52 protein-coding genes, 1 other RNA gene and 2 pseudogenes (2 of these 55 cut by a window edge) are annotated in these 56570 nt (G+C 72.9%); 24 read left to right on the plus strand and 31 right to left on the minus strand.

Features of this window, described 5'->3' with window-relative positions; translation table 11 throughout:
- The 7 genes from C9F11_RS12905 to C9F11_RS12940 all read right to left on the minus strand — a co-directional run.
- Positions 1 to 488: the 5' portion of a response regulator transcription factor gene (locus C9F11_RS12905; RefSeq protein ID WP_138959428.1), read on the minus strand. The gene continues 193 nt to the left of window position 1, outside the view; only the first 488 of its 681 coding nucleotides appear in the window; the start codon lies at positions 486 to 488; its stop codon lies beyond the left edge, outside the window.
- Positions 485 to 1651 carry a histidine kinase gene (locus C9F11_RS12910; protein ID WP_138959429.1) on the minus strand — a complete coding sequence of 389 codons (1167 nt, stop codon included), beginning with the start codon at positions 1649 to 1651 and terminating at the stop codon, positions 485 to 487. Before C9F11_RS12910 ends, C9F11_RS12905 begins: the two co-directional genes overlap by 4 nt.
- 149 nt (positions 1652 to 1800) lie before the next feature.
- Complete coding sequence (locus C9F11_RS12915) at positions 1801 to 2553, minus strand: SAVMC3_10250 family protein (RefSeq protein ID WP_138959430.1); 753 nt, start codon at positions 2551 to 2553, stop codon at positions 1801 to 1803.
- Between the two features lie 260 nt (positions 2554 to 2813).
- An RNA gene (gene rnpB, locus C9F11_RS12920) (RNase P RNA component class A) lies at positions 2814 to 3215 on the minus strand.
- Between the two features lie 945 nt (positions 3216 to 4160).
- Entirely contained in the window at positions 4161 to 4961 is an 801-nt protein-coding gene (locus C9F11_RS12930; RefSeq protein ID WP_249401706.1) for an AraC family transcriptional regulator, read from the minus strand.
- A 257-nt stretch (positions 4962 to 5218) separates the two neighbouring features.
- The gene (locus C9F11_RS12935) at positions 5219 to 5737 is read right to left on the minus strand and encodes a TetR/AcrR family transcriptional regulator (protein WP_138966413.1); all 519 of its coding nucleotides are present in this window, start codon (positions 5735 to 5737) and stop codon (positions 5219 to 5221) included.
- A gap of 33 nt (positions 5738 to 5770) precedes the next feature.
- Positions 5771 to 6196, minus strand: coding sequence for a DUF4260 family protein (locus C9F11_RS12940; RefSeq protein ID WP_138959432.1), 426 nt, complete (start codon positions 6194 to 6196; stop codon positions 5771 to 5773).
- Positions 6197 to 6330: 134 nt separating this feature from the next.
- Here C9F11_RS12940 and C9F11_RS12945 point away from each other — a divergent pair, with 134 nt between their 5' ends.
- Together C9F11_RS12945 and C9F11_RS12950 are read left to right on the plus strand one after the other, a co-directional pair.
- Positions 6331 to 7158, plus strand: a complete 828-nt coding sequence (locus tag C9F11_RS12945) for a MerR family transcriptional regulator (protein ID WP_138959433.1) — start codon at positions 6331 to 6333, stop codon at positions 7156 to 7158.
- Entirely contained in the window at positions 7155 to 7826 is a 672-nt protein-coding gene (locus C9F11_RS12950; protein ID WP_249401707.1) for a hypothetical protein, read from the plus strand. The genes C9F11_RS12945 and C9F11_RS12950 overlap by 4 nt, the downstream gene beginning before the upstream one ends.
- Here the strand turns inward: C9F11_RS12950 and C9F11_RS12955 are convergent.
- A complete protein-coding gene (locus C9F11_RS12955; protein ID WP_138959434.1) occupies positions 7813 to 9258 on the minus strand; it encodes an RNB domain-containing ribonuclease in 1446 nt (481 codons plus the stop codon). The genes C9F11_RS12950 and C9F11_RS12955 overlap by 14 nt on opposite strands.
- 181 nt (positions 9259 to 9439) lie before the next feature.
- Between C9F11_RS12955 and yaaA the strand changes: the two genes are divergently transcribed.
- Positions 9440 to 10240: a peroxide stress protein YaaA gene (gene yaaA, locus C9F11_RS12960; protein WP_138959435.1), complete on the plus strand. Its 801-nt coding sequence runs from the start codon at positions 9440 to 9442 to the stop codon at positions 10238 to 10240.
- Positions 10241 to 10313: 73 nt separating this feature from the next.
- Complete coding sequence (gene eda / locus C9F11_RS12965; protein ID WP_138959436.1) at positions 10314 to 10946, plus strand: bifunctional 4-hydroxy-2-oxoglutarate aldolase/2-dehydro-3-deoxy-phosphogluconate aldolase; 633 nt, start codon at positions 10314 to 10316, stop codon at positions 10944 to 10946.
- Positions 10947 to 10985: 39 nt separating this feature from the next.
- Here eda and C9F11_RS12970 read toward each other — a convergent pair whose 3' ends face one another.
- The 4 genes from C9F11_RS12970 to C9F11_RS12985 form a co-directional block, all read right to left on the minus strand.
- A complete protein-coding gene (locus C9F11_RS12970; RefSeq protein WP_138959437.1) occupies positions 10986 to 12365 on the minus strand; it encodes a bifunctional RNase H/acid phosphatase in 1380 nt (459 codons plus the stop codon).
- 9 nt (positions 12366 to 12374) lie between these two features.
- Positions 12375 to 13118, minus strand: coding sequence for a C4-type zinc ribbon domain-containing protein (locus tag C9F11_RS12975; protein WP_212767905.1), 744 nt, complete (start codon positions 13116 to 13118; stop codon positions 12375 to 12377).
- The gene (locus tag C9F11_RS12980) at positions 13115 to 13993 is read right to left on the minus strand and encodes a Nif3-like dinuclear metal center hexameric protein (protein ID WP_138959439.1); all 879 of its coding nucleotides are present in this window, start codon (positions 13991 to 13993) and stop codon (positions 13115 to 13117) included. The genes C9F11_RS12975 and C9F11_RS12980 overlap by 4 nt, the downstream gene beginning before the upstream one ends.
- 205 nt (positions 13994 to 14198) lie before the next feature.
- Positions 14199 to 15239, minus strand: a complete 1041-nt coding sequence (locus tag C9F11_RS12985) for an iron-siderophore ABC transporter substrate-binding protein (RefSeq protein ID WP_138959440.1) — start codon at positions 15237 to 15239, stop codon at positions 14199 to 14201.
- Between the two features lie 217 nt (positions 15240 to 15456).
- Between C9F11_RS12985 and C9F11_RS12990 the strand changes: the two genes are divergently transcribed.
- Together C9F11_RS12990 and C9F11_RS47350 are read left to right on the plus strand one after the other, a co-directional pair.
- Positions 15457 to 16761 carry a hypothetical protein gene (locus C9F11_RS12990; RefSeq protein WP_249401708.1) on the plus strand — a complete coding sequence of 435 codons (1305 nt, stop codon included), beginning with the start codon at positions 15457 to 15459 and terminating at the stop codon, positions 16759 to 16761.
- A gap of 44 nt (positions 16762 to 16805) precedes the next feature.
- A complete protein-coding gene (locus C9F11_RS47350) occupies positions 16806 to 16961 on the plus strand; it encodes a hypothetical protein (protein WP_171075720.1) in 156 nt (51 codons plus the stop codon).
- Between the two features lie 101 nt (positions 16962 to 17062).
- On the opposite strand, the gene C9F11_RS12995 is transcribed toward C9F11_RS47350, so the two are convergent.
- From C9F11_RS12995 to C9F11_RS13005, 3 genes are all read right to left on the minus strand, one after another.
- Positions 17063 to 18004 (minus strand): 3-oxoacyl-ACP reductase, encoded by a 942-nt coding sequence (locus C9F11_RS12995; RefSeq protein WP_138959441.1) that lies wholly within the window; start codon positions 18002 to 18004, stop codon positions 17063 to 17065.
- Between the two features lie 10 nt (positions 18005 to 18014).
- On the minus strand, positions 18015 to 19091 hold the full coding sequence (locus C9F11_RS13000) for a Zn-dependent alcohol dehydrogenase (protein WP_138959442.1): 1077 nt from the start codon (positions 19089 to 19091) through the stop codon (positions 18015 to 18017).
- A 74-nt stretch (positions 19092 to 19165) separates the two neighbouring features.
- The gene (locus C9F11_RS13005; protein WP_138959443.1) at positions 19166 to 20038 is read right to left on the minus strand and encodes a MaoC/PaaZ C-terminal domain-containing protein; all 873 of its coding nucleotides are present in this window, start codon (positions 20036 to 20038) and stop codon (positions 19166 to 19168) included.
- 310 nt (positions 20039 to 20348) lie between these two features.
- Here C9F11_RS13005 and C9F11_RS13010 point away from each other — a divergent pair, with 310 nt between their 5' ends.
- From C9F11_RS13010 to C9F11_RS13020, 3 genes are all read left to right on the plus strand, one after another.
- Positions 20349 to 21608: a sensor histidine kinase gene (locus C9F11_RS13010; protein WP_138959444.1), complete on the plus strand. Its 1260-nt coding sequence runs from the start codon at positions 20349 to 20351 to the stop codon at positions 21606 to 21608.
- A 177-nt stretch (positions 21609 to 21785) separates the two neighbouring features.
- A complete protein-coding gene (locus C9F11_RS13015; RefSeq protein ID WP_138959445.1) occupies positions 21786 to 22301 on the plus strand; it encodes a lytic polysaccharide monooxygenase auxiliary activity family 9 protein in 516 nt (171 codons plus the stop codon).
- Between the two features lie 120 nt (positions 22302 to 22421).
- Positions 22422 to 23063, plus strand: coding sequence for a response regulator transcription factor (locus C9F11_RS13020; RefSeq protein ID WP_138959446.1), 642 nt, complete (start codon positions 22422 to 22424; stop codon positions 23061 to 23063).
- 9 nt (positions 23064 to 23072) lie between these two features.
- On the opposite strand, the gene C9F11_RS13025 is transcribed toward C9F11_RS13020, so the two are convergent.
- Together C9F11_RS13025 and C9F11_RS13030 are read right to left on the minus strand one after the other, a co-directional pair.
- Entirely contained in the window at positions 23073 to 24500 is a 1428-nt protein-coding gene (locus C9F11_RS13025; protein ID WP_138959447.1) for a DHA2 family efflux MFS transporter permease subunit, read from the minus strand.
- A 72-nt stretch (positions 24501 to 24572) separates the two neighbouring features.
- A complete protein-coding gene (locus tag C9F11_RS13030) occupies positions 24573 to 25790 on the minus strand; it encodes a Nonspecific lipid-transfer protein (protein WP_249401709.1) in 1218 nt (405 codons plus the stop codon).
- A gap of 436 nt (positions 25791 to 26226) precedes the next feature.
- On the opposite strand from C9F11_RS13030, the gene C9F11_RS13035 reads away from it, so the two are divergent.
- From C9F11_RS13035 to C9F11_RS13055, 5 genes are all read left to right on the plus strand, one after another.
- Positions 26227 to 27981 (plus strand): MFS transporter, encoded by a 1755-nt coding sequence (locus tag C9F11_RS13035; RefSeq protein ID WP_138959449.1) that lies wholly within the window; start codon positions 26227 to 26229, stop codon positions 27979 to 27981.
- 119 nt (positions 27982 to 28100) lie between these two features.
- Positions 28101 to 28775: a class I SAM-dependent methyltransferase gene (locus C9F11_RS13040; RefSeq protein WP_138959450.1), complete on the plus strand. Its 675-nt coding sequence runs from the start codon at positions 28101 to 28103 to the stop codon at positions 28773 to 28775.
- A gap of 10 nt (positions 28776 to 28785) precedes the next feature.
- On the plus strand, positions 28786 to 29808 hold the full coding sequence (locus C9F11_RS13045; RefSeq protein WP_138959451.1) for an N-acetylmuramoyl-L-alanine amidase: 1023 nt from the start codon (positions 28786 to 28788) through the stop codon (positions 29806 to 29808).
- A gap of 223 nt (positions 29809 to 30031) precedes the next feature.
- On the plus strand, positions 30032 to 30892 hold the full coding sequence (locus C9F11_RS13050) for a hypothetical protein (RefSeq protein WP_138959452.1): 861 nt from the start codon (positions 30032 to 30034) through the stop codon (positions 30890 to 30892).
- Between the two features lie 118 nt (positions 30893 to 31010).
- Positions 31011 to 32021, plus strand: coding sequence for an LLM class F420-dependent oxidoreductase (locus tag C9F11_RS13055; RefSeq protein WP_138959453.1), 1011 nt, complete (start codon positions 31011 to 31013; stop codon positions 32019 to 32021).
- 10 nt (positions 32022 to 32031) lie between these two features.
- On the opposite strand, the gene C9F11_RS13060 is transcribed toward C9F11_RS13055, so the two are convergent.
- The 4 genes from C9F11_RS13060 to C9F11_RS13075 all read right to left on the minus strand — a co-directional run bounded on the left by C9F11_RS13060 (position 32032) and on the right by C9F11_RS13075 (position 36371).
- Positions 32032 to 32814 carry a hypothetical protein gene (locus C9F11_RS13060; RefSeq protein WP_138959454.1) on the minus strand — a complete coding sequence of 261 codons (783 nt, stop codon included), beginning with the start codon at positions 32812 to 32814 and terminating at the stop codon, positions 32032 to 32034.
- Positions 32801 to 34357, minus strand: coding sequence for a substrate-binding domain-containing protein (locus C9F11_RS13065; RefSeq protein ID WP_138959455.1), 1557 nt, complete (start codon positions 34355 to 34357; stop codon positions 32801 to 32803). Before C9F11_RS13065 ends, C9F11_RS13060 begins: the two co-directional genes overlap by 14 nt.
- Positions 34354 to 35604 carry a hypothetical protein gene (locus C9F11_RS13070; RefSeq protein WP_138959456.1) on the minus strand — a complete coding sequence of 417 codons (1251 nt, stop codon included), beginning with the start codon at positions 35602 to 35604 and terminating at the stop codon, positions 34354 to 34356. The genes C9F11_RS13065 and C9F11_RS13070 overlap by 4 nt, the downstream gene beginning before the upstream one ends.
- Positions 35605 to 35819: 215 nt before the next feature.
- Positions 35820 to 36371 carry a hypothetical protein gene (locus tag C9F11_RS13075; RefSeq protein WP_138959457.1) on the minus strand — a complete coding sequence of 184 codons (552 nt, stop codon included), beginning with the start codon at positions 36369 to 36371 and terminating at the stop codon, positions 35820 to 35822.
- A 182-nt stretch (positions 36372 to 36553) separates the two neighbouring features.
- Between C9F11_RS13075 and C9F11_RS13080 the strand changes: the two genes are divergently transcribed.
- Complete coding sequence (locus C9F11_RS13080) at positions 36554 to 36856, plus strand: hypothetical protein (RefSeq protein ID WP_138959458.1); 303 nt, start codon at positions 36554 to 36556, stop codon at positions 36854 to 36856.
- A 10-nt stretch (positions 36857 to 36866) separates the two neighbouring features.
- Here the strand turns inward: C9F11_RS13080 and C9F11_RS13085 are convergent, their stop codons facing one another.
- The 3 genes from C9F11_RS13085 to C9F11_RS13095 are packed head-to-tail and all read right to left on the minus strand — an operon-like array spanning position 36867 to position 40113.
- Complete coding sequence (locus C9F11_RS13085; RefSeq protein ID WP_138959459.1) at positions 36867 to 37937, minus strand: prenyltransferase; 1071 nt, start codon at positions 37935 to 37937, stop codon at positions 36867 to 36869.
- Positions 37934 to 38710, minus strand: coding sequence for a class I SAM-dependent methyltransferase (locus C9F11_RS13090; RefSeq protein WP_138959460.1), 777 nt, complete (start codon positions 38708 to 38710; stop codon positions 37934 to 37936). Before C9F11_RS13090 ends, C9F11_RS13085 begins: the two co-directional genes overlap by 4 nt.
- On the minus strand, positions 38704 to 40113 hold the full coding sequence (locus tag C9F11_RS13095) for a glycosyltransferase family 4 protein (RefSeq protein ID WP_138959461.1): 1410 nt from the start codon (positions 40111 to 40113) through the stop codon (positions 38704 to 38706). Before C9F11_RS13095 ends, C9F11_RS13090 begins: the two co-directional genes overlap by 7 nt.
- Positions 40114 to 40441: 328 nt before the next feature.
- Here C9F11_RS13095 and C9F11_RS13100 point away from each other — a divergent pair, with 328 nt between their 5' ends.
- Positions 40442 to 41071, plus strand: coding sequence for a TetR family transcriptional regulator (locus C9F11_RS13100; RefSeq protein ID WP_138959462.1), 630 nt, complete (start codon positions 40442 to 40444; stop codon positions 41069 to 41071).
- A 43-nt stretch (positions 41072 to 41114) separates the two neighbouring features.
- On the opposite strand, the gene C9F11_RS13105 is transcribed toward C9F11_RS13100, so the two are convergent.
- From C9F11_RS13105 to C9F11_RS47360, 5 genes and pseudogenes are all read right to left on the minus strand, one after another.
- Positions 41115 to 41348, minus strand: coding sequence for a ferredoxin (locus tag C9F11_RS13105; protein ID WP_138959463.1), 234 nt, complete (start codon positions 41346 to 41348; stop codon positions 41115 to 41117).
- Positions 41348 to 42820, minus strand: a complete 1473-nt coding sequence (locus tag C9F11_RS13110; RefSeq protein WP_138959464.1) for an aldehyde dehydrogenase — start codon at positions 42818 to 42820, stop codon at positions 41348 to 41350. Before C9F11_RS13110 ends, C9F11_RS13105 begins: the two co-directional genes overlap by 1 nt.
- Positions 42821 to 42914: 94 nt before the next feature.
- Positions 42915 to 43135: pseudogene (locus C9F11_RS48595) on the minus strand (hypothetical protein); the annotation flags it as partial.
- Positions 43102 to 43362, minus strand: a pseudogene (locus C9F11_RS48600) (hypothetical protein); the annotation flags it as partial. The pseudogenes C9F11_RS48600 and C9F11_RS48595, both read right to left, overlap by 34 nt.
- Positions 43363 to 43649: 287 nt before the next feature.
- Positions 43650 to 43910, minus strand: coding sequence for a hypothetical protein (locus tag C9F11_RS47360; RefSeq protein ID WP_171075722.1), 261 nt, complete (start codon positions 43908 to 43910; stop codon positions 43650 to 43652).
- Positions 43911 to 44385: 475 nt separating this feature from the next.
- Between C9F11_RS47360 and C9F11_RS48605 the strand changes: the two genes are divergently transcribed.
- The 6 genes from C9F11_RS48605 (at position 44386) to C9F11_RS13145 (ending at position 52669) form a co-directional block, all read left to right on the plus strand.
- The gene (locus tag C9F11_RS48605) at positions 44386 to 44544 is read left to right on the plus strand and encodes a hypothetical protein (RefSeq protein WP_249401710.1); all 159 of its coding nucleotides are present in this window, start codon (positions 44386 to 44388) and stop codon (positions 44542 to 44544) included.
- 913 nt (positions 44545 to 45457) lie between these two features.
- Positions 45458 to 47062 carry a carbamoyltransferase C-terminal domain-containing protein gene (locus C9F11_RS13125; RefSeq protein WP_138959465.1) on the plus strand — a complete coding sequence of 535 codons (1605 nt, stop codon included), beginning with the start codon at positions 45458 to 45460 and terminating at the stop codon, positions 47060 to 47062.
- On the plus strand, positions 47059 to 47859 hold the full coding sequence (locus C9F11_RS13130; RefSeq protein WP_138959466.1) for a 2OG-Fe(II) oxygenase: 801 nt from the start codon (positions 47059 to 47061) through the stop codon (positions 47857 to 47859). Before C9F11_RS13125 ends, C9F11_RS13130 begins: the two co-directional genes overlap by 4 nt.
- Complete coding sequence (locus tag C9F11_RS13135; RefSeq protein WP_269078083.1) at positions 47856 to 51539, plus strand: formylglycine-generating enzyme family protein; 3684 nt, start codon at positions 47856 to 47858, stop codon at positions 51537 to 51539. The genes C9F11_RS13130 and C9F11_RS13135 overlap by 4 nt, the downstream gene beginning before the upstream one ends.
- A complete protein-coding gene (locus C9F11_RS13140; RefSeq protein ID WP_171075724.1) occupies positions 51539 to 52303 on the plus strand; it encodes a pentapeptide repeat-containing protein in 765 nt (254 codons plus the stop codon). Before C9F11_RS13135 ends, C9F11_RS13140 begins: the two co-directional genes overlap by 1 nt.
- A gap of 57 nt (positions 52304 to 52360) precedes the next feature.
- Positions 52361 to 52669, plus strand: coding sequence for a YciI family protein (locus C9F11_RS13145; protein WP_138959469.1), 309 nt, complete (start codon positions 52361 to 52363; stop codon positions 52667 to 52669).
- A gap of 34 nt (positions 52670 to 52703) precedes the next feature.
- Here C9F11_RS13145 and C9F11_RS13150 read toward each other — a convergent pair whose 3' ends face one another.
- Positions 52704 to 53546, minus strand: coding sequence for an SAM-dependent methyltransferase (locus C9F11_RS13150; protein WP_138959470.1), 843 nt, complete (start codon positions 53544 to 53546; stop codon positions 52704 to 52706).
- A 420-nt stretch (positions 53547 to 53966) separates the two neighbouring features.
- Here C9F11_RS13150 and C9F11_RS13155 point away from each other — a divergent pair, with 420 nt between their 5' ends.
- On the plus strand, positions 53967 to 55058 hold the full coding sequence (locus tag C9F11_RS13155; protein WP_138959471.1) for an MBL fold metallo-hydrolase: 1092 nt from the start codon (positions 53967 to 53969) through the stop codon (positions 55056 to 55058).
- A 25-nt stretch (positions 55059 to 55083) separates the two neighbouring features.
- On the opposite strand, the gene C9F11_RS13160 is transcribed toward C9F11_RS13155, so the two are convergent.
- Positions 55084 to 55905, minus strand: a complete 822-nt coding sequence (locus C9F11_RS13160) for an SDR family oxidoreductase (RefSeq protein WP_138959472.1) — start codon at positions 55903 to 55905, stop codon at positions 55084 to 55086.
- Between the two features lie 435 nt (positions 55906 to 56340).
- Here C9F11_RS13160 and C9F11_RS13165 point away from each other — a divergent pair, with 435 nt between their 5' ends.
- Positions 56341 to 56570: the 5' portion of a prenyltransferase/squalene oxidase repeat-containing protein gene (locus tag C9F11_RS13165; protein ID WP_138959473.1), read on the plus strand. It continues 982 nt past the right edge of the window; the window shows 230 of its 1212 coding nt (coding positions 1-230); it begins with the start codon at positions 56341 to 56343; its stop codon lies beyond the right edge, outside the window.

The following is a 56570-nucleotide window of genomic DNA, read 5'->3' on the forward strand; positions in this document are numbered from 1 at the left end:
GCCTTGCGAGGCAGCGCCCGGCCCTGCCGGAGCAGGTCGAGGTACTTGCGGATGAGGGTGCTCTCCGCGCCCGGGTAGATGAAGGGCTCGTTGCGCATCGCGGACCGGCACGCGGCGACGAGGTCGCGATCGGCGACGGACTTGAGCACGTACCCGCACGCTCCGGCCCTGAGGGCCTCGAAGAAGTACTGCTCGTTGTCGTACATGGTCAGGATCAGAATGCGGGGCCCGTCCGCCAGCCGGGACAGCTCCCGGGCCGCCTGCAGCCCCGTGAGACGCGGCATCGCCACGTCGAGCACCACGAGGTCCGGCCGCACCTCCCTGGCCAACGCGAGCGCCTCGGCCCCGTCCCCCGCCTCGGCCACCACGGAGAGGTCCCCCTCCCCATCAAGAATCAGCCGCACCCCGCGGCGGACGAGGGCATGGTCATCAGCCAGCAGAATCCGCGCGGGAGCGGGAGCGGGAGCGATCACGGTCGCGCCGGTCATGCGGGGCCCTCTGGGTGGGGGGTGGCGGGGGCGTACGGGGTGGGGGGCACGGCGGGTGCGGTGGGGCTCGCGCCGACGCCGGTCACGGCGGCGGACGCCGTACCCGTCGACGCGTCGGGGCCGTCGAGCCCGGCGGCGTGCGCGGCGGACAACCCCGCCCCGGCAGGCGCGGCGGACGTGGCGGTGGCGTCGGGCCCGGAGGGGCGCGTGGTGGTGCGGCCCGCCGGGATCCAGAGGCGTACGACCGTGCCCGTACCGGCCCCTGACGGGTCCGCCCCCACCGTCAGCCGTCCCCCGAGGAGCAGGGCGCGCTCCCGCATGCCCCGGATGCCGGAGCCTTCCGCGGCGTCGCGCAGGCCGTGGCCCTCGTCGCGGACGATCAGTTCCACCCCGTCCCGTACGCACCGCAGGGCCAGCTCGGCCCGGCCGGTGCCCGCGTGCCGGGCGGTGTTGGTGAGGGCTTCCTGCGCGACGCGGTACACCACGAGTTCGGCCTCCCCGTCCAGGCGGGGCAGGCCTGAGTCGAAGCGGTCGTGGACGGCGAGACCGGACTCGCTGAACTCCCCGGCGAGGGCTCGCAGGCCGCTCACCAGGCCGAGGTCCTCAAGGACGCCCGGCCGCAGCCGCCGCGCGATGCGGCGGATCTCGTCGAGGCTGCCCCGGGTGGTCTCCTGCACCCCGCTCAGCTCCTCGCGCAGCGGCTCCGGCGCCCGGTCGGCGACCCGCTTCACCTGCAACAACACGGCGGTGAGGGTCTGCCCCACCTCGTCGTGGAGCTCCCGCGCGACCCGGCGGCGCTCGGCCTCCTGGGCGGACAGCGCCCGGGCGCTGCTGGTGGCGCGCTCGCTCTCGAGCCGGTCGAGCATGGCGTTGTACGTGCTGATGAGCTGGGCGACCTCGCCGTGCCCGGCGACGGCGGTCCTGGCGCCCGGCCGCAGCAGATCGGCGGCGGCCATGGCCCGGCTCAGCCGCTTCAGCGGGGCGAGCCCCACCCGCAGCAGCACGGCGTTGGCCACGAGCATCGCCACGACCCCGCCGAGCACGACGAGCGCCTCGCCGAGCAGCACCGGGCTGGACACGGTGACCATGGGACTGAGCAGCAGCAGCGCGGCGACCACGAGCACGACGGCGTTCATCGAAAAGATCCGCCAGAACAACGACACCGCACTCCCTCTCTCCACAACAGCACCCCCATCCTCCCGGACCGGACGCGCACGACGTTTCCCGCGGAACCGGACCAGTTTGGACACGGGGGTGGCCGAAATCCATCCGTAGTGACACCCATTTCGGGGCGGTGGCGTGACTCGCGGAGTTACGGAGTGACGTACTCCACATACAGGGGCGTAGCCACGACGTACCGCACGCCCCCGCCGCCCGGCGCGGCCAGGGCCGCCGTGACGCGGGCGTGGCCGCGCATCCAGGCTGCGGTCTCGACGGGGAGCTGCCGGTCCAGGGCGGCCAGAACCTGGCGGGTACCTTCGGCGAGGGTCGGCGGAGCGTGCGGCGTGGAAGTGGAACCGGGTTCGTCGACGGCTCCGGGCTGTGCCGCGAGGGTGTCGAGAAGCGTCGCGGCCCGGGTCGCCACGAACTCCACCCAGGAGGGGCCGCAGCTGTCACCACCACCGTCCCACCTGTCCTCCACCAGGGCGGGCGGTTCGGCCACACCGGGCTTCGAGCCACCTCCCAGGTGCTCGACCGACCCGTGCAGCACGAGCCGAACGGCGCCCCCGCTCTCATATCCCTCCACGCCCGCTGCCGGGTCGAGGAAGAGGACCATGCCCGGAGCGGCACCATTGAGGGCCCGGTAGTTCAGCGGCGCCTCGAACTCCACCCAGGCCCCGGCTCGGACCTCCGGCTCCGTGAACCAGCGCGCGCTGACGGACACGTGCTCCACGATCCGCCGCAGCCGCTTCTCCCGTTCCCGCTCGGCATCCGGCGTCCCCGCCTCGACCCCCACCCCGCCTACGGGCGTACTGACCTGCCACCCATGCCGCCCCGTCAGCCACCGCCGCTCGGGCATGAACTGCCGCAGCTTGCGATCGGACAGATACACGAGCTCGCGCACGAGGCTCCCCGGGATGAGCGAAGGCGACGGGTCGCCCTGAACGACAACGGCACGCCAGCAATGTACTCAAGTGCCCTGTGCCGTTCAGCAGTTACTCGTCCTCACAGGAGCCGCCGAGGCGGGCGGCCACAGACGCACGGACGCGGAACGGACAGTCGACGCACCCCCGACAGCTCACCCCTCTACGCCGCCACGTCCAAGAGGATGAGCCGTCACACGTGACCGCGCGGAATCCCCTCGGGCGTGCCCCTGGTGAGCGGCAGACGAGTCGGGCTGTACGCCGGGTTCTGTCGCCCGGGCGCCTCGCGGCGGCCGGGGAGACGGCCATCCATCTAGGGCCTCCGTTGCCGAAGGCCTCGTGCGGTCTACCCGCGGACTCGGGCGGGCAGCCCTCGGTCGTCCGCGCAGAAACACCGGAGTGTTTCCTTTTGACCTTGCTCCAGGTGGGGTTTACCTAGCCGCCTGAGTCACCTCAGGCGCTGGTGGTCTCTTACACCACCGTTTCACCCTTACCGAGGACCGAGGTCCCCGGCGGTCTGTTTTCTGTGGCACTGTCCCGCGGGTCACCCCGGGTGGCCGTTAGCCACCACCTTGCCCTGTGGAGCCCGGACGTTCCTCGGAGAGGTCCGCCAGGACCTCTACGCGGCCGTCCGCCCGGCTCGTCTGCCGTGTCGACCATGGTACCCGCCGTGACCGGCCCCGCGGCGCCGAGGCCGCCGTGGCCAGGAACGAGCCCGCCAGGATCAGGGTGAAGGCGGCCCAGAAGGCGGGGGTGAGGTGCTCGGAGAGGAAGACGACGCCCGCGATCGCCGCCACCGCCGGGTTGATGTACGTGAAGACGACGGCCCGGGTCGGGCCCGCCTCGTGGATGAGTTCCAGGAAGACCACGAAGGCCAGGGCGGTGCAGATGACGCCGAGGCCCGCCAGGGCCGCGAGCGCCAGGCACGGGGCGATCAGCTGGAGCGTGGGCACCCGCCGGAGGTGACGGGCCACGATCAGCGGGGCCGTGGCGTAGCCGAGTGCCGTGATCAGGACCTCGGTGAGCGACCAGGCGTCGCCGCCCGTCAGGTGCGGGACGGTGAGGACGGCGACCCCCGCGAAGCCCAGGCCGAGCCCGGTCAGACGGCGGGCGCCGAGGCGTTCGGCGGCGCCGAAGAAGCGGGCGAGGGCGGCGCCGATGATCGGCACCGCGGCGATGAGCAGGCCCGCCGTGGAGCTGGACAGATGCCGCTCGGCGTCGGTCAGGGTCCACCAGGGGCCGAGGATCTCCACGGCGGCGAAGGCCAGCATCGGGCGCCAGTGGGTCTTCAGTACGCCGGGGAGTCCGCCCTGGCGTATCGCGAAGGGCAGCAGCAGCGCGGCGCCGAGCGCACAGCGCGTGAACACCACCATGGACGGTGTCAGATCACTGTCGACCGCCACTTTGATCATCAGGTACGGGATGCCCCACAGGACACCCATGAGCGAGAAGAGAAACCAGCCTCGTGCCGTCATGCCCGCAGTGTGCGGGCGGCGGGCGGGGGGTGTCTTGAACGTTGTTGCAGGCCCGCGGCACGCCGGGCTCAGGGCCCCGGGCCCCATGCCACGGGCCCCGGCGCGCGCCGGGCTCAAGGCGCGGCGACCCCGCGCACGCTCTTCCGGTACGCCGCCGGCGTCACCCCGAGCACCCTCCTGAACCAGCGCGTCAGATGGGCCTGATCGGCGAAGCCCACCAAGGCCGCGACCTCGGCCGGTCTGCGCCCCGCCTCCAGGAGCGCGCGGGCCCGGGCGACGCGGTGCTGCGCCAGCCAGGCGTACGGCGGCATCCCCATCGTCGTACGGAAGGCGCGCAGCAGTTGGTAGCGGGACAGGCCGGTTTCGGCCGCCAGCTCGGCGAGCGTGGGCGGGGTGCCGAGGTCGTCGGCCAGGCGGTCGCGGACGGCGAGGGCCAGGGCGGCCGCGCCCGGGACCGTGCCGGGGGCGGGGCGGGCGCCGCCGTGGCGGCGGACCAGCGTGCTGAGCAGCCAGGTGAGCCGGGACTCGGCGGCGAACGCGGTCAGGGGGTCGGCGGCCCCGCCCGCGCTCAGCTCGGTGTGCGCCGCGTACAGGGCCGCCGCCAGCTGGCTGTCGTCCACGACCGCCTCCCTGAAGTGCGGCAGGTCCCTGGCCGCGTCGGCAAGCAGGTGCGGGGCGGGGTACATCGCGCGGTACGCGTAGCCGTCGCCCAGGGCCGGGCGGCCGGTGTGGGGCTCGCCCGGGGCGAGGACGACCACGGCGCCGGGGCCGATGTCCAGGCGGCCGCCCCGGTAGTCGATGATCTCGCTGCCCGCCACGCAGACGCCGACGGTGAACTCCTCGTGGGCATGCGGGGCGTAGCGGTGCCGGTCGAAGCGGGCGGTCAGCAGGTCCAGCGTGGCGCCGCCCCCCAAGGGGGCTCGGGTCCAGATCGCTCGTTCGCCACCGCCACCGCGTTCGCCGCCCCCGCGTTCGGTGCCGCCACGTGCCCCTCCCCTGCCAGTCATCCCCGTCGCCCCCCGTGCCTCCGTGCTGGACGCGCCTTGCCGGTCGTCGCCTCACTGCCGATCCGTCGTGGCTGGTCGCGCAGTTCCCCGCGCCCCTACGGGGCCCGCCCGTACGAGGAAGCCGCATGTCGACAAAGCCCCGCGCCCCTAACGGGGCGCTCCCCCTAAGGGGCGCTCCTCTCGAACGCCGTCACGCCCCTCTTCCACGCTTCCCCGAGGCCGACCCCCTCGGGGAAGCGGCCGTGGATCTCCAGGATGACCATGCCATGGGCGAACGCCCATACGGCGCGGGCCCGTTCCACGTCGCCCCCGCAGACGCGGAGCAGCGGGGCCGCCGCTCGCTCCTCCAGGCCGGGCGGCAGGGCGTGGCGGGGCAGGGGGCGCTCGGTGGCCAGGCGGTAGAGGTGGGGGTGGGCCAGGGCGTGGGTCCGGTAGGCCTCGGCGAGGGCGGCGAGGGAGCCGGGCGCGCGGTCCACGGCGGCCTCGCAGGCCGCGGCGGACCCGGCGAGCTGCTGGGCGATCAGCTCGACCTCGACCGCGGCCTTGTCGGGGAAGTGCTTGTACAGCGACGGCGCCTTGATGCCGAGCCGGTCGGCGAGGGAGCGCATGGTCAGGGCCTCGGGGCCCGCCTCCTCCACGAGGGCGCGGGCCGCCGCGACGATCTCGCGGGCGCGGGCGGTCAGTCGCTGGTCGGCCACGCCGGAGCCCTTCCTCGGTCAGCCACGCTGGAACCCTTCCTTCGTACGCAGTCCATAGCCGAAGGCGCGATCGTACGAGATGTGGGCGAGCCAGGCGCACAGGGCCGCGACCACGGGGGGCCAGGTGAGGGGCACGGCGGTGTAGACGGCGAGGAGCGCCAGGGGGACCGGGGCGCGGTGGGCCGCGTTGTAGTACGGGACGGCGCGGGGCGGGAGCTGGCCGCGGGCCGTGCGGGGCGCCTCGCCCAGGCCGACGAAGAGGGCCAGGTCCGGGGCGAGGGCGAAGAGGAGCGCGGCGGTGCCCGCGGGCCAGCCGTGGTTCACGCCCTCAAGGACGGCGAAGACCGTCCAGAGGACGGCGGCGGCGAACCAGCCGACGCGCGCCGCGACGCGCGCGGCCGTGTGGCCCTGGGCCTTGGGTGCGGGGGTGGCGACGGTGGCCATGGGTCTCCTCCAAGTCCGGCTAACAGCGTTAGCCACACCGTATGGCTAACGCTGTTAGCCCGTCAAGGGGGAGGCAAGGCAGCGGCGAGGCGGAGGCTTGACCTTGACGCGGCGTCAACGTTTCTACTGAGGGCATGCGGATCGGAGAGATCGCGGCGGCCGTCGGCCTGACCACGCGCGCCATCAGGCACTACCACCACCTCGGGCTGCTTCCCGAGCCGGTGCGCCTGCCCAACGGCTACCGCTCGTACGGCCTGCGCGAGGCCATCGTGCTCGCGCGGATCAGACGCCTCACCGAACTCGGCCTCGGCCTCGACGAGGTGCGGGACGTGCTCGCCGACGACGCCGGGCGCGAGCTGACCGAGGTCCTCGCCGAGCTCGACGAGGACCTGGCCCGGCAGGAGGCGGCCGTACGGGAGCGGCGCACCCGGCTCGCCGAGCTGCTCCAGCTGTCCAGGGAGGGGCTGCTGCCCGGCGACGGGCCCGTATCGCCGGGGCTCGCCGACCTGTTCGCGCGGCTGTGGCCCGCCGACTCGGCGAGCGCGGCGAAGGACCTCGAACACCTCGCCCTGTTCGACGCCATCGCCGAGCCCGGCCTGCGCGAGCGCCTCTACGCGACGCTGCGCGAGGTCGCCGACGACGCCGGGCTCAGCGCCCGCATGCGGCAGGTGTACGCGCGCCTGGACGAGCTGACCGACGCGCCCGCCGACGACCCCCGGGTCGTGCCGCTCGGCGAGGACCTCGCCGGGCTCGTGCCCGACGGCATCCTCGCGGTCCTCGTGGGCGGGGACGAGGACCGCGAGGCGCCCGGCGGCCCGGGCGGCGGGCGCGCGCCGCGGGAGCGGGCCCGCCTCGGCACCGCCTTCGGGGACGCGTTCCTCGACGACTTCGCGCCCGCCCAGGCGGCGGCCGTACGGCACATGCTGAAGCTGCTCACCGGGACGACGCGGTGGTCGCCGTGACCGGGCCGGTCCGGGTGGCGCGGCGGCTGCTCGCGCACGAGCTGCGGGGGCTGCGCGGCCTCGGCCTGTGGGCGGCGCGGCGGCGCCACGGAGTCGGCCCCGGCGACCGGGCGGCGGCGTACACCGGCCCGCAGACCGCGACGCTCTTCGCCTTCGCCTTCCTCGCGGTGGTCGAGACGGTCGCGCTGGCCGTCGTCGTGCCGTGGCCGCTCGCGCACGCCGCGCTGCTGTTCGTCGACGCGTACACCGTGCTGCAGATCGTCGCCCTGCACGCCGCGTGCGTGACCCGGCCCCATGTGTCGGGCGCGGACGGCTCGCTCAGGGTGCGCTACGGACAGCTCCTCGATCTGCGGATCCCGGCCCCGCTCATCCGCGGCGCCCGCGTGGACCGGCGCTACCCCGAGGGGCGCGCGCTCCGCTGCGGCGCCGACGGCACGGTCGACGTCTCCGTCGGCAACCAGACGACGGTCACCGTGGAGCTCGCCGAACCCGTCGCGTTCGTCCGCCCGTTGGGGCGGACGGCGTACGCCCGGGTGGTGCGACTGCACGCCGACGACCCGAAGGGCCTCGTCGACGCGCTCCGCGGCGCCCGGGAGCGGCACGAGCCGGCGGCCGACCGCCCGGCGCCGGTCCCGCCGGAGGCGTGCGACCTCGTCACGCGGGAGTGAACAGGACCTTCGCCTCGGCGGGGTCCGCCCGCGCGAGGCGGACGCGCAGACGTTCGCCCAGGGGCAGCCGGGCCGCGGCCGACTCGACGCGGGCGACGACGGCGGGGTCGGTCAACTGGACGGTGCCGACGGCGGGTTCCGCCTCCTTCACGTCCACGACCACCGCGTCGAAGAGCTCGCCCACGCGGTCCTTGAGCAGCGCCGCCTCGACGAGGTCGACGCTCGCGCGCTCCACGGCGTTGCCGCGCCGCGTGCCCTCCGCCATCTCCTTGGGCAGGCCGGGCAGGGCCGCGAGCACCCACTCCGGGGGCGCGGCGTCCGCGCAGGCGGCCAGGCACAGCTCGGCCGCGTACCGGTCGACGAGGCGGCGCAGCGGCGCCGTGCAGTGCGCGTACGGCGCGGCCACCGCGGCGTGCGTCGTCAGCTCGGGGACCTCGCCGCCGCCGAACGCCGTGTACCCGGCGCCGCGCAGCAGCGTCGTGCACTCCTGGAGGAACGCTGCGTGGCGGGGCAGGCGCGGGTCGAGGGAGCGGACGAGCGCGGCGTACGGGACGTGGTGCGGCCAGTCGATGTCCAGGGCCTTCGCGGTCCTGCGCAGCCGGCCGACCGCGCCGTCCGGGGCCGTCGGCAGCGTCCGCAGGACGCCCGTACCGGAGTCGATCATGAGTTGCGCGGCGGCCATGCCCGTGAGCAGGGAGATCTGGGCGTTCCAGCCGTCGGCGGGCAGGGGCGCGCGGTAGGCGAGCGCGTAGGTGTCGCCCGGGCCCTCGACGACCTCCTGCTCGGGGACGTTGAGGGAGATGCCGCCGCGCTCGACCTCAAGGCGCTCGCGGAGCCTGCCGACGTCCGCGAGCAGCGCGAGCGGCTCCTCGGCGGTGCCCGCGTCGATGCTCGCCTGGACGCCGTCGTAGTCGAGCTTGGCGCGGCTGCGGACCAGGGCGCGGCGCACGTCGGCGGACTCGGTGCGGCCGTCCGCGTCCAGGTCGACCGTCCACACCAGCGCCGGGCAGGTCTGGCCCGGCAGCAGGCTGGCCGCGCCCTCGCTGAGGGCGGTCGGGTGCAGCGGCACCTTCTCGTCGGGGAAGTAGAGGGTGGTGACGCGCCGGTGGGCCTCGGTGTCGAGGGGGCCCTTCGGGGTGACGTACGCGGCCACGTCGGCGATGGCGTACCGCACCCGGTAGCCGCCGCCCGGCCGCCGCGACAGGTGCATGGCCTGGTCCAGGTCGACCGAGGCCGGCGGGTCGACCGTGAAGAAGGGGACGTCCGTCGCGTCCTCGTCGGGCAGCCTCGGGGCCGCGGCGGCGCGCTCCGCCTCCGCCAGGGCCCCCGCCGGGAACTCTTCGGGTACGTCCAGCCTTGCGCGCAGGTCCCGCAGCGCCGCCCGCAGCGGGGCCTCGGCTGCGCCGGTGACTCGGAGATGACGCCGGGGCATACCCCGAGCGTAGGCCCGGCCCTTTGGGGTGGCATCTGGACTCCTTCGCCTGCGGGCCGCCTGTGGCTGATCGCGCCCACGCGGCGGAGCCGCATATCGGCACAGTCCCGCGCCCCTTGCAGGGGCGCCACACCGTACGCTGGGGCGGCGCCCAGTCCATAGCCTCCGAAGGAGAAGACCCTTGCTCGTCCTGCTGCCGCCGTCCGAGGGTAAGGCCGCCTCCGGGCGCGGGGCGCCGCTCAAGCCCGAGTCGCTGTCCCTCGCGGGCCTGGCCGGAGCCCGCGCCACCGTCCTCGACGAGCTCGTGGAGCTGTGCGCCGCCGACGAGGAGAAGGCCCGCGAGGTCCTCGGCCTCAGCGAGGGGCTGCGCGGCGAGGTCGCCAAGAACGCCGAGCTGCGCACCGCGGGGGCCAGGCCCGCCGGTGAGATCTACACCGGCGTCCTGTACGACGCGCTCGACCTGGCCACGCTCGACGCCGCGGCGAAGCGGCGGGCCGCACGCTCCCTGCTCGTCTTCTCCGGCCTGTGGGGCGCGGTGTCCGTCGCCGACCGCATCCCCTCCTACCGCTGCTCGATGGGCGTGAAGCTGCCGGGCCTCGGCGCGCTCGCCGCGCACTGGCGCACCCCGATGGCGGCCGTGCTCCCCGAGGCCGCGGGGGACGGTCTCGTCCTGGATCTGCGGTCTGCGGCGTACGCGGCGGCGTGGAAGCCGAAGGGCGAGGTCGCCGGGCGGACCGCGACGGTACGGGTGCTGCACGCGCGCGTGGTGGACGGCGTGGAGCGCCGCTCCGTCGTCTCGCACTTCAACAAGGCCACGAAGGGCCGCGTGGCGCGCTCGCTCCTGACCGCGGGGGCCGCGCCCGCGTCCCCCGCCGAGCTGGTGGAGGCGCTCCGGGACCTCGGCTACGCGGTGGAGGCGCAGCCGCCCGCGAAGCCGACCGCCGCGTGGTCCCTCGACGTGGTGGTGCGGGACATCCACTGAGGCCCCCGCCAGCCCGTTGCAGGGAGCGCAACGGGCTTTGCGGAGGGTGGTGGCGGCGAGGCACGATGCCCCCATGGACACCCCCGCCGCCCAGGCCTCCGTGCTGGACCTCGCCCCCGTCATCCCCGTAGTGGTGGTGGACACCGTCGACGCCGCCGTGCCGCTCGCGCGGGCGCTCGTCGCGGGGGGCCTGCCCGCCATCGAGGTCACGCTGCGGACGCCGGTGGCCCTGGACGCGATCCGGGCGATCGCCGCCGAGGTCCCGGACGCGGTGGTGGGCGCGGGCACGGTCCTCTCGGCGGACCAGGTGAAGGCCGCGGTGGACGCGGGCGCCCGGTTCCTGGTCAGCCCGGGGTGGACGGACACGCTCCTGGAGGCGATGCGGGGGGCGGGCGTCCCGTTCCTGCCGGGCGTCTCGACGACGTCGGAGGTCGTGGCGCTGCTCGAACGCGGCGTGCGCGAGATGAAGTTCTTCCCCGCCGAGGCGGCCGGGGGCACCGCCTATCTCAAGTCGCTCGCGGGCCCGCTCCCGCAGGCCCGCTTCTGCCCGACGGGCGGCGTCTCCGCGGCGTCCGCGCCGTCGTACCTGAAGCTCGCGAACGTCGGCTGCGTGGGCGGCAGTTGGATGCTGCCCGCCGACGCCGTCGCGGCCGGGGACTGGACGCGGGTCGAGTCCCTGGCGCGCACGGCGGCGGCCCTGCGCTAGGCGCCGACCGGGCGGGGCCCGGTCGGCGCGGCCGCGCGGTCAGCGCAGGTGCGCGGTGTCGTTCAGGAGGCGCACGCTGGCGTTGCCGTCCGCGTAGTACGCCACGGCCGACAGCGAGGCCGCCGACAGCTCCATGCGGAACAGCGACTCGGGCGGCGCGCCGAGCGCGAGCCGTACGAGCGTCTTGACGGGCGTGACGTGCGTGACGAGCAGCACGGTGCGGCCCGCGTAGGCGGCCTGGAGCTTGTCGCGGGCCGCCGAGACCCGGCTCGTGACCTCGGCGAAGGACTCGCCGCCCGGCGGCGCGACGTTCGGCGAGGCGAGCCATGCCGTCAGCTCGTCGGGGTAGCGCTCGCGCGCCTCGGCGAAGGTGAGGCCCTCCCAGGCGCCGAAGTCCGTCTCGCGCAGGCCCGGCTCCAGCTCGACGTCGAGGCCGAGCCGGGCGGCGACCGTGCGGGCGGTCTCCTGGCAGCGCAGCAGCGGCGAGGAGACGACGGCCTGCACGGTGCCGCGCGCGGCGAGCGCGGCGGCGACCCGGACGGCCTGCTCCCGGCCCACCTCGGACAGCGAGGGGTCGCTCCCGCCGCTGCCGGAGAAGCGCTTCTCGGGCGTCAGCGGGGTCTCGCCGTGCCGCAGCAGCACGAAGGTCGCGGGGGCGCCGAGGTCGGCGGCCGCGGCCCAGCCGACGGGCGGGGTCGCGGTGTCCGTGCCGGTGCCGGAGGTGCCAGAGGTGGCGGAGGCGCTGGAGGTCGCGGAGGCGCTGGAGGTGGCGGAGGTGCCCGCCGCCACGGAGTGCGCCGCGCGTACGTCGGCGGCTACGGCACCCGCGTCCGTGCCCGTCCCGCCGGTGCTCGTCCCGCCGGTGGCCTTGCCCGTCGCCCCGGCGAGCGCCGCCCGGGCCTTCGCCGCGCCCGCGGCCGCGTCGCCGGGCGGGCCCGCGGGCTCCGCGGCGGCGCGGGACGCGGCGCGCAGGTCCGCGGTCGACGCCGAGGGCGACCACTGCTCGCCGCGCTTGCCCGCGTCCATCGCCTCGTTCGCCAAGCGGTCCGCGTGCTTGTTCTTCTCGCGCGGGATCCACTGGTAGGTGACCTGCGCACGCGGAAGGACCGCGGCCGCCTCGGCGGCCAGGGGCTTCATGTCGGGGTGCTTGATCTTCCAGCGGCCCGACATCTGCTCGACGACCAGCTTGGAGTCCATGCGGACGCGGACCGTCGCCTCGGGGTCCAGGTCGCGGGCCGCCCTCAGGCCTGCGACCAGGCCCTTGTACTCGGCCACGTTGTTCGTGGCGACGCCGACGTACTCGGCGGTCTCGGCCAGCGTCTCGCCGGTGACGGCGTCGATGACGACCGCGCCGTAGCCCGCGGGCCCCGGGTTGCCCCGGGAGCCGCCGTCGGCCTCGACGATGAACTCCTGTGCCACGCCCGCCCCTTACAGGCCGGACTCGGAGGTGCGCACCAGGATGCGGCTGCAGTTCTCGCAGCGCACGACCTTGTCGGGCGCGGCCGCCTTGATCTCGTTCACCTCGGTGATGTCCAGCTCGAGGCGGCAGCCCTCACAGCGCCGCTGGTGGAGCTTGGCCGCACCGATGCCGCCCTGCTTCACGCGCAGCCGGTCGTACAGCGCGAGCAGATCGGCGGGGACGGCACCGGCCACGACCTCGCGGTCCTTGGTGACCGTGGCGGCCTCGCGGTCGAGATCGGCCTGTGCGACGTCCCTGCGGCCCGTCGCGTCGTCGAGCTTGGCCTGCACGGAGGAGACCCGCTCGGTCAGCTCGGCGACGCGCTCCTGCGCGGACTCGCGGCGCTCCATGACCTCCAGGACGACGTCCTCCAGGTCGCCCTGGCGCTTGGCGAGGGAGGCGATCTCCTTCTGGAGGTTCTCCAGGTCCTTGGGCGAGGTGACCGCGCCGGAGTCCAGGCGCTGCTGGTCGCGGACGGCGCGCTGGCGCACCTGGTCCACGTCCTGCTCGGCCTTGGTCTGCTCGCGGGCGCAGTCGCTCTCCTCGGTCTGCGCGGCCACGAGCAGGTCGCGCAGCTGCGTGAAGTCCTTCGTCAGCGACTCGATCTCGGCGTGCTCGGGCAGCGACTTGCGCTTGTGCGCGAGCTGGGCGAGACGGACGTCCAGGTCCTGGACGTCGAGGAGACGGATCTGGTCGGCGGGCGCGGCGTTCAGTTGGGGGCTCCAAAGGAATCAGAAGGGGCGCCGGGGGCGCTCCCTGCGGGGGACGACGCCGCGTGGGCGGTCCAGGGGTCGGTGACCGTCTTCGAGACGTGGACGCGAAGGCCCCATCCGTGCCGGTCGGAGATCTGGTCGAGCTGGGCGGCCGCCAGCTCGCACCAGGGCCACTCGGTGGCCCAGTGCGCGGCGTCGAGCAGCGCGAGCGGTGCCTCGGCGCGGGCCTCCGACACCGGGTGGTGGCGCAGGTCGGCGGTGAGGAAGGCGTCGACGCCCGCGGCGCGCACGGCGCCGAAGAGGCTGTCGCCGGAGCCGCCGCTGACCGCGACGGTACGGATGAGCTGCTCCGGGTCGCCCGCGACGCGGACGCCCTGCGCGGTGGCGGGCAGCCGCTTCGCCGCCTGTTCGGCGAACTCGGCGAGGGTCAGTGGGTGTTCCGGCTCGCAGATCCGGCCGAGCCCGCGCCGCCCGTGCTCGTCGGCCGGGTCCGGCACCAGGGGGCGCAGGACGCGCAGGCCGAGGGCGCCCGCGAGGGCGTCGGAGACGCCGGGGTCCGCGGTGTCGGCGTTGGTGTGGGCGACGTGCAGCGCGATGTCGTTCTTGATCAGGTCGTGGACGACCCGGCCCTTGAACGTCGAGGCGGCCACCGTCGTCGTACCGCGCAGATAGAGCGGGTGGTGGGTGACGAGCAGGTCGGCGCCGAGCCGGACCGCCTCGTCGGCGATGTCCTGGACGGGGTCGACGGCGAACAGGACCCGGGAGACCTCCTGGTCCGGGTCACCGCAGACCGTGCCGACCGCGTCCCACTGCTCGGCCCGCTCCGCGGGCCACAGGGCGTCGAGCGCGGCGATGACTTCAGACAGACGGGGCACGCACAAAAGGCTACCTGTAGGTCCTGCGCGCCTGAACCGGCGCCGCTCTCGCCGACCTGGCCGATCGCCGCCGACGGCCCCCGCGCCGCGGCCCCAGTGATCTTCGCCACAGGCGCCCCGGAGCCCGAGGGCCCGGCCACCCGGGGGCCCAGAGGCCCGGGACCCAGGCGCCCGACCGCCCGAGCGCCGGGTGCCCGGGCGCCCCCTACTTGGCCAGGTACCCCTTGAGGTCGTCCAGGACCGCGTCCGCCGCGGTCACGCCGAGGCCCAGGTACCAGGTCTCGTCCGGGACGTTCTTCGCCCGGCCCTCCCGCACGGCGTCGAGCTTCTTCCACAGCGGGTTGCGCTCGGCGGCGGAGCGGCCGGTCTTCTTCGGGTCGCCGTAGACGCCGGTGAAGATCCAGTCGGCGTCCGCCTCGTCGATCTTCTCCGGGCTGATCTCCGTGGCGAGATCGTCGGCCCGCTGGTTCTCGGGCCGGGGCAGGCCGACGTCTTCGAGGATGGTGCCGATGAACGACGCCTTCGCGTACAGGCGGACGCGGTCCGGCAGGTACCGCAGCATGGTGACGGTCGGCTTCTTCGGGCCGAGCTCGTCGCCGAGCGCCTTCGCCTTCTTCTCGTACGCGCCGAGCTGGGCCCTGGCCTCGGCGGACCTGTCGAGCGCGGCCGCGTTCAGGAGGTAGTTCTCCTTCCAGGTGAAACCGGGGCGCACGGAGAACACGGTGGGGGCGATCCTGGAGAGCTGCGGGTAGAGCTTGGCGGCGCGCAGCTCGCTGCCGAGGATCAGATCGGGCTTGAGCTTCGCGATCGCCTCCAGGTTGAGGGAGTTGATCGTGCCGATGTCCCGGGGGCTGCCCGCCCGCTTCTTCAGATAGCCGGGGACGCCGTCGTCGCCCTCGGTGGGCGCGTAGCCGACGGGCTTGACGCCGAGGGACACGACGTTGTCGAGCTCGCCGACGTCGAGGACCACGACCCGCTGCGGCCGCTGCTTCAGCTCCGTCCTGCCCAGGGCGTGCGTGAGCGTGCGCGGGAACTGGCCGGGCTTCGCCGTGGTGCCCATCCGCGCGGTCCGCTCGGCGGCCTTGGCGAAGTCCTCGCCGCCCTGGGCCACGGCCTTGCTGCCGCCGCCGTTGTCGCTCTTGCCCGAGCCGTCGCCGGAGCCGCAGGCCGCGAGGGCGAGCGCCCCGGCCACGGCGAGGGCCGCGGCGGCGGTGGCGCGGGCGGGTCGGCGGCGTCGTACGGACATGCGGTGCTCCAGGGGGACGTGCGGGGCGCACGGGGCCCGAGGGGACGGAGCCGTGCGTAACTTAGGGTTGCCTAACCATAGCTGCTCCCCGCCCAGCACACTCGCCCCCGGCTTCTCAGGCGATTCGGGACATCACCACACGTACGCGTGAAGCGACCGGCCTCGGATGCCACGCCAGAACGTGCGAAAACTAGCGTCGCGAGCGGAGGTGACCCCCATGACAGCGCCTGTGGCCGAGCCCTCGCCGCCCACTCCCCCGGCCGCGTCGCCGCCCCCGCCGCCCGCCGGACCCCCGCCGCGGCGCGTCCCGGTGCCGGGCGGCGGGACGCTCCTCGTGCCCGGACCCCCCGGCCCCTCGGAGCCCGCCGCCCCACGGCGGGGACCCGCCCCGGCCGCCGTCCTCACCGCCGACGGCGCCTACGCCGCCCGGCTCACGCACACCGGCGGCTCCTGGTACCCCGAGCGCTGGACGCTCGACTCCCCCGAGCCGTACGCCGTGCCGCTGCCGGGGCACCAGCCCGAGGAGCCCGGCACGGCGGTGCACCCGATGGCCGACGGCCGCGTCCTGGTGCACCGGCGGGCCGCGGGCCGCCACGTCTTCGCGCTCCTGTACCCCACCGGGCCCGGCACCGGCGAGGTGGCGCTCGGCGGCGTGGAGTGCGCGGGCGCGGAGCTGACGCTGCTGCCGCCCGCCCCGGACGGCACGTACGCGTACGCCCTCGCGGCGGGCGAGCGCTCCACCGCGGTGTGGCTGGTCGCGGGCGGGTCGTTCGGGCCCGAGCACCTCGCCGAGGTCCCCGGCCGCTGCACCGGCGGCGTCTGGCTCGACGGCACCAACCGCATGCTGGCGCTCGACCGGGAGCTCGACGGGCTGACCAAGACGGTGGCCGTCGACCTGGAGCGCGGCGGCGAGGTGACGCCGCTGCTCCAGATCGCGGCCGACAGCGACGACCGGCTGCTGCTCGCCGACGCCGCCAGCGGACTGCTGCTCCTGCGCTCCGACGCGCCGGGCGAACCGCGCCTGGGCTGGGGCGTGTTGGGCAGCACGCACCCGGTGCGCTTCCCCGAGTGCCTGCGCCTTCCCGGGAGCGGGGCGACGCCGTTCGCGATCCAGCCCGGCCAGGTCCTCACCCCGGAGGCCTGCGCGGTCGCGCTGCGCCTCGACGCCGCCGACCCCGCGTCCCGCCCCGCGCTCTGCGCCTGGCGCCCCGCCGACCGCAGGGTCCACCGACTCACCACGCCCGACGGCTGGTTGCCCGGCGTGGGCCACTGGACGCCCGAGGGCGTGCTGCGCCTGCCCTACGCCGGCGGGGCGGCGCCGTGCGGCGTTGCCCGGGTCGAGGTGCCCGGCGCCCCGGCCGGGCGCCCCGCGGAGGCCGCCGGGGCGCCGCCGAGGACCGCCGCCGCGGGCGCGTGCCCGCGCGGCTCCGACGGGCCCGGGGGGCGGGGCGGCGCCCCCCGGGCCACCCGGCCCGTGCCCCTGCAGCAGGCACCCCTCGGGGGGCGCGCGGCGGGCGGTTAGACTCGCCCGCCGGTACGAACGATCTTTACTACGGGGTGAGTTTCATGACGACCGACACCACTACGGACACCATGGTCGATCCGCGGTACGCCGAGGGCGACGAGGAGACGGGGCACGGGCGCCACCGGGGGCCCGGGGCCGCGCATGACGAGGAGGCCGCGCCGAGCGGCCGCCACCGCCGCCAGGGCCCCGAGGCCTAGCCACTTCCTGGGGGCTCCGCCCCCAGACCCCCGCTCCTCAAACGCCGGAGGGGCTGGATCTCCGGCGGAGCCCCCGGTTCGGGAAGGGGCGGGGTGGGGGATCAAGCGCGCTTCAGGGACAGGACCTCCGTCGCCGCGAAGGTCTCGCCGTCCGGGCGGCCCGCGAAGTACGGGGTCAGGGACTCGTCCAGCTCCCCGCAGCTGAAGGCCCCGGCGGTGGCCCGGAACACCGCGGCCACCCTGGGGCGCTCCATCACGGCCACGACGCCCCCGTGCACGACGAGGAGTTGCCCGTTGACGCGCCCGGCCGCGGGCGAGGCGAGATAGCCGACCAGCGGGGCCACGTGCTCGGGCGCCAGCGGGTCGAGCTCGCCCTCGGCGGGCTCGGCGAAGCCCGCGAACACGTCGGACGTCATCCGCGTCCGCGCCCGGGGGCAGATGACGTTCGCCGTCACGCCGTACTTGGCGAGGGCGAGCGCCGTGGACGTGGTCAGGCCGACGATCCCGCCCTTGGCGGCGGCGTAGTTGGGCTGTCCGGCGGATCCGGCGAGGAACGCCTCCGACGAGGTGTTCACGATCCGGCCGTAGACGGGGCCGCCCGCCGCCTTGGAGCGCTCGCGCCAGTGCGCGGACGCGAACCGGACCGTGTTGAAGTGGCCCTTGAGGTGCACGCGGACGACCGAGTCCCACTCGTCCTCGGACATCGAGAAGATCATCCGGTCCCGCAGGATGCCCGCGTTGTTGACCAGGACGTCGAGCTTGCCGTAGGTCTCGACGGCCAGGTCCACCAGGGCGCGGGCCTGGGCGTGGTCGGCCACGTCGCCGGAGTGGGCGACGGCCTTGCCGCCCGCCTCGCGGATCTCGGCGGCGACGTCCTCCGCGGGTCCGGCGGACGCCGCGCCGGTGCCGTCGCGGCCCGGCTGTCCGAAGTCGTTGACGACGACGCCCGCCCCGAGCCGGGCGAGTTCGAGCGCCTCGGCCCGGCCGAGCCCGCGGCCCGCCCCGGTGACGACGGCCGACAGGCCGTCGAGCGGCTGCAGCACGGTGCCTCCCTCAGATCTCTATGCAGGTCCGCAGGGCCGCGCCCGTGCGCATCTGGTCCAGGGCTTCGTTGATCTCGGCGAGCTGCACCCGGTGCGTGATCATGCCCGCGAGGTCGACGCGTCCGGCCCGCCACAGCGCGATGGCCCGCTCGTACGACCGCAGCACGTCCCCGCCCCCGTACAGGGACGGCAGGATGCGCTTCTCGTCGAAGAACAGCTCGAACATGTTGAACTGGACGTGGTCGTCCATGGCGCCCGCGCCGACCACGCACAGCGTGCCGCCGCGCCGGGTCGCCTCGTACGCGGCGCGGGCCGTGGCGGACTTGCCGACGACCTCGAAGACGTAGTCGAAGCCCTCGCCCGCCGTCGCCCGCTGTTTGGCGTCGTCGAGGGCGTCGGGCGCCACCGCCTCGCTCGCGCCGAACCGCAGCGCGGCCTCGCGCCGGGCCGCCACGGGGTCGACGGCCACGATGTGGGCGGCGCCCTTGAGCCGCGCGCCCTGGATCGCCGAGACGCCGACGCCGCCGCAGCCGATGACGGCGACGGACGAACCGGCCGCCACGTCGGCGGTGTTGAGGGCGGCGCCGAGCCCGGTGGTGACGCCGCAGCCGATGAGCGCCGCGATGTCGTAGGGCACGTCGTCCGGTACGGGCACCGCGCAGGCCGCGTCGACCACGACCTCCTCGGTGAAGGTGCCGGTGCCCGCGAAGCCGAAGACGTCGCCCTGCGGGCGCTTGAAGTTGGGCGTGCCCGCGTTCACGAACCCGGCGAGGCACAGCTCGGTCTGGCCGCGCCGGCAGGCCGGACACTGCCCGCAGGCCGGGAGCCAGCACACCACGACCCGGTCGCCCTGCTTGACGTTCGTGACGCCGTCGCCGACGTCGATGACCTCGCCCGCGCCCTCGTGCCCGGGGACGAACGGCGCGGGCTGCGGCAGGACGCCGTTCATCGCGGACACGTCGGAGTGGCACAGGCCCGTGGCCCGGACGCGGACGCGGACCTTGCCCGGGCCGAAGCCCACCGCCTCGACGTCGTCGAGCACGTCGAGCTTGTCCTGGCCTGTCTCGTGCAGTACGGCTGCGCGCATGAGGGTGGGGCTCCTCTCACCTCTGGGGTACGTACACCGGTGGTCCGTACGTCGGCCGTGCCCGCCCGGGCACGTCAGTCGTGCTCCACGACCGTGTCCGCGAGCACCGGCGCCCCGTCCCGCTCCAGGGCCGTGACGACCGCCTGGACCCGGCCCGCGGACTCCCACATGCCGATGTGCAGGGTCTCGCCGGGGAAGACGACCCCGGCGAAGCGGGTGCGGTAGCCGCGCACCCGTGACACGTCGCCGCCGAGCACGGTGTCCACGACGGCCTTGAGCGTCATCCCGTACGAGCACAGGCCGTGCAGGATCGGCCGGTCGAAGCCGCCGAGCGCGGCGAACTCGGGGTCGGCGTGCATCGGGTTCCAGTCGCCGGACAGGCGGTAGAGCAGTGCCTGGTCCTCCCGGACGGGTCGCTCGGCGGTCCGGTCGAAGGGCCGGTCGGGCACGTCGAGCCGCGCGGAGGGGCCGCGCTCGCCGCCGAAGCCACCCTCGCCGCGGAGGAAGAGCTGGGCCTCGCTCGCCCACAGCGGCCCGTCGCCGTCGGCCGCCTCGGCGCGCAGGACGATCACGGCGGCCTTGCCCTTGTCGTGGACGGCCGCGACCCTGGACGTCAGCGTGGCCGTGCCGCTCACCGGGATGGGGCGGTGCAGCTCGATGGCCTGGCCGCCGTGCAGGACGGCGGCCAGGTGCACGTCGATGCCGGGTGCGGAGAGCGCGCTCATGGCCCCCATGCCCGCGCCCGCGACGGTGGCGAAGCTGGGCAGCACGTGCAGCCGGGACTCCAGCGTGTAGCGCAGCTCGTCCGGGTCGGTGGCGGGGTGCTCCTTGTCGGGGTTGGCGGCTGCGCCGATGCCGAGGTGGTAGAGCTGCACGTCCTTGTGGCCCCAGGTGATCTCGGCGCTGCGGGGCTCGGCGGCCAGGGCCTTGGCGGCATCGATGGGCATGGGTGGCGGCTCCTTGGTGGTCGTGAGACCTCGGTGCGACCGTCCGCACCGTCGGCCGCACCGAGGTCGCGACGGGGCCGGAGGAGCCCGTTCTAGAACGCGTTCCAGTCCGGCGCTCTCCTGTATAGCCCAGCACCCCGGAGTTGGGAAGGCCGCCGACGGCCACTCCTGACGTATCGTCAGATCTACCGCCGCCATCGGCACCCGTGACATTTGTCCTGGCCAGGACCGTACGTAGCGGTCTACGCGACCCCGGTCCGCGTTTCGTACTGTCGACCTCACGCAAGGAACGGAATCGGGGGAGTACGAGATGTCCTGGATGCACGGTGTCACCCGCCGACTGCACGAGGCGCGCGCGGCGCGTGCCGCCTGGCACGCCGAGTGGCCGCGGCAGAAGGCGGCCTGGCGGGAGCAGCGGCGGAACTGCAAGAACGACAGGACGGCGCTCGCGGGCCCGCCCAACGGCTTCGCGCTGCTCCCGTGGCTGCTCATGGGCCTGGGCGCGTTCTCCCACCTGCTCCAGGGCAGGACCCCGAACCCGTGGATCGCGGCCATCGGCCTGCTGGTCTTCAACTCGCTGTACGTCTCGATCGCGTTCCGGGCCTTCGACAAGGCCAAGCGGGAGTCGCGCGCCACGCTGGGCGCGCTCCTGGCGATGGGGGCGCTGACCGTCGCGCTCGCCGCGGGGTACGGCGGGAACTGGCTGATGTTCTTCCCGCTGTTCGGCCTCGCCGTCGGCGCGGTGGTCCGGGGGCGCCGCCTCGGCCCGGTCGGCCTGGCCCTGAGCGCCCTCGCGGGCGCGGTCGCCGGGCTCAGGGAGGGCTGGGACGGCGTCAACATCGCCTACGGCACGTTCCTGTCGACGATGGTGACGGCGGCGATCCTGTCCCTGTCCGAGGCGGTACGGGACCTGCGGGCGGCCCGGGAGGAGCTGGCGCGGCGCGCGGTGGCGGAGGAGCGGCTGCGCTTCTCGCGGGACCTGCACGACCTGCTCGGCCACACCCTGTCGGTGATCGTGGTGAAGTCGGAGGCCGCGCGCCGCCTCGCGCCGCGCGACGTGGACGCGGCGCTCGGCCAGGTCGCGGACATCGAGTCCGTCGGCAGGCAGGCGCTCACCGAGATCCGCGAGGCCGTCACCGGCTACCGCGAGGCCTCGCTGGCCACGGAGCTCGACCGGGTGCGCGACCTGCTGGACGCCGCGGGCGTGGAGACGGTCGTGCGCCAGTCGGGGCCGCCGCTCGACCCGCCGTCGTCGGCGCTGCTCGGCTGGGTGGTGCGCGAGGCGGCCACCAACGTGGTTCGGCACGCCCGGGCCAGCCGGTGCGAGATCGAGGTCACCGGCACCGCGGACCGGACCCGCCTGGCGATCACCGACGACGGCCGCGGCGTCGGCTCGACCCCGCCCGGCAGCGGCCTCAAAGGCCTGGCCGAACGCCTCGCCGCGGCGGGCGGCTCCCTGGAGTCGGGGCCAGGGCCGCGCTCCGGCTTCCGGGTCACGGCGGCGCTGCCGGCGGGCGGCGGGGAGCGCGCGGGGGCGGGGGCCGGGCGGGCGGAGGCCGCTCCGGCCTGACCGGGGCCCGCCCACCGGCGGAGGGGCGGGCCGGGGACCTGCGGCCATGGCGGACGGTGTGCCAGAACCTGCCGCAACTCTTGACGGAGTTCAGTCAATCCGTAAGGTCTAGGCCAATGGACCGGCCCAGGCGCCGGGCCGGTCGCCCCTCATCCCCCACCGCGGAGGGAGCACACGATGCACACCAAACGGAAGCTGGCCGCGGGCCTGGGCGCGGTGTGCGCGCCCGTCCTCGTCCTGGCCTCGGTCACTCCGGCGAGCGCCCACGGCTACATCAACTCGCCGCCGAGCCGCCAGGCCCAGTGCGCGGCGAACACCGTCCCGTGCGGCGAGATCAAGTGGGAGCCGCAGAGCGTCGAGGGCCCCAAGGGCCTCACCAGCTGCAGCGGCGGCAACGCGCGGTTCCGCGACCTGGACGACGACAGCAAGGGCTGGAAGGTCTCCGACGTCAACGCGTCGCAGCAGTTCACCTGGCGCCTCACGGCACCCCACCGCACCAGCACCTGGCAGTACTTCGTCGACGGCCGCAAGGTCAAGGAGATCAACGACGGCGGCCGCCAGCCGCCCACGACCGTGACCCACACCGTCGACTTCGGCGGCATCACGGGCCGCCACAAGATGCTCGCGGTCTGGAACATCTACGACACCGCCAACGCGTTCTACGCCTGCGTCGACATCAACATCAGGGGCTGACGCTCCGGGGCACGCCCGAACCCCCGGACGGGGGCAGGCCGGCCGGACCCGAAAGCCCCCGGGGGTCCGGCCGGCCCGCGCACGCTGCCCGACCTGGCGTTCCGGCCTTAGCCTGACGCCATGGACGAGATGCCCGAAGACCGCCGCCCCGCGAAATGCGTCCGGGTCCTCCTCGCCGAGGACCAGGGCATGATGCGCGGCGCGCTCGCGCTGTTGCTCGGGATGGAGCCGGACATCGAGGTCGTCGCCCAGGTCGGGGCGGGCGACGAGATCGTGCGGACCGCGCTCACGGCGCGGCCCGACGTGGCGCTGCTCGACATCGAGCTGCCCGGGCGCAGCGGCCTGGACGCGGCGGCGGAGCTGCGGGAGGAGTGCCCGGACTGCCGAGTGCTCATCCTCACCACGTTCGGGCGGCCCGGGTATCTGCGGCGGGCGATGGAGGCGGGCGCGGCGGGCTTCCTGGTCAAGGACGGGCCGGTGGAGGACCTCGCGGAGGCGATCCGCCAGGTGCTGCGCGGCGAGACCGTCATCGACCCGGCCCTGGCCGCGGCCGCCCTGAGCGCGGGGCCGAGCCCGCTCACGCCGCGCGAGGCGGACGCGCTGCGGGCCTCGGTGGACGGGGCGACGATCGCCGACATCGCGTCGGCGCTGCACCTGTCGGAGTCGACCGTACGGAACTACCTGTCGGCCGCCATCGGCAAGACGGGCACGCGCAACCGCATGGAGGCCGTGCGGGAGGCCCGCCACCAGGGGTGGCTGTAGCCCCGGCGGTCAGTCGCGGGCGGCGCGCGGCATCCAGACGAGGACGACGAGCGCGGCCAGGGCGAGGAACACCGCGCCCCAGAGGAAGGCGAGGGCGTAGCCCTCCGCGACCGCCTGCGCCCCGGGCCGCCCCGCCGTGCGGGCCGTGGCGACCGTGGAGAGGATCGCGAGCCCCAGCGAACCGCCCATGGTGCGCGAGGTGTTGATGAGGCCCGCGACGAGCCCCGCGTCCCCGGGCTCGGCCCCGCTGGTGGCCAGGGACGCGAGGGGGGTGCCCGCGAGGCCCGCGCCCAGCATCATGAGGATGCCCGGCAGCATGATCGAGGTGACGTACGCGCCGTGCGCGCCGTCCCCGGCGAGCATCCGCCACTGCCAGGCGAATCCGGCGGCGGCGGTCAGGACGCCGATGACGGTGACCGTCCGCGCCCCCATGACCCGCATCAGCCGGGGCGCGACCTTGGATCCCACGACGACGCTGACGGAGCTGGGGATGAGCGCGAGCCCGGCCTCCAGGGGCGTGTAGCCGAGGACGTTCTGCGCGTACAGGGTCATGAAGAACCACATCGCGAACAGGCCCATGCCGCAGACGAACATGGTCGCGTTGGCCGCCGAGACGGACCGCACCCGGAACAGCTTCAGGGGCATGAGCGGCGCCTTGGAGCGCGCCTCGACGCCGAGGAACGCGGCGATCAGGGCGAGCCCGGCCACGAGCGGCACCAGGGTCGCGGCGGCGGTCCAGCCCGCCACCTCGGTCTGCACGATGCCGTAGGCGAGCGTGGCGATGCCCGCGGTGACCAGGACGGCCCCGGGCACGTCGAGCCGCCGGGCGCCGCTCGCCCGGCTCTCGCTGATCCAGCGCAGCGCGGCGGCGAACACGAGGACGCCGACGGGCACGTTCACGAGCAGCACCCAGCGCCAGGAGAGCCCGTCGGTGAGGACGCCGCCGACGAGTCCGCCCGCGGCGCCGCCCCCGGCCCCGACGGCCGACCAGGTGGCGATGGCCCGCACCCGCGCGGCCCCCTCCGGCACGGCGGAGGTGAGGATGGTCAGGGTGGAGGGCGCGAGGACGGCGGCGCCCAGGCCCTGCACCGCCCGCGCGGCGAGCAGCTGCCACCCCTCCTGCGCGAGCCCCCCGCCGAGCGAGGCGAGCGTGAACAGGCCGAGCCCCACCAGGAACATCCGCTTGCGCCCGAACAGATCGCCCGCGCGCCCGCCGAGCAGCATGAACCCGGCGAAGGCGATGGAGTAGGCGTTGACGACCCACTGCAGGCCCGTGGCGCTGAGGCCCAGGTCGGCTCGCATGGACGGCAGGGCCACGTTGACGACGGACACGTCGAGGACGACGAGGAACTGCCCGGCGCAGGCGGCGGCCACGACGAGCCACAGGGGGGCGGCGGCGCGCCGGGATATCGGGGTGTCGACGGGGGTCTCCAGCATGGGCTCCATGCTGACAGCCGACGCGTGTCCCGTACATCGGAAATTGGCGGGGCAGGCCGTGGGGCGCGGGACCTAGGCCGGAAGTCCCGGTCCTTCGCCGCCCCGCCCCGGCCGCCGCAGCAGCGTCACCACCGCCGCGCCGCCGAGCCCGATGTTGTGCGCGAGCCCGGTCCGCGCCCCCGACACCTGCCGCTGTCCCGCCTCGCCCCGCAACTGCCAGGTCAGCTCGGCGACTTGGGCGACACCCGTCGCGCCCAGGGGATGCCCCTTGGAGATCAGCCCGCCGGAGGGGTTCACCACCCAGCGCCCGCCGTACGTGGTCGCGCCGGACTCGACGAGCTTGCCGGACTCGCCCCGCGCGCACAGGCCGAGCTCCTCGTACGTGAGGAGTTCGTTGACGGAGAAGCAGTCGTGGAGCTCGATGACGTCGAGGTCGTCGGCGGTCAGGCCCGAGCGCTCGTAGACCCGGTCCGCCGCCGCGCGCGTCAGCGGGCGGCCCACGACGTCGAGACAGGAGCCGGAGGCGAAGGACTCCTCGGTGTCCGTCGCCATGGCCTGGGCGAGGATCTCGACCGCCCGGTCCGCGAGCCCGTGCCGCTCCACGAAGCGCTCGGACGCCACGAGCGCCGCCGCCGCGCCGTCGGAGGTGGGCGAGCACTGGAGCTTGGTGAGCGGGGCGTGGATCACCTCGGCGGCGAGGACCTCGCCCACGGTGGGGGCGGACCGGAACTGGGCGAGGGGGTTGTGCACCGAGTGCCGGTGGTTCTTGGCGGCCACCGCCGCGAGCTGCGCGGGCGTCGTGCCGTACCGCTCCATGTGCTCGCGGGCCGCGTTGCCGAAGATCTGGGCGGTGGGCGGGGTGGCCGCGAAGCCGTGCCGGGCGGCCATGACGCCGTAGTGGCGGGCCACGGGCGAGGCGGCGAAGTCGCCGCCGCCCCCGCCGAGGGAGCCGCGCTTCATCCGCTCGAAGCCGAGGGCCAGGACGCAGTCGCCCGCGCCGCCCTCGACGAGCTGACGGGCGAGCATCAGGGCGGTCGCGCCGGTCGCGCAGTTGTTGTTGACGTTGTAGACGGGCAGCCCGGTCAGGCCGAGTCCGTACACCGCGCGCTGGCCCGCCGTCGAGGCCTGGAAGCAGTGGCCGACGACCGCCTGCTCCACCACCGCGTACGGAATCCCGGCGTCCGCGAGGGCCGCGGTGCCCGCCTCCGCCGCCATGTCCCAGTACTGCCAGTCCCTGGTCTCGGGCTTCTCGAACTTCGTCATGCCGACGCCGACGACGTACGCCTTCATCCGTGCCTCCCTGGCAGCGCCCTGCGGGACGGCGGCAGAATAGAACACGTTCCAATCTGATGGAAGGTCAGATGCGGAGCGCGGGGCGCGCGGGAGGGTAGGGCGCCGGGCGGCGGGCAGAGTGAGGGGCGGGTGGCGGGCAGGGCGGGCGATCGGCGTGCGTACAGGCGCGGTCAATGGGAGGTCAAGAGTTCCCCTGGTTCGACGTACGTCGGAATAGTCGCCCCGGGAAACAAGTTCATCGCGCATGTAACCGCGGGCGTCCCGCACGCCCCACCCGCCACACACGTGACGTCCTGTCCCTCACACCCACGCCGACGACACCCACACCGACGGCACCCGCACCCACGCCGCACGCGCGACGCGCTCCACGCCCCACCCGGCCGTCGCACCGCTCCACCGCCCCGCCACCCTTCGTCCCGGAGGCACCAGCCCTATGTCCCACGCGACGGCCCACTCCCGCGCCGACCGCGCACCCCGCGGCGTCGTGCCCGTCCTCGCCTTCGCCGGCATCACCGTCGCCGTCATGCAGACGCTGCTCGTCCCCGTCATCAAGGACCTGCCGGCCCTGCTGCGCACGACGCCGTCCAACGCCACCTGGGTCATGACGTCGACGCTCCTCGCGGGCGCCGTCGCCACCCCGATCATGGGCAGACTCGGCGACCTCTTCGGCAAGCGCCGGATGCTGCTCACGAGCCTCGCGGTCATGGTCGTCGGCTCGCTGGTGTGCGCCCTCACCGACGACCTCGTCGTCATGATCGCCGGGCGGGCGCTGCAAGGCTTCGCGATGGGCGCCATCCCGCTCGGCATCGGCCTGATGCGCGACGAGCTGCCCCGCGAGAAGCTCGGCTCGGCGATGGCCCTGATGAGCTCCTCCATAGGCGTCGGCGGCGGCCTCGCCATGCCCGCCGCCGCCCTCGTGGCGCAGCACGCCGACTGGCACGCCCTGTTCTTCGGGTCCGCGGGCCTCGGCGCGCTCGCCATGCTGCTCATCGTCCTGCTGGTGCCGGAGAGCCCGCTGCGGGCCCCGGGCACCTTCGACGTCCTCGGCGCGCTCGGCCTCTCGGCGGGCCTGGTCCTCTTCCTCCTGCCCATCACCAAGGGCAGCGACTGGGGCTGGAGTTCGGGCCTGACCCTCGGCCTGTTCGCGGCCTCGGCGGTGGTGCTCGCCCTGTGGGGCGTGATGGAGCTGCGCGTCGCGGCGCCGCTGGTCGACCTGCGCACCACGGCCCGGCGCGAGGTGCTGCTCACCAACCTCGCCTCGATCATGGTCGGCGTCGCCTTCTACGCCATCTCGCTCGTGCTCCCCCAGCTCCTCCAGCTGCCCACCGCCACGGGCTACGGCCTCGGCCAGTCGATGGTCGTCGCGGGCCTGTGCGTGGCGCCGCTCGGCCTGACGATGATGTTCACCGCGCCCCTGTACGCCCGGCTCTCGGCCGCGTACGGGCCGAAGGTCACCCTGATCCTCGGCATGCTCGTCATCGCCATCGGCTACGGCTCGGGCCTCGGCCTGATGAGCGCCGCCTGGCAGACCATCGTCATCTCGGTCGTGGTCGGCGCGGGCATCGGCCTCGCCTACTCCTCGCTGCCCGCGCTCATCATCGGTGCCGTCGACCCGTCCGAGACGGGCGCGGCCAACGGCCTCAACACCCTGATGCGGTCCATCGGCACCTCCGTGTCCAGCGCCGTCATCGGCATGGTCCTCGCCAACACCGCGCACACCGTGGGCCCCGTCGAGGTGCCCACCATGGAGGGCTTCCGCGCCTCCTTCCTCATCGCCACCGGGGCCGTCGCGATCGGGCTGCTGTTCGCGCTGTTCCTGCCGGGCAAGGAGCGGGCCGCGGCCGGGCAGCACCCGCAGCTGCGGGCCAGCAGCGAGGAGGACGCCGCGCTCGCCCGGGCCGCCGAGGCGCTCACCGGCGGGTTCCGGGGGCGGGTCCTGTCCCCCGCCGGGGCGCCCGTCGCCCGCGCGCAGGTCACGCTGATCGACCCGCAGGGCCGCCGGGCGGGCGCGGCCCTCACCGACGGCGAGGGCCGCTACGCCCTCGCCGTCCCGGCCGACGGCGCGTACGTGCTCTCGGCCACCGCCGCCGGACACGCGCCGGGCGCCGTCTCGGCCGTGCACCGCGGCGAGGAGCGGGCCGTCGAGGTCGACCTGGCGCTGCTGGGCGACAGCGAGGTCCTGGCCTGAGCCGTCGGCGCGGCCGCGGGCCGCACCCCCGTCGCCCCGGCGCCGGGGGTGTGGTGCACCATGGGCGCCCGTACGTAAGCGGGTGGATCCCGCGCAGGACGAGCCCGGAAGGAACGACGATGGCCGCCACTCAGGCTCAGGCCCCGGCACCGGAGGTCCTCGGCGCCTTCGAGGCGGCCAAGGGCTTCATGCCCGTCCACGAAGGGCTCGCCCTGTACGCGGCCGCGCGCGAGGCGGCGGCCCTCGGCCTTCCCCTGCTCGAAGTCGGCACGTACTGCGGGCGCTCCACGATCCTGCTCGCGGACGCGGCCCGCGCGGCCGGTGTGAGTGTGATCACGGTCGACCACCACCGCGGCAGCGAGGAGCAGCAGCCCGGCTGGGAGTACCACGACCCGCAGACCGTGGACCCGGAGGTGGGCCGGATGGACACGCTGCCCGTCTTCCGGCGCACGCTGCACCGGGCGGGCCTGGAGGACCACGTGATCGCGGTCGTCGGCCGCTCCCCGCAGGTGGCACGGCTCTGGCAGGCCCCGCTCGGCCTGGTCTTCATCGACGGCGGGCACACCGACGAGCACGCGAACGCGGACTACGAGGGGTGGGCGCCGCACGTGGCGGAGGGCGGCCTGCTCGTCATCCACGACGTGTTCCCCGACCCGGTGGACGAGTGGACGGGGCAGGCCCCGTACCGCGTGTACCTCCGGGCCCTGGAGTCCGGGATGTTCACAGAGGCCTCCGTCACCGACTCCCTCCGCGTCCTGCGCCGAACCGGCGCGGGCGACTCCGGCCGCGGATAGGCTCCCTGTCGTGTCGTACGTAGGTCCGGACAGTCAGCCACCGCGCCCGCCCCGCCGCTTCGGCGGCGGCCGCACGCTCGCGGTCACCCTCGCCGTGCTCGCGCCCGCCACGCTCGCGGGCTACCTCATCCACGACGCGACGAGCGGGCCGGAGGACGCCAAGCCGCCGAGAACGCTGCCGTCGGCAAGCCGCTCGGACCAGAACGCGCCCTCGAAGCCGACCGCGGACGACCCCTCGAAGTCCCCCGCCCCGGACCGACCGGAGAAGCCGAAGGGCGAGCCCGCGGGCAAGGGCGACGGCAAGGCGGACGACAAGCCGTCGGGCAAGGCCCCGTCGGGAGGCCGCCCCGCGCCCTCGGGCCCCCTCAAGGGCAAGGTCGTGGTGATCGACCCGGGCCACAACCCGGGCAACTTCCGGCACACCGCGGAGATCAACCGCCCGGTGAACATCGGCACCCACTCCAAGGAGTGCGACACCACCGGCACCTCCACCAACCGGGGTTACACGGAAGCCCGGTTCACCCTCGACGTCGCCCACCGGCTGCGGGACCTGCTGCACCGGCAGGGCGCCACGGTCCGCCTCACCCAGGACGGCGACCGGGCGTGGGGCCCCTGCGTCGACGAGCGCGCCCGCATCGGCAACGCGGCCCGCGCCGACGCGGTCGTCTCCCTGCACGCCGACGGCTCGGCCGTCGGCAACCGCGGCTTCCACGTGATCCTGCCCGCGAAGGTCCGCGGCGGCGCCGCCGACACCACCGCCATCGTCGGCCCCTCCCGCGACCTCGGCGAGCGCATCGCGGGCCAGTTCCTCTCCGCCACCAAGAGCGCCCCCTCCAACTACGTGGGCGACGGCACCGGCCTCGACGTCCGCCGCGACCTCGGCGGCCTCAACCTCTCCAAGGTCCCCAAGGTGTTCATCGAATGCGGCAACATGCGCGACCCGAAGGACGAGGCACTGCTCACGAACTCCGGCTGGCGCCAGAAGGCCGCGACCGGCATTTCAGCCGGAATCGCGAGCTTCCTCACCGGCTGAGCACGGGCGGTCCCGACGCGTCCGTTGCCGCCTCGTCACGGGACGGCAACCGGGAGATCTTCACTGAGTGACGATCTTTATCTCAAGCAGACACCCCGGCCGGGCGGACGATAAGGTCCTCCGTACGATGAGGGGCCACCCCCGCCGCTTCACGCCCGCGAGCCAACCGCGACCAGGCGACAGCGACGCCTCTAACGACGAGACGACTGACGAAGGACCTGAAGTGAATTTCCGCTCCCTCACTCGAGGCGACGGCGTGGTGATCGGAGCAGCGGTGTTGCTCTTCATCGCCTCGTTCCTCGACACCTTTGACGGTGACGAAGCTCCCAATGCCTGGGACAACGGCAACCTGCTGATGAGCGTCTACCTCGCCGGGATCATCGGCGCCGGGCTCATCGTCGTGGGCCGTGCGATGGGCTCGCAGCGCAAGGTCGCCGGTCTGGACCTCGGAAACTTCGGCATCGGCCTCACCTTCGCCGCCGCCTGGAGCTCGCTCGGCGCGATCTTCGACACCGGCCAGTCCTACGACAAGTTCTTCGAGCTCCTCAACGCCAGGTTCGGCGCCAGCGGCGGCGGCGCCGAGTCCCCCGACGCCGGCGTGGGCCTCATCCTCGGCCTGATCGGCGCTCTGGTCCTCGTCGCCGCCGCCGTCGCCTCGAACATCGTCCCCGCCCTCAAGGCCCCCCTCATGGGCGCCCCGGGCCCCGTCGCCCCGCAGCCCTACGGCGGTCAGCCGCAGGGTGGCTACGGCTACCCGGGGGCCGCGCAGTCGCAGCCGTACGGTGCGCAGCCGGGGCAGCCGCAGCAGCCGTCGTTCGGTGGGCAGCCGCAGGGTGGCGGCGCCACTCCGCCGCCGGCCGCCGCGCAGGCGCAGCCCGCGTCGGCGGACTTCTCGCCGTTCTGGTTCGCCGTGCCGGTGCCGCGCCCGCTGTACCCGGAGGACGGCTCGCCGACCCCGATCGCCGAACTGGCGCCGGGCACCTGGTACCTGGCCGTCGAGCAGCGCGGCCAGAGCCTGGTGGCGCAGACGCAGGACGGGCGTCGCGGTGTGCTTCAGGACACCACCGGGATCCAGCGCGGCTGACCCGGCCCTCCGCACGTCCTTCAGCGGCCCCTCGCCCTTCCGGGCGGGGGGCCGCTGGCGTACAGTCCCGGCGGAGGCGGAAATTGACGACCCGTCAGGTAGCGGCTCGGGAGGGACCATGCGGCTTGGGCTCGCGCTCGGGTACTGGGGCCGTGGCCCCGAACCCGGGCAGCTCGCGCTCGTCCAGGAGGCCGAGCGGCTCGGGTACGACTCGGTGTGGACCGCCGAGGCCTGGGGCTCGGACGCGTTCACGCCGCTGACCTGGATCGCGGCGCACACCTCGCGGATCCGGCTCGGCACGGCGGTGGCGCAGATGGCCGCCCGCTCCCCCACCGCCACGGCCATGCACGCCCTGACCCTCGACCACCTCTCCGGCGGCCGCGTACTCCTCGGGCTCGGGCTCTCGGGGCCGCAGGTGGTGGAGGGGTGGTACGGCAGGCCGTTCCCCGCCTCCCCGCTGACCGCGACGCGGGAGTACGTGGACGTCGTACGCCAGGTGCTGCGGCGGGCGGCCCCGGTGACCCTCGACGGCCGGTTCCACCCGCTGCCGTACCCGGGGGACGACGGGTCCGGGCTCGGCAAGCCGCTGAAGTCCATCACGCACCCGCTCCGCGGCGACCTGCCCGTGCTGCTCGGCGCCGAGGGGCCCAGGAACATCGCCCAGACGACGCGGATCGCGGACGGCTGGCTCCCCCTGTACTGGTCCCCGACCCGCACGGACGTCTACGAGGCCTCGCTCACCGGCCTGCGGGACGGCTTCATGGTGGCCCCGCTCGTCCGCGCGACCGTCTGCGACGACGTACAGGAGGCGCTCCTGCCGGTGAAGGCCATGCTCGGCTTCTACATCGGCGGCATGGGACACGCGCAGCGCAACTTCCACGCCGACCTGATGGCCCGGATGGGCTTCGCGGACGCGGCGCGGCGGGTGCGGGAGCTGTTCCTGGCCGGGCGGCGCGAGGAGGCCGTGCTCGCCGTGCCGGACGCCTTCGCCGACGAGATCTCCCTGGTCGGCCCGCGCGAGCGGATCGCCGAACGCCTGGAACTCTGGCGCAAGGGCCCCGTCACCGACCTGCTGGTCCTCACCCGGGAGCCGGGCACCCTGCGCGTCCTCGCCGAGCTCTGCGCCTAGCCGCCGCGGCTCAGCGGAAGATCGCCACCGGGTCCAGGGTCAGTTCGCCCGCGTCGCGGTTCCAGGTGCGGACCTTGCCCAGGCAGCGGGCCTGGAACTCGCCGCTGAAGTAGTCCTCCTCGTGGAACTCCTCGCGGATGCCGTCCTCGGCACAGGTGATCTTTACGTGCGCGGCGGGACGGCCCTCGCCGTAGCGGGCGCGCAGGACGACGTCGCCGCCGGGCAGGCCGCGTGCGGTGAAGCGCCCGGTGACCGAGACGAACTCGGACATCACCGCGCTGAGCGCGACGCGGTCGTCGTCACTGTCGCGCAGGCTGTCGGCGAGGGCCCGGTTGGGGGCGAGCAGCCCCGTGGTGAGGTCGGCGTGGACGACGGCGTCCTCCCGGCGCATGGTGTCCATGAGCAGCCCTATCACCGTGATGGGGGTGTTCTGCTGGACGTACGAGGTGAACCGCTCCTTGGTGACGTCCCGCCCGGCGGTGCCGCCGGAGCCGCGGAACCTCGTCCACAGGCTGAAGCCCGCCGTCACGTTCGTGCGGTCGGCCACCTCCTGCTCCAGGGCGGCCGAGAAGCCGCCCGTCTGGTAGAGGTCCATCACCCGCTGCTCGTGCAGGTAGAAGCACATGCCGTGGAAGGTCCTGCGGCCCCGCGCGGCCCGCCGCGGGCCGCGCCTGAGCCAGCCGAGGCGCACCAGGGCGTGGCGCACGAGCACGCCCACGCAGCCCGCCGTCAGGAGCCAGACGGTCATCCACGGCCACCACAGGTCCCACCACGCGCTGTCAACGACACCCACGGATCTCCTTGAACGCCTGGGAGAGGGAGGAGGATCCGGCGTCCACGACACGGCCGCCGGTCGCCCCGGCGGCGCGCCGCAGCGCCTTGGCGTCGGCCTCTCCTAAGTGGACGGGGAAGGTGGGCACCGACCGCACGGCGGCGCCCCGTTGTGCGTAGCGGCGGACGAACTGGCCGTACGACAGGCCCGAGTTGCTCTCGCCGTCGGTCATCAGGACGATCGAGGCACGGCGGCCCGGGTCGGCGTCGACGGTGGCCTCGGCCCGGTCGTAGCCCCGGTCGAGGGCCGACCACACGGCCGTCGCGTCGCCGAAGCGGCCGCCCGCGACGAAGGAGTTCAGGGCGCGCAGATCGCCGTCGCCGCGCACCGTCACCGTACGCTCCTGAAGGACGCGGCCCGCGAACCGCACCACGGTCAGCCGCTCGCCCCGGTAGAAGCGGGCGAACTTGCCCGCCGCCGTGGGGTCCGCGCCGCTCAGCCCGGCGAAGGCCGCGCGCAGGTCCGCCATCCGCGCGCCGCGCATCGACGTGGAGAAGTCGAGCAGGAACACCACGTGGTCGCCGGTGCGGCGGGCCGGGTCGCCGTAGTCGTCCATCAGGCGCCGGATGACGGAGAGCTGGTCGGGGTAGGAGAGCGCGTTGCCGATGGCGGACCGCAGCTGCGGCGGCCGGGGCACGTCCGCGCCGACGGGCCGCCGCCAGGTGCGCTCCACCAGTTCCTTCTGTACGTCGTCGCGCCGCAGCCAGTCGACGACCTTGCGGTACGCCTCGTGCCGCTCGGCGTCGAGGAGCATCAGCGGGAAGTCGGACAGGACCATGCCGTCCGCCGGGTGCACGATCTCCAGGGGGCGGCGCAGGGTCCCCGCCGCGTTCAGGGAGAGGAGTTCCGCCTCGTGCGCGATGAGGGCGTTGGTCCGGCCGGGGCGGCGCGCGTAGGCGTCGATCAGGGCGCGGGAGCTGGCGGCGGTGAGCGTCTGCCCGGAGCGGAAGCCCCGCAGCCGGTCGCAGGACACGTCCCGCTCGCGCAGCACCCCGCCGGTGCCCGCGGCGGCCGTGGCCACGCCGACGAGCGCGGCGCGCCCGGTGTCGCTGCGCCGCGGGTCGGCCATGCCGAAGCGCACGGTCCCGTCGGCGGCGGCGTCCGCGATGTCGGCCCAGGTGATCCGGCCGCCCCGGGCCGAGGCCCGGACGCGCTCCGCGGTGGCGCGGGTGAGGCCGACGACGACCGGGGAGCGCATGATCGCGGTGGACTCGGGCGGCGCGGCGGGCCGCCCGCCCTCCCGCAGCCGCAGCAGGTACGAGCGGTCGGACGCGGGCCAGGCCAGGTCGTAGGAGCCGAGCGGTTCGGAGAGGTCGGCCGTGGCCTTGAAGTCGATGTCGAGCTCGACCCCCGTGTCGTCCTTCAGCCGGCCGAGGAACGGCTCCACGTCGGCGAGTTCGGGGCTCGCGAGCACCCGCAGGGTCGTGGTGTCCCCGCCCCGGCCGCAGGCGGTCAGGGTGGTGGCGAGCAGCGCCAGGCAGACGGCGAGGGCGCGCCGCCTCACGAGGGGCCGCCGGCGACGGGCGGGCAGGTGCCGACGTAGTTGATGATCCGCTCCAGGGCGTCCAGGTCGGGCGCGTCGGCCTTCGTCTGGTCGGGGTTGGGGGTGGGCACCTGCACGCCGTGCTCGCGCAGATAGGAGTTCAGCTGCTCGCTGGTGCTGTCCTCGCCGGAGAACCGCACCCGGAAGCCCAGCTCGATGGCCCGCTGGCGCAGTTCGGGGTCGGACTCCAGCAGCTCGGTGAGCCGGTCGCCCCGCCCGTTGAGGGAGATGAGCTGCGGCTCGGTGAGGGCCTGCGGCGAGGGGTAGAGCAGCACGCGGCGGCTGTCGGCCCGCCGGTGCCGCTTCTGGAAGTCCACCTGGTGGGCGAGGAACTGGTGCTCGTAGATCAGCGACACCGGCGCGATGGACTCGCCCTCGTCGGAGAAGTAGCTGTCGGCCTGCTCGTCGGCGGCCATGCCCTGGAGGTTGATCAGCGGCTTGACCTTGGCGGCGACGTCGAGGACCGGGTCGCCGCCGCGCCCGTCACCGCGCTTGCGCTCGGTGCCCGGGGGCCGGTTCCCGTTCTTCACGAAGGCGAGGATGCTCAGATACGTACCGGCGGCGTTGGACTCGCAGACGCTGGAGGTGCGCACGAGGACGCGGCCGCTGTTGCTGTGGGTGGAGTGCTCGCGGTAGCCGATGCCGTTCCAGGTCTTGTCGCGCTCGATGAGGCGCAGGAACCCGGCCATGTCGAGGTCGTAGTACAGCGTGTCGCCGCCCCGCGCCCGCTGCGGGCGGGCCACGCCCTCCGCCGCCAGCGTCTCGGCGTACTCGCGGAACGTGCCGAGCGCCAGGGGCGTCACGAACGGGCGGGCGGTGCGCACCGAGCGCTGCTGGCCCCGCATGATCAGGCGGGCGGCGGGCTGGCCCGAGGGGAAGACGACGTCCATGCCCGCGAGCGACTGCGTGGCGATGCCGCGCGAGCCCAGGCGGTGGATGTCCACGCGGAGGCCGTGCTTCAGGAGCAGGCGCTGGACCTCGGGGTCCTTGAAGTAGTCCGACTTCGACGCCATCTTGCCGTCGATCGTCGTGATGCGCTCGAAGGGGCGCAGGGCGTTGCCCGAGACGAGCAGGGCGAGGGTGCCCGCGAGGGCGAGGGGCATCGCGGCGACCACGTGCCGCGGGAAACGGCGGCGGCGCCGGGCCGCCGGGCGGCGGGTGGCCAGGCGGGGTTCTTCTCTGCTGGACGTGCTGGCTCTGTCGGGCACCGCGCTCTCCTGCCGTGTGCGGGGGCAGGAGCATGCGCCCCCGCCGCGAACGGGGTGCCTTGGAGTGGGTAACTCCGCCTGAACCTAAGGTGAATGACGGACCATCAGGTACTGGGTCCCTCGCGGGGGCGCCCCTGACCCGCCCCTTCCCGAACCCGGGGGGCTCCGCCCCCGGACCCCCGCTCCTCAAACGCCGGAGGGGCTACGAGGAGCCCTCAGCCCTTGGTGAGCTGACCTGCCGACGGGACCTGGTCCGTCACCTCCACGCCCGCGGCGCGGCCCGCCTCCTTGACGGAGTTGATCGTGTCGTCGAAGGACCCGACCACCGCCTCGGTGGAGTCCCCCTTGCGGAGCTTGGACGGGAGGTCCTTGAGGGCCTCGATCCCCGCTGTCAGGGGGGCCATGGCACGGGCGAGGGCGGCGTCGCCCTGGGCGTTGCGCAGGGCCGCCCTGAGCCGGTTGTAGCTGAAGGCCCCGGCGATCCCCGCCTTGACCAGGGCGAACCTCCGCCCGTCCGCGCCCGCCTTGAAGCGGCCGTCCCGGTACGGCTTCACGATCCACTGGTACGTCGCCCCGGCGGCGAGCCCCGCGTTGGTGACGAAGCGGGTCTTGGCGAACTTCTGCCGCTCGGCGGAGCTGGTGCCGGTGGGGCTCGCCGGGTCGCCGTCGTCACCGCCGCAGGCCGTGGCCCCGGCGAGGAGGGCGCAGCACAGCAGGAGCGGGACGAGCGCGCGGCGTACCGCGGTGGCCGGTGCGGAGCGGAACACGGGTGACCTCCCGGAGGCGGGGACGGCTCCCCCGGCCAGCAGCCTCACCCCGCCGGGGCGGCCCCGCAAGGCGGGCGGGGCCGTTGGAGGCTCCCGGCCCCGGCCCTCCCTCCCGGCCCCGACCCCGGCCCCGGCCCCGGCCCTCCGGGTTTCAACGGCGCGGAGGCCGGTACCCGCCCCTCATGTCCCCCCGATTCACCAAGAGCACCCGAGGCGGCGCCGACGCCGCGAAGGTCATCGTCGTCATCGCGAACGTCGCGGCGGTCATCATCGTCCTGTGGATCCTGATGGACCTGCTGAAGGCCAACCGGGGCAACGACCTGGTGCAGGTCGTGCGCGACGTCGCCCGGTGGCTCGCGAGCTGGTCGCACGACCTGTTCACCTTCGACGAGCGCTGGGCGCGGGTCGTGGCGGGCTACGGCCTGGCCGCCGTCGTGTACCTCGTGGTCGGCCACCTGGTGGCCGGGCAGCTGCGGCGGCGCTGACGCCGGGGCCCTAGCAGCAGTCCGGGTCCAGGCCCGTGGGCAGGTCCGTGCCCGAGAACACCCGGCAGGTCGCCTCGTCGCCGCCGAGCGCCGCCACGGCAAGCAGCAGGGAGCCCGCCGTCCAGGTGGTCTGCTCGACGGGCCAGACGGCCGCGTCGTCGTAGACGTAGCCCGTCCAGTACAGGCCGGTCTCGTCGTCGCGCAGGTGCTGGATGGACTTCAGGACGTCCACGGCGCGGTCGGACTCGCCGAGCGCCCACAGGGCGAGGGCCAGCTCGGCGCTCTCGCCGCCGGTGACCCAGGGGTTGGGCACCACGCAGCGCACGCCGAGGCCGGGCACGACGAAGCGGTCCCAGCCCTCCTCGATGCGGGCCTTGGCCTCGGCCCCGGCGAGCGCGCCGCCGAGGACGGGGTAGTACCAGTCCATCGAGTAGCGGTCCTTGTCGAGGAACCGCTCGGGGTGGCGCCGGATCGCGTGGGCCAGGGCGCCCGCCGCCAGCTCCCAGTCCGGCTGGGGGTCCTCGCGCGTCTCGGCGACGGCGAGGGCGCAGCGCAGCGCCTGGTGGATGGAGGAGGAGCCGGTCAGGAGCGCGTCGGCGACCGGGGTGCCGTCCGGCTCCCGCTTCCAGCCGATCTGGCCGCCCGGCTGCTGGAGGGCGAGCACGAACTCGACGGCGGCCACGACCACCGGCCACATCCGGTCGAGGAACGCCTCGTCGCCGGTGGTCAGGTAGTGGTGCCAGACGCCGACGGCCACGTACGCGCAGAAGTTGGTCTCGCGGCCCCGGTCGGTGACGGCGTCCGGGTCGCCGTCGGCGTACGCCGCGTACCAGGAGCCGTCCGCGTTCTGGTGCCGGGCGAGCCAGTCGTAGGCGCGGGCGGCGGCCGCGTGCTCGCCCGCCGCGTCCAGGGCCATGGCCGCCTCGGTGTGGTCCCACGGGTCCAGGTGGTGGCCGCGGAACCAGGGTATGGCGCCGTCGGGGCGCTGCGCGGCGAGGATGCCGCGGACCGTGTCCGCCGCCTGATGCGCCGTCAGAACGCCGGGCAGGACCAGGTGTTCGGTACGCTCCGGGCTCGTCACGCCCCGGCCTTCGCGTCGACGGGAGCGGGAGCGGCGGCGGGGGCGGCGGCGGCACGCGGCAGGTGCGGCTTGGTCGCGTACGCCACGAAGCTCTTGCCGATCAGCGGGTTCAGGGCCTGCTCGGCGAGCTTCGTCGCCAGCGGCTTCTTCATGATGTCCCAGACCAGGAGCTTGTGGTAGGCGCGGACGGGCAGCGCCTTGTCGTTGTCCACGCCGAACGCGCACTTGAGCCACCAGTACGGGGAGTGCAGCGCGTGCGCGTGGTGGGTGCCGTAGGGCTTGAGGCCCGACTCCCGCATCCTGGCGAGGAGTTCGTCGGCGCGGTAGATGCGGATGTGGCCGCCCTCGACCTCGTGGTACGCGTCGCTGAGGGTCCAGCAGACCTTCTCCGGGCCGTAGCGCGGGACCGTCACGGCTATGCGGCCGCCGGGCTTGAGGACCCGGACCATCTCGGCGAGGACGCCCTTGTCGTCGGGGATGTGCTCCATCACCTCGGAGATGATCACGACGTCGAACGACTCGTCGGGGAAGGGCAGGTTGAGCGCGTCGCCCTCCATCGCGGTCGCGGTGGCGCCCGCCGGGGCCTCGCCCGCCTCCTTCATGGCCGCGAACCACTTCGCGACCTCGCGGATCTCCTCGCCGTTCCGGTCGAGCGCCACCACCTGGGCACCGCGCCGGTAGCACTCGAAGGCGTGCCGTCCGGCCCCGCAGCCGAGGTCGAGGACGCGGTCCCCCGGCGCGAGCGGGAAGCGGGTGAAGTCGACGGTCAGCACGGGGTCCTGCTTTCGTGGTGGGGGCCAGCAACTTCGGAGAGGGCGGCGGCGGGAGCCGCGCCGCGCGGGGCGGCGGGGCGGACCGGGGCCGTGCCCGCGGAGCCGGCCATGGCCGCGCGGTAGCGCTCCACCGTGCCCTGCGCGGCCCGCGCCCAGGTGAACCGTTCGAGGACGCGGGCGCGCCCGGCCGCGCCGAGCCGGGCCCGCAGCTCCGGGTCGCCGAGGAGCCGTCCGAGGCCCGCGGCGAGCGCCCCCGAGTCGCCGGGCGGCACGGCGAGGCAGGTGCGGCCGTCGGGCCCCGCGACCTCCGGGATGGCCCCGCCGGTCGTGGCGAGCAGCGGCGTCCCCGTGGCCATCGCCTCGGCCGCGGGCAGCGAGAAGCCCTCGTACAGGGAGGGCACGCAGGCGACCTGGGCCGAGCGCACCAGGTCGACGAGTTCCGCGTCCGTGATGCCCTTGACGAACTCGACGGCCCCTTCGAGGCCGTACCGCTCGATGGCGGCGGCGACCGGGCCGTCCTCGGCGCGCTTGCCGACGACGACGAGGTGCGCGTCGGGGTGTTCCGTACGGGTCTTGGCGAGCGCCTCGACCAGGTGGATCAGGCCCTTGAGCGGCACGTCGGCGCTGGACGTCGTCACGATCCGGCCCGGCACCTGGGGCACGGCGGGGTCGGGCGAGAAGAGGTCGGTGTCGGCGCCGATGTGGACGACGTCGATCCGGTCCGGGCGGACGCCGAGGTGGTCGACGATCTCCTGGCGCGAGGTCCCGGAGACCGTGACGATCGAGGGCAGACGGCGCGCGACGCGCTTCTGCATGCGCGTGAACGCGTACCAGCGCCGCACGGACGCGCGGCGCTTCCAGTCGGCGGCCGCGTCCAGCTCCAGCTGCCGGTCGACGGTGATCGGGTGGTGGATGGTCGTCACCAGCGGGGCGCCGAGGTCGCCGAGGAGGCCGTAGCCGAGCGTCTGGTTGTCGTGGATGACGTCGAACGCGCCGCGCCGGGCGCGCAGTTGGCGCCGGGCCCGCAGGCTGAAGGTGACCGGCTCCGGGAAGCCGCCGGTCCACATCGTGGCGACCTCGAGGGCGTCGATCCAGTCGCGGTACTCGTCGCGCTTGGGGGTGCGGAAGGGGTCCGGCTGGCGGTAGAGGTCCAGGCTCGGCAGCTCGGTCAGGCTGAGCCCGTCGAGGTCCTCGCCCTCGTCGAGCACCGGGTAGGGCTGGGCGCCGATGACCTCGACGCGGTGGCCGAGCCGGGCGAGCTCACGCGAGAGGTGCCGGACGTACACGCCCTGGCCGCCGCAGAACGGGTTCCCCTTGTAGGTCAGGAGAGCGATGCGCAGGGCGCGGCCGCCGTCCGTCGCAGGGCCCGGCGGGGGGCCCGCCTCTCTGGCCTCAGCGGTCACTGTCGGCCCCCTTCTTCCTTCAGTTGTCCGGGAGACTACGCCGGGACGGTAATGTAGAACAAGTTTCAGAGTTCGTTCCCGTCGCGACCGCCCGTGATCGCCGGACGGGCTCGAATCTACCGGCAAGTAGCCACGCCGGAAGGCCGGGATCAGGTGATTCGCGCCACGGCGACCGCCCTGCTGTACGGTCGCATCGCGGTCGTGGTCCCGGCGTCCCACGGACGGGACCACGGGGCGGAACTGTGGGATCTTTTGCGGACGAGTGGGCCGGGCTCGGGACCCCCGGGACCCCAGGGACGGCTGACGGGACTGACGGGGCGACGGGACGATGACAGCTGACGCGAAGACGGCCGGGGCGCGGGCGACGGTGTCACCCCCGCTCACCGAGCGCCAGGAGGCGCGCCGCCGCCGCATCCTGCACGCCAGTGCCCAACTGGCCAGCCGGGGCGGCTTCGACGCGGTCCAGATGCGCGAGGTCGCGGAGGCCGCCGGGGTCGCGCTCGGCACGCTCTACCGCTACTTCCCCTCGAAGGTGCACCTGCTCGTCGCGACGATGCAGGACCAGCTCCAGCACATGCACGCCACGCTGCGCAAGCGGCCGCCCGCCGGGGAGACGCCCGCCGAGCGGGTCGCGGAGACCCTGATGCGGGCCTTTCGCGCGCTGCAGCGCGAGCCGCACCTCGCCGACGCCATGGTGCGCGCCCTGACCTTCGCCGACCGCTCCGTGAGCCCCGAGGTGGACACGGTCTCGCGGCTCACGACGGCGATCGTCCTGGACGCCATGGGCCTGGACGGGCAGCCGACGGCGGCGCAGCTCTCCGCGGTGCGGGTGATCGAGCACACCTGGCACTCGGCGCTGATCACCTGGCTCTCCGGCCGGGCCTCGATCGCCCAGGTGAAGATCGACATCGAGATGGTGTGCCGGCTGATCGACCTGACCGCGCCGGACGCGGCCTAGCCCCCCGGGGGGGAAGGCGCGCCCGGCTCCGCGGAGCGCCCCGCTACTCCTCCGGCGGGAACACCACCTCGCCGCTGCCGAGCAGGGTGATCGTGATGGCCTCGACCGGGCAGCCCTCGGCGGCCGCCAGGAGCTGCTCGGAGGCGTCCGTCTCCGCCCGCCGGGGGTGCGACTGACGGGCGGGGTCCAGGGCGAAGCCGTCCGGCGCGAGGTTCACGCACATCCCGGAGCCGATGCACACCGACCGGTCGACCTCGACGTGCCAGCGGTCGCCCATCAGGCCCCGGCCCCCTCGGGCGCGTACCCGGCGGGCAGATGGATCATCTTGTGCTCGAAGTACTCGCCGTATCCCTCGGGCCCGAACTCCCGGCCGAGGCCGGAGTTCTTGTAGCCGCCGAAGGGGCCCGCCATGTCCAGGCTGAAGGTGTTCACCGCGTACGTGCCGGTGCGCACCCGGCGGGCGACGTCCAGGCCGCGCTCGACGTCGGCGGTCCACACGCTGCCGCTGAGGCCGTACTCGGAGTCGTTGGCGATCCGCACGGCCTCCTCCTCGTCGCCGTACTCGATGAGGCAGATGACGGGCCCGAAGATCTCCTCGCGGGCGACCCGCATGGAGTTGTCGACGCCGCCGAGCAGCGTCGGCTCGACGTACCAGCCGCGGTCGAACCCGGCGGGGCGGCCGCCGCCCGCGAGGATCTTGGCGCCCTCCTCCTGGCCGATGCGGATGTAGTCGAGCGAGCGCCGCTGCTGCCGCTCGGCGACCAGCGGCCCCAGTTCGGTCGCCGGGTCCATCGGGTCGCCGACCTTGAGCGCCGACGCGGCGGCGGCGAAGGCCTCGGCGAACTCGCCCGCGCGGGAGCGCGGCACGAGGATGCGGGTCTGTGCCACGCACGCCTGGCCGTTGATCATCCACGCGTAGGGCGCGATGCCCGCCACCGCGCTCGCCGCGTCGGCGTCCGGCAGGACGACGGCGGCCGACTTGCCGCCCAACTCCAGGGTGACGCGCGTGAGATGGCGGGAGCAGACCTCCATGACGCGCTTGCCCGCGGCCACGGACCCGGTGAAGGACACCTTGTCGACGCCGGGGTGCCCGACGAGGTACTCGCTGACCTCCCGGCCCGCGGAGACGATGGAGAGCACGCCCTCCGGCAGGCCCGCCTCGGCGACGATCTCCGCGAGGACGTACGCGTCGAGCGGGGTCTCCGGGGAGGTCTTGAGGATCACCGGGCACCCGGCGAGCAGCGCGGGCGCGAGCTTGGCCGCGGCGGTGAACTGCGGGACGTTCCACGGCACGACGGCCGCCACCACGCCCACGGGCTCGCGCCGCACCAGGATCCCGCCGAGCACGCCCGCGCGCGCCTCCTCGTAGGTGAACTCCCGCGCCGTGGTGATCGCCGCGTCCCAGACCATCATCGCGGCCAGGGCCTGGACCAGGACGGACGCGGTGATCGGGGTGCCGTTCTCGGAGCTGATGACCCGGGCGAGCTCCTCGTGCCGCGCGGCCAGGCCGTCCTTGATCTTCGTGACGACCTCGATCCGCTCGTCGAGGCCCATGCGCGGCCAGGGCCCTTCGTCGAAGGCCTCGCGGGCGAGGGCGACGGCCCGGTCGACGTCGGCCGTCGCGGCGTGCGGCACCCGTGCGAAGACCTCACCGGTGTGCGGCGAGACGACCTCGATGACGTCCTTGCCGAGCGGCCGGGTCAACTCCCCGCCGATGAACAGCTGTCCGTGCTCCACGAGTTCCGTCATGGCCGACCGCCTCCTGCGGGACGCTTTCTGACGCTGTTTCAGAACTGATATCAGTTCCAGTTACAGTAAGCCAGGGCTAGCGCCGAAAGGGCTCTCACCAGCGAATACACCACCAGTGAGGGCTTCGGCAAGCAGCTTGGTTCACGTCTGGGCCGCGAAAGCCCACGCCTGCCGCGCGGTACATGCTGTCGACGGCCTTCCGCGTGCGGCTCTCGCCGCTCGTCATGAGGTGCGGTAGACCCTCAGAGTGAATCTGAGATCGCTGTGCCCCAAGTGCCGACTCAGGGATTTGATGTTCCCCCCGCCATCAAGGAGCTCTTCCAGCGGTGACATTCCAGGGTGAGGGCGGCTTTGGCGATTGACGTCATTCGATTCGAGCTGCAGCGGGATCTGCGGAAGATGCGCCAAAGCTTCAAGCGGGCCATGCCTCGCTCGACAGGTGCGCGGGCGATGGCCGAGCGGCGGCTCAACACGTCTCGGTTCGATTTGAGTTCACTGCCGGGTGGGCGCCTGAGGCCGGTGCTCACCCAGGGACCGGCGCCGCTCGAGACGGCGAGCAGGGAAGCGAGCCGCTGCGCGGTGCCGGTCTCATCGCCGGTCCGGCCGAGCCCGTACCCCCAGCAGGCGACGAAGTGACCCTTGCATACACCAACAGCCTCGGTAAGGCTGGGGTTGATCGGGCGCATCACGCTTACCATCTGGTCGTCCGTGTTTATGCCGGTGAATCCTCATGCCCTGAACTAATCCACGAGATTAGCTGAGGCGGTGGTCGTGCCCATGCGCCGATCTCACCGCAGTCTTGTGCGGCCCGGCGCCTGACAACCTATGACTATGACACGGAGTGGATCAGATCTCTGGCCCCTTCGCTGTTGATCAGGCTCACTTCCACATCGGAGGGCGCGAAGGACGTCGATAGCCTGTCTCTGCTGTGGCTTGCGGTGAACTCGAAGACAGAGATCACCATTGCCCCCCGGGCACGGTCGCGCAGCAGGCGGCCGAAGTGCGACAGGCGATCCAGCGGCAGCGCCGGGACCGGATCACCGAGATCGTCGAGTTGAGTGCCGAAGCGCTTGGGACTTCGGCTTCTCACGCGCGCAACGGTTAGATGGTCGACTGCTCCGACATGACGATCGACTTCCCGCCGGCAGGCTCTAAAAGCACATCCAGCACCTATCAGACCCTCAACTACAGTGCTCAGCAGTGGAAATACCGCCTGATTGGGCCCGTGCAGCCGGGAGAGCGAGCATCATGACAGCATGGACGCGCACGATCGGCGCGTCGGCGCCACCACCCTAAAGGCGGCTCAGACTGCCCCGCGGCTGGTCACTCGGGAACACCACACTCGCAACCATCGACGCGACACCCAGGCTGGGGCAGCCCTTGGGTTCCAGCGTCGCTGGTGTACAGCAAGCCGTGGCCCGCTGGGAGAGCACGACCGCACCGACCCTTCCAGACGAGCGGTATCAGCTCCTGCTCGCCCACATGCATGGACGCGCAACTCGGACGGCCAGCACAGCCTCGGCCTCGGCTCCGACTGCGCCGAACTGCGCCACAGCCTTGCCCACTTGGGAGAAGGCGAACGCCGACGCCATGAATTGCGCGCCCTGCTCCTAAGCACCGCCGCGGATGCGGGCGGCGGCCTGCTCGCCCTGCTCGGCCCGACGACGCAGCAGACCTCACCGCAGCGCTCACCGATCCGTCCCACCTTGACGAAGAGCTACTGACCGGGATGCGCGCCACCAGCAACTATGTGAACGGGTAAGTCGGCAACATCCCGTTCGTACGCCTACAACTGCTGCTTGCCCCCGCCGTCGAGTCCTGCCGCCGTCTGCTGGCAGGTGCCGTACCCGATGGCTACTCACTGAACTGCCCTCGATTGCGTCACAGGCGTACACCGCGGCCGCCACCTCTCCTTCGAAGCCCACCTCAACGCGCGGCATCGACGCCGCGCGTCAGCTCATCGATGCCGCCATACACGACGCACGAGCCGGTACGAGCATCACCGTCCGGGCCCGCGCGCACCCACGGGAGCAGAGATCGCCGCACGCGCCGGAGCCGGACGGCACACCCAGACCACGCTGTCACTGGCCTGGTACAACCAGGATGGCGATCCGTTATCGAGCAGCTTCTCGCCCTGCCACCCGTGCGTCTTCGACGGGCCGTGCGATCTGTACGTCGGCGACCCGGCAACTGCGAACGACGCCGCCCGGTCCACCCACGCACTCACCACGCCACGCGAACGCGTACAGCGCGCCATCCCCCGATCAAGCCCTCGCGCACATCCAACTCAGCGCCGAACGCCGCCGCCGAACTGCTGCACGCATGCATCGACGGAGCATCGAGCACGGGCGGCCGCCTCGCCACCATCAGGCTGCGTCGGGCACGGTAGGAGCTACGCCCCTGGCGTACCGAGGGATTCGTCGCCGACCTCGACGACCACCTGATCGACGCGCTCGGCGCATAGGGAGAAGAGCCTGGGTCACTGGCAAACGCAGGAAGGCCCGGCGTGGCACACCAGAGTCGGGTATGCAGTCTTCGCCATGCTCAACTCGCCTTACCGATAAGCACATTGACCTGCAGAACCGCCCATCGTTAGTCTTTGCCGTAGGACGAGACAGCTGCCCGGTGGGGGGTCTGGTGCGCATCCTGTCAGTCAAGCCTGGGCATGACGGGACCGTCGCCCTCGTCGAGGACGGGCTCCTCGTCTTCTCACACGAGAGCGAGAAGGACTCCTTCCCCCGGTACACCGATCTCACCCCATCGTCCTTGCTGAATGCCGCCGAGCGGTTGGACGGACCGCCCGACGTGGTGTGTCTCAGTGGGTGGGTGAAGGGATTCCACTCCATCGACCCTCCCCTGGGTGCGGGGTACTTCGGGTTCGACGAAGGCGGCATCCTCACGGGTGAGAGCCGCTTCTTCGGTAGTCCCGTCCGTACCTTCAGCTCCACTCATGAGCGGTCCCATCTGCTGAGCGCATACGGGATGTCGGAGTTGGAGCCGGGGCAGCCCTGCTACGCGCTGGTCTGGGAAGGCAACATCGGGTCGTTCTACGCCTTCACACCGGACGTCCAGGTCAGGCGCCTGTCCACTGTGCTGGAGGACCCAGGCAACAAGTACCAGCACATTTTCGCCCTTGCGGATCCTTCCACCTCACAGGAGCACGGAGGATTCCGCTTCTCCAATGCCGGGAAGCTCATGGCGCTGACCGGCTTCGCCCGCAGCTCCAGTGTGTCGCAGGCCGAGCGAGATCTGATCGAATACATCCTTGACCAGCCCTCGATCCTACTCACTGCCCCGAAGGAGAAACTGGTCTGGTCGCCCTTCTACGACATAGGAGTGGAGAGCCAAGAGTTCAAGGATCTCGCCGCGAAGCACTCCCAGGCCATTTTCGACCGTTTCCTCACTGTAGCTGAGCGGGAGCTCACAGAGGGCCTACCGCTTCTCATCGCCGGTGGTTGCGGCCTGAACTGTGACTGGAACCAACAGTGGCGCGACTGCGGCCTCTTCCCCGAAGTCTTCGTGCCACCGTGCCCGAACGACGCCGGCTCCGCTATCGGCACCGCGGTCGATGCACAGCGTCACTTCACCGGCCAGGCGAAGATCACTTGGGACGTCTACAGCGGGCCGGACTTCGTCTACGACCAGAGCCCGGAACAGATCGCAGAGCACTTCACGGACGAGCCCTTGGACCTGTCCCGGGTCGTCAGTCTACTGGCCCGAGGCCAGGTCCTCGCCTGGGTCCAGGGGCGGTGCGAGATCGGGCCGCGCGCGCTCGGGCATCGGTCGCTCCTGGCCGCTCCGTTCGAGGACCAGATGCGTGAAACGCTCAACCAGATCAAGCACCGGGAGGGCTATCGACCCATTGCCCCAGTGTGCTTGGAAGAGGACGTGGGCGAGCACTTCGACTGGAATGGGCCCAGCCCTCACATGCTCTACTTTCAGAAGGTCCGTAACCCGTCCCTGCGCGCGGTCACCCATGTTGACGGCACGGCTCGGGCCCAGACTGTCAGCTCCGCACAGAATCCCCAGCTGCACAGCCTGCTACGAGCTTTCAAGCAGGTGGCCGGAGCGGGCGTGCTCTGCAACACGTCGCTCAACCTCCCGGGCCGGGGCTTCATCAATAGGACCACTGACCTGATCAAGCATGTCCTTGACCGTGGCATCGACGGCTTTGTCCTGGCCGATCGGCTTCACCTCGCCCGCACGCCGACCGCCGATGCAGCGCAGGGGAGGCGGCCATGACCGGTGACCACCGGATACTGACGCTCACCGGGTTAGCCAAGGGCTGCCTGGAACCATTGCTGGCCGGAGGAGTCCTGGCCGTCCGCGTACCCGGCTTCACGGACCCGGCGGAGGCTCACCGCATGGCCCACCGTCTCGTGGCCCACCCCAGCTTGTCCGCCTATCGCAACACTCCCGAACTGGTCCGCGTCGGCGAAAGCCATTACGAAACTCATGACGTGGACGGCAGCAAGAACGTCCGTGCGCTCGCAGAGTATTTACGGAACGCGGACACGCTCATGGAAGAGATTCGAGTCTGCTGCGCGCTGTCCCTCTCTCCGCTGGACGTGCTGTGGCGGGACCTCGACGCTTTCTACGGCCTGGAGCGCGCCCGCATCGACAACCAGCCGATGTTTGCCGGGGTGTGCCGCATCTTCCCCGAGGGTAGCGAGCTCCTCCCGCACAATGACCGGCTCAGCCGTGACGCCCCCGGGCTGCCCCTCGGTCGTGAACTGGACGCGCAACTCGCGGCAAACATCTATCTACAGGTGCCCGAACGGGGTGGCGAACTGCAGTTGTGGGACCTCCGGCCGGATGAGGCACAGCTGGCCGCGTGGAGCGCGTCCTGCAGCGAGTACGGGACCGACCGGGCTCTTGTGCCACCGCCTTCGTGTGCCCTCCCTGTCACCGCTGGTGACCTGGTACTGATCGACGCCACGAAGCTGCACGCCGTGTCCCGACAGGAGCAAGGTTCCCGAATTGGCCTGTCCTGCTTTCTCGGCCTTCGTCACGGCCGCCCCATCGTCTGCTGGAGTTGATCCCTCTGACCCCCCGTTCCCGGGCTTCTGCTCCCGCGCCTGGACACATCGGTGTCCGCCTGCGGAGGTTGCGCCTGGCCAGCCGCCTCTCCCAGTTGGAGCTCGCCAGCCGGATGAGGTTTCCCGGACAGATCGTCACCGAGGTCGAGCGCGGCGAACAGGCTCCCACTGAACGCTACTTGGAGAAGTTCGTGGCGGCTGTCGGCCTTCCGCCACAGCAGATCGTCGTTCTGTGGGAGGAGTTCCGGCGCACCCCGTCCACTGCCGCAGGTGCCTCCGCGCAAGGCACGGTCCGGGACCGCGGCTACTGCCCCTATCGCGGCCTGTACGCCTTCCGGGAGCAGGACGCCCCTCTCTACCATGGCCGCTCGAGCGTGGCCCGGCGCCTGGTTCGCACGATCGCGCACGTCTCGCTCGCCGGTGTGGTGGGCGCTTCGGGCAGCGGCAAGTCGTCCCTCGTCCATGCAGGCTTGATCCCCGCGCTGCGACGTCAGGAGGACTGGGCGGTCGCCGCATTCCGGCCCGGCTCCCATCCCTACGCGGCACTGGCCGGCGCGTTGGTCGAACTGGCGCACCCCGAGGCCACCGTGGAGCAGAACGCCGCAGCCGCTGCCAGCATGGCCGAGCGCATGCGTACCGGTGGTATCTGCTCGTCCATCGAGCAGACCGTGCGCCGTCTCGACCGGCCACTGCTTGTCTTCGCCGACCAGTTCGAGGAATTGTTCACGCATTGCCGGGACAGACAGGAGATCGAACAGTTCCTTGCCCACCTTGCCGACTTCGCACAGGAGCATCCCGGTGATACGTCGCGGGCGAAGACTGTCCTGACCCTGCGAGGCGATTTCTACGGCCGGGCCGTCGCGCACCGCCGATTCTCCGACGTGCTCCAGGATCACGTCGTTAATCTGCCTCCGATGAACCGAGCCGAACTGCGCAGCGCCATTGTGGAACCTGCACGAGCGCGACAGCTGAACCTGGAGGACGGTCTGGTCGATCGCATCCTCGACGACGTGGGCAGCGAACCTGGCAACCTACCACTTCTCGAGTTCGCCCTCACGCTGCTGTGGGACCGGCAGTCCTCAGGCAAGCTCACACACACGGCGTACGAGGCGGTCGGCGAGGTCGTAGGGGCGATAGCCACCCGGGCCGAGGAAGTGTACTCGGCCCTATCGCCACAACAGCAGGACACGTCAAGGCAGCTGCTGACACGGCTCGTACGGGTCGCCCCCATCGGCGAGGAGGGCGAGGACGCGCGTCGTCGCACTCCGGTCGCCGAACTCGCTGGCCTCGCCCGCGTCGACGAGGTCATCGCCGCGCTGACGGACGCTCGCCTCCTGGTGACCGACTCCGATGAGCAGGGCCGGCCGACCGTCGAGGTGTCTCACGAGGCGGTAATCCGCAGCTGGAACAGACTAAGGAGCTGGCTTGACGGCGACCGGCAGTTCCTGCTGTGGCAGCAGCGCACCCGCCGCCGCTACGAGGACTGGCGTGCCGGTCCTGACGACCCCTCGACCGCCCTGCACGGTCGACTGCTTGCCGAGGCAGAAGGGTGGCTCCAGTCACAGGGGAGCGATGCCGTGGCCAGCGACCTTCAAGAGTTCATCCGGCACAGTGCGGACATCCACCGAACCGAGCAACACCAGCAGGCCCTAGCGCAAGTGGAACAGCTCCTGACGGTGAAGACCGACGAACTCCTGGCCGTCATGACCCAACTTGCCCTTCACCGTTCAGTCGTTGACGAGCGGGTCCGGCAAATCCTGCGGGGTGAGGTTGAGCTTCGAGCGGGCGCGGCCGACGACCTCACGCATGAGGACATCTGGCGGCTGCGGCTCTTCCTGGCCGGGGCGGACCCGGTCGAGGCAGCGTGGATCGGCCGCAACCTGCGTGGCATCGGCCCTAGGGCGCTTGCGGTTGCTCGGCAGATCTTGTCGCCGATCGGCGGGGTACTGCGGGAGCAGCTCCGGGAGGCGCTGCTCGACACTGGGGCCGATGGGACCAGCGCGCGCTTGCACGCCGCAGTACTCCTTGCGGACACGGCACCCCCTCCCGATGACGATCGTTGGAGCGGCATCGCACAGCGGCTCACCGCCGAACTCCTCGAACAGGACCAGCTCCACCTCCCCGCATGGCTGGCAGCGCTGGGTCCGGTCGTCAAGTATCTGTTGGAGTCACTGACAGCGACTGCGGTGGACACATCCGTACGAGAGACGGTGCGCGAGACCGCCGTGTCGGTCCTCCAGGAGGTTGCGGCCGACCGCGGGGACCTTTTGGCGCGGCTGGCAAGCGGCGGCCCGGAGCACGCGTACACCGAGGTCGTCCGACGCCTCACACAGAACCCGATCCTAGCGGTCCACGAAGCGGCACAGACCGAACTCCGATCCATCCTGCAACTCCCGCTACCACCAACTAGCACTGAGGAAAAGCGAGTTGAACTCGGCCGATATCGCGCCGCCGCCGCTTGCACACTGCTTCGGTTCTCCCGCACAGACGGCATCCTGGAGCGGATGGTGACGGCTCCGGATCCGGAGTTCGCCACCCAGTTCGCTCATCAGGCGGCGCAGCGTGAGGTTCCGGCCGAGGCGCTCACGGGAATGCTGGCGGAGGCCCCGGACACTCAGGCCCGCTACTACCTGATGATGGCGCTCGGCGAGTACCGGCCCGATTCATTCTCCACGGCAGCGCAGTTCGACAGGACCGAGCGCCTCATTCTCGACCTCCACCGCAGCGACCCTTCCGCCGCCGTACACAGCGCCGCCTGCTGGCTCGACCGCCGCTGGAACCACCGCATCGACAACACAGAGCACACTGCGCCATACGACCCCACCGGCCACCGTGCCTGGTTCACCTGTGCCACGCCGCTCGGCGGACGGCTCACCTTCAGCGTGTTCCGCCCGGGAAGCCTGTTCGTGGGTTCCCCGGAGGACGAGCGGGAACGCAGCAGCTACGAGGGTCCAAGGCGTCCCACCACTCTCACCCGGTCGTTCGCCGTGTGCAACGCGCAGGTCACACGTGGCGAGTTCGAGACGTTCATGGCGCAGACCGGGCGACAGGGCCTGCCGGACATCAGCGAGTGGAGCGACAAGCCGTCCGAGCCGGTGGTCGCACCCACCTGGTACGAAGCGGCGGATTTCGGTGCCTGGCTCACGACTCAGCTGGCCCCTGGCTCCGCCCCGGTCGAGTTCGGTGCCGACGTCGACGACCACCCGGTAAACCAAGCCGAATGGGCCGGCTTCCGGCTGCCCACGGAGGCCGAGTGGGAGTACGCATGCCGCGCAGGCACCACCACCGCGTACAGTTTCGGCTCCGATCGTCGACTGATCGACGCGTACGCGTGGACGTCCACGAACTCTGGCCTGAAGACCCACGCGGCGGGTATTCTCCGGCCCAACCCGGCCGGACTCTTCGATGTCCATGGCCAGTGCTGGGAGTGGTGCTCCGACTGGTACGCCCTCTACGGCTCCGAGGCAGAGTCGGATCCTCGCGGCCCTGAATCCGGCGACAGACGAGTCCTGCGCGGAGGCTGCTGGAACCTCAGCGCGCGATACGCCCGATCCGCATGCCGCAACGCTCACATTCCCTCGAATCGCAACTACTACATCACCTTCCGCCTGGCCTTGACCGTTCCTGAGCCCGCCCCTGCATGGGAGGGCGGCCTCATCCCCCTTCCCTGGAGCGGCTGATGTCCAGCCATCGCGGTCCTCTTTCCCCGATTGCCATCGGGGCCCTGATCATGGCTGCGGGTTTGATCGGCATCGTCGTTGGCCACGTCTCCGCCAAGGGCTGGACCTGGTCGGGCCTGGTCAGTGATGTCGGCAGCTCGGTGGGCGCAGAACTCATCGCCGTCGCGGTCACCGTGCTGATGATCGACCGACTGGCCGAACGGCGTGAATCCGTCAGGCTGCGCCAACAACTCGTGCGCGAAGCAAGCAGCACGGACCACGGGCTCGCCCTCCGCGCCATCCTCGAACTGGACGTCCGTGGCATGCTCGCCGAAGGCGCGCTAGTTGATGCGCGGCTGCAGGACGCGAACCTCCACGACATCGTGCTTGAGGGGCGGGACCTCCACGGAGCCGACTTGGTCGGCGCAAATCTCCGCAAGGCCAACCTCTCGCGCGCCAACGTGACGGACTGCGACTTCAACAATGCCGATCTATCCGAAGCCGTGATTGAGATGACCGACTTCACCGGGGCACGGCTTCAGGACGCCCAGCTGAATCACGCGGACATGGCCCAGGCGATACTCCGGTCCGCCGACCTTGCCGGGGCCAACCTGGCCCACTCCGACCTCACCGAGGCGGACCTGCGAGGCACAGTGCTACGCGGCGCCGATCTGACCGGCTGCCTGCTGGACAACGTCCGCATGGACTCATCGACTACCTGGGATGAGACGACGCGTTGGCCCGTCGGCTTCTCACCGGAGGCAGTCGTCGGCGCGGCGATCTGAGCCCGTCCAGGCTTCTTCCACGACCATATGCCCGACCAACAACACAAGGGGAACCCGATGCAGTTCATGCTCCTCGCCTACGATCACGGCACGGTCGAAGGCGGCCTGGACCGTCGCCTGGCCGCACGTGAAGCGCACATCGCTCTGGGCGACAAGCTGGTAGCCGAAGGCCATATGCTTTTCGGCACCGCCATCCTCGACGAGAACGACCGGATGATCGGGTCCATGCTGATCCTGGACTACCCGTCGAGGGCCGAGCTGGACGCATGGCTCAAGATCGAGCCATACGTCGTGCAGGACGTGTGGAAGACCATCGAGGTGAAGCCGGTGCGCGTAGGCCCATCCTTTGTCGGGCTCCACAAGTAGCTCTGCCCGTTGATAAATAGCGCCTGCTGGGTCGTCACTGCTTGTCGGCGATCACGAGATACCGGCCGCGTGTCCCGGGCATCCCGGGCGCGACGGCCGCTTCCGACCAGCGGCCGTAGTTCGCGTCCGGATCGCCATACGCGGAGACCTGGATCTTCCAGCCAAGGGGGGCGAAGACCTCCTCAGGCCGGTCACTGCCCGACTTCCACGGATGCCCCTGCTCAGCCATGCGCGCGCGCCAGGCGGCCATGCCAGGACTGTCCAGGGATGTCTGACCGACGTAGTCCGCAAGGAGTCGACTCCCGGCGGCCGACAAGTCCGTGAGCCTGTGCAGCAGCACGTCGCGCTCGTGCGGATGGAGGAAGTACAGCAAGCCCTCAACCAGCCAGCACGTGGGCTGCCGAGGATCGAAGCCAGCCTCAAGAAGTGGGCACGTCCAGTCCGTCAGCAGGTCTACTCCAAGGGGGACGCGGGCCGCCGTGGCCGGCGCTCGGAGGGCGCGTACGAGGTCGTCCTTGAAGCTGAGCAGAGCGGGACGGTCGAGTTCATAGATCAGCACGCCCGAGGACCACTCCAGGCGGAAGGCACGCGAGTCCATACCAACGGCGACAAAGACGAACTGCCCTACTCCATCGGCATCGAGCTTCAGTAACTGATCGTCCAAGAAGCGGGTCCGCACCGCGAGCGCCGGGTCCTCCACCCCGGACTGCACATGCCCCTCGAACTGCGACATGATCCTCGGCCCCTCATCACCGGCGAACGTCTCCGCCAGCGGGTCGGAGAACAACCGGTCCGCACGCCGGTGCTCGCGCGCCCTCATCGAAGCCGTCCACAAGGCGGTCTTGGCAAGGGGGTCCAGTGGCTGGGATTCATCCATGACTGCGCGCCCTCTCCTGAACCCTGCTGGTCAGTCGTTGAACGAGTCAGGCCGAACAGTCCATACTCTTCCCCAAGGTTGCAGGAAAGATGCATCTATATTGTGTCCCATACTCTGCAATCGGACATATTTGAACACTGTAAATCGCTCAGCTCTTCCGCACTTTCGCTGGCGACGGAGCGTGGCGTCGGCATCTTTGCTCTCTGGACCGGTCGGCGAGGCAGTAGCGAGCACAGGCCCTCGCCGGGCCGACCCCGGGACAGTCCGAGGATGGCCACCAACCACCGCCAGCGCGCGGCCCGCAGCTCATCAGACCTTCAAGCGGAGGTCCTACAGTGCCATCTGATGGTGCATCTGTTCTAGTTAGATGGGCAACGGCCGTGCGGCCGACAGCTCCGGCGGCAGGGACGGGGGCGGCGGATGACACAGGTGGCGGGCCCGGGGGTGACCGGGCACGGCGGCGGGGTGTGGAGCATCGCCGTGCCGATCCCCGACAACCCCCTCGGCCACACGCTGGTGTACGTGCTCGACACCGACCGGGGCCCCGTCCTGATCGACACCGGCTGGGACGACCCGGCGTCGTGGGACGTGCTCGTCGCGGGGCTCGCCGCCTGCGGCACCGAGGTCGCCGAGGTGCACGGGGTGCTGCTCACCCACCACCACCCGGACCACCACGGCCTGTCCGCGCGGGTGCGCGCCGCGTCCGGGGCGTGGCTCGCGATGCACGAGGCCGACGCGCACGTGGTGCGGCGCACCCGGGAGTATCCGATGCGGCGGTGGTTCGGGTATCTGGTGGACAAGCTGACCGCCGCGGGCGCGCCCGCCGGGCACGTGGCGCCGCTGGCCGCCGCCCGCGACGCGGGGCGCGTGCCCGGCCTCGCCGCCCGCCTGCCCGCCCTGCCGGACCGGCCGATCCCGCCCGGCGAGCTCCTCGACCTGCCCGGCCGCCGGCTGCGCGCGATCTGGACGCCGGGCCACACCCCGGGCCACGTGTGCCTGCACTTGGAGGAGGAGCACCCGGCCCGGCTCCCCGGGCGCGGGCGCCTGTTCAGCGGCGACCACCTCCTGCCGGGCATCACCCCGCACATCGGCCTGTACGAGGACCCCGACGACCGGACGGCCACCGGCCCCTCCCCAAGCTCTCGGCTTCGCCCGAGCAGGGGAGACCCCCTCGGCGACTATCTGGACTCCCTGGAGCGGATCGGGCGGCTCGGCGTCGCGGAGGTGCTGCCCGCGCACCAGCACGCCTTCGCCCACGCGCCCGCCCGCGTACGGGAGTTGCTCGCCCACCACGAGCAGCGGCTCGCGGGCCTGCTCGCGCTGCTCGCCGAGGAGCGCACCCCCTGGCAGCTCGCCGAGCGCATGGAGTGGAACAGGCCCTGGGCCGACATCCCCGCGGGCTCGCGCACCATCGCCGTCTCCGAGGCGGAGGCGCACGTGCGCAGGCTGGTGAAGCTGGGGCGGGCGCGGGCGGTGCCGGGCAGCGACCCGGTGGCGTACGCGGCGGTGTGAGGCCCCGCGGCGCGCGCCCGCCGCGTCACCAGCTCGCGTCCCCCCGCAGCACCGCGTCCGCACCGCCGTCGATGAAGACCACCTGGCCGGTGACGTGGGTGTTCTCCGGCGAGGTGAGGAAGTCGAGCAGCGGGGCGACCTGCTCCGGCTCGCCGTAGCCGTGCAGCGGCATGGGGACGGCGGCGTCCGCGATCGCGCGGACCTCCGGGTCCTCGAGCATGGGGCGGCTCATGGGGGTGCGGATGATGCCGGGCCCGATCGCGTTCAGCGGGATGCCCGCGCCCGCCCACGCGTCGCTCACGGCGGCGCGCCGCACCCACCGCGCGAGGGCGTGCTTGGCGGAGGCGTACACCCGCTGCCCCTCGCCGCGCTCGACCGCGGCGCGCGCGGCGGCGACGGCCGCGGCCTCGTCGTCGGCGAGCACCGCCTCGACGATCGCCGGGTCGGCGGGGTGCAGGACGGCCACGGACGCCACGGCGGCCGCCCGCGGATCGCGGCCCGCAGCCAGGAGCGGCCGCAGGCCGGTGAGCGTGGCGATCGCGCCGAAGGCGTTCACCCGCACGGTCACGGGGTCGTACGCGGCGACCCCGGCACAGGCGATCACGGCGTCGAGCCGCCCGCCGCCGAGGTCGGCCGCCGCCTCGGCGAGCAGCGCGCGGCCCTCCGCGGTGCCGAGGTCGGCGCTGATGTCGGTGTCCTTGAGGTCCGCGCCGATGACCCGGTGGCCGCGCGCGCCCAGCCGGCGCGCGGTGGCCCTGCCGATGCCGGAGGCGGCGCCGGTGATCAGGTAGGTGCGGGCGGCCTGGTCACCGCCGCGCTGCTGCCGCCTACGGCTCGGGTCCGTCACGATGGTGCTCCCCTCGGCTGCCGTGCCCTGAGGCTCCCGCCACGCTACGCCCGCCGCACGGACCGCACCAGAGCGCGATCACCGGCCCCGGCCCCCTTCGGCGCGCCCTCGGCGCCCGCCGGGGCGCGTGCCGGGAGGGGCGGCGTACGGGCCGGTAGAGTGTGCGCGTCGTCATCACGTACGTACGAGGGGAAGCCGGTGGAAATCCGGCGCTGTACCTTCCCCGAGGTCCTGGCTTCGCCCGATCCGGGAGAGGCCGCCGTGGCACAACCCGCCCGTGGCGGGCCGGAGCACCTCGTGCGACGCGTGACCGGCTCGCGTCATCGGGACCGTACCGATGGCCGGCACCGTCGAGGCACACGGAGCCGGAGCCGCCCGGTGCCCCTGTCGTGCCGTGCCGCCCGGCTCCCCGCAGGGAGAGGCACCCGCCGCATCATGAACGTTCGCCGCAGCGCAGCTGCCCTGGCCGCCGCCGTCGCCCTCGGCACGGCCGCGGCCCCGGCCGCCCTCGCCGACGAGGCCTCGCCCTCGCCCTCCGGTGCGCTCCCCTCCGGTCTGTACGGCAAGACGGACCCGAAGTTCGACGGCGTGTTCCGGCAGTCGTACGCCCTGCTCGCGCAGGACGCGACCGGGGTCACGCCCGCGGCGAAGGCCGTGGACTGGCT

This window comes from Streptomyces sp. YIM 121038, assembly GCF_006088715.1.
GTDB lineage: Bacteria > Actinomycetota > Actinomycetes > Streptomycetales > Streptomycetaceae > Streptomyces.

Excerpts from the sequence above, each read along its gene's own strand:
- C9F11_RS12955 (WP_138959434.1), bottom strand. The coding sequence starts at position 9,258 with ATGCCCCGGCGTCATCTCCGAGTCACCGGCGCAGCCGAGGCCCCGCTG.
- C9F11_RS13015 (WP_138959445.1), top strand. The coding sequence starts at position 21,786 with ATGCACACCAAACGGAAGCTGGCCGCGGGCCTGGGCGCGGTGTGCGCG.
- C9F11_RS13130 (WP_138959466.1), top strand. The coding sequence starts at position 47,059 with ATGACCGGTGACCACCGGATACTGACGCTCACCGGGTTAGCCAAGGGC.
- C9F11_RS13100 (WP_138959462.1), top strand. The coding sequence starts at position 40,442 with ATGACAGCTGACGCGAAGACGGCCGGGGCGCGGGCGACGGTGTCACCC.
- C9F11_RS12945 (WP_138959433.1), top strand. The coding sequence starts at position 6,331 with ATGCGGATCGGAGAGATCGCGGCGGCCGTCGGCCTGACCACGCGCGCC.
- C9F11_RS13020 (WP_138959446.1), top strand. The coding sequence starts at position 22,422 with ATGGACGAGATGCCCGAAGACCGCCGCCCCGCGAAATGCGTCCGGGTC.
- C9F11_RS12985 (WP_138959440.1), bottom strand. The coding sequence starts at position 15,239 with ATGTCCGTACGACGCCGCCGACCCGCCCGCGCCACCGCCGCCGCGGCC.
- C9F11_RS13150 (WP_138959470.1), bottom strand. The coding sequence starts at position 53,546 with ATGGATGAATCCCAGCCACTGGACCCCCTTGCCAAGACCGCCTTGTGG.
- C9F11_RS47350 (WP_171075720.1), top strand. The coding sequence starts at position 16,806 with ATGACGACCGACACCACTACGGACACCATGGTCGATCCGCGGTACGCC.
- C9F11_RS13010 (WP_138959444.1), top strand. The coding sequence starts at position 20,349 with ATGTCCTGGATGCACGGTGTCACCCGCCGACTGCACGAGGCGCGCGCG.
- eda (WP_138959436.1), top strand. The coding sequence starts at position 10,314 with ATGGACACCCCCGCCGCCCAGGCCTCCGTGCTGGACCTCGCCCCCGTC.
- C9F11_RS13005 (WP_138959443.1), bottom strand. The coding sequence starts at position 20,038 with ATGCCCATCGATGCCGCCAAGGCCCTGGCCGCCGAGCCCCGCAGCGCC.
- C9F11_RS13040 (WP_138959450.1), top strand. The coding sequence starts at position 28,101 with ATGGCCGCCACTCAGGCTCAGGCCCCGGCACCGGAGGTCCTCGGCGCC.
- C9F11_RS13155 (WP_138959471.1), top strand. The coding sequence starts at position 53,967 with ATGACACAGGTGGCGGGCCCGGGGGTGACCGGGCACGGCGGCGGGGTG.
- C9F11_RS13110 (WP_138959464.1), bottom strand. The coding sequence starts at position 42,820 with ATGACGGAACTCGTGGAGCACGGACAGCTGTTCATCGGCGGGGAGTTG.
- C9F11_RS12940 (WP_138959432.1), bottom strand. The coding sequence starts at position 6,196 with ATGGCCACCGTCGCCACCCCCGCACCCAAGGCCCAGGGCCACACGGCC.
- C9F11_RS13080 (WP_138959458.1), top strand. The coding sequence starts at position 36,554 with ATGTCCCCCCGATTCACCAAGAGCACCCGAGGCGGCGCCGACGCCGCG.
- C9F11_RS12990 (WP_249401708.1), top strand. The coding sequence starts at position 15,457 with ATGACAGCGCCTGTGGCCGAGCCCTCGCCGCCCACTCCCCCGGCCGCG.
- C9F11_RS13030 (WP_249401709.1), bottom strand. The coding sequence starts at position 25,790 with ATGAAGGCGTACGTCGTCGGCGTCGGCATGACGAAGTTCGAGAAGCCC.
- C9F11_RS13000 (WP_138959442.1), bottom strand. The coding sequence starts at position 19,091 with ATGCGCGCAGCCGTACTGCACGAGACAGGCCAGGACAAGCTCGACGTG.
- C9F11_RS13140 (WP_171075724.1), top strand. The coding sequence starts at position 51,539 with ATGTCCAGCCATCGCGGTCCTCTTTCCCCGATTGCCATCGGGGCCCTG.
- C9F11_RS13145 (WP_138959469.1), top strand. The coding sequence starts at position 52,361 with ATGCAGTTCATGCTCCTCGCCTACGATCACGGCACGGTCGAAGGCGGC.
- C9F11_RS13105 (WP_138959463.1), bottom strand. The coding sequence starts at position 41,348 with ATGGGCGACCGCTGGCACGTCGAGGTCGACCGGTCGGTGTGCATCGGC.
- C9F11_RS13035 (WP_138959449.1), top strand. The coding sequence starts at position 26,227 with ATGTCCCACGCGACGGCCCACTCCCGCGCCGACCGCGCACCCCGCGGC.
- C9F11_RS13025 (WP_138959447.1), bottom strand. The coding sequence starts at position 24,500 with ATGCTGGAGACCCCCGTCGACACCCCGATATCCCGGCGCGCCGCCGCC.
- C9F11_RS13055 (WP_138959453.1), top strand. The coding sequence starts at position 31,011 with ATGCGGCTTGGGCTCGCGCTCGGGTACTGGGGCCGTGGCCCCGAACCC.